This is a genomic window from Saccharopolyspora shandongensis (assembly GCF_900106995.1).
GTDB classification, from domain to species: Bacteria; Actinomycetota; Actinomycetes; order Mycobacteriales; family Pseudonocardiaceae; genus Saccharopolyspora; species Saccharopolyspora shandongensis.
Map to the genome: position 1 here is coordinate 1 of NZ_FNOK01000049.1, position 55503 is coordinate 55503.

The following is a 55503-nucleotide window of genomic DNA, read 5'->3' on the forward strand; positions in this document are numbered from 1 at the left end:
CCGCCTCTCCGCAATTCACAGTTCCGCCTCTCCGCGATCCACAGTTGTGGTTACGTCCCAGGTCAAACCCGCGTTTCGCGGCTTCCCGTGGCTGGGCTGCGTCACGGTCCCCTGAGGTGCGGCTGAGGAGAACTGAGGTCGACACAGGGCTGCTCACGACTTCTCCTCCCGCTCTGCGTAGCGGTCGGCGTCGCTGCGCATGAGGTCTGCGAAGTGGTCGTCGAAACCGAGGTCCTCGCGCGGCTGCTCGGCGCGGATCTCGGCCAGCTCGGGCGGCATCTGCTCCGCCATGATCTCCTGCACCCGCTCGGTGACCTGGGCGACCGCGTCCCGGCTGGCCTGCAGGATCATCGCGGTCAGCGCGGCGGCGTTGGGCTGCCGGAAGACCCGCGGATCGATCACCAGGTCGACGAGTTGACCGCGCGGGCCGACCACGACCTTCACCATGCGGTCCGGCGACCACGCCACGCCGAGCTGGTTCATCATCCTCCGCTGGGTTTCCGGGATCCGGCGGGCCGTCTGCTGCAGCTGTTCCAGCAGGTCCCGGTAGACCGGATTCACCGACATGGGCTCAAATTCCACGGCAGCACCCCGAATTCATCGCACCGAAAACGTGGACAACTCGCGCGGTCCACCGGCTAACATCCCCGGCGTGTACGCGAAACGCAGCTTGCGAACGCTGCTCGCCGCTGCCGTCGGCAGTCTCGGCATCCTGCTGATCGACCCGTCCGCCGCCCACGCGCAGCAGTGCGTCGGCGCCGGTCAGCCGAACAGCCCGGTGCCATGGGCCCAGCAGGTCCTCACCCCGGAACGGCTTTGGCCGCTGACGTCCGGCTCCAAGCAGCGGGTGGCCGTCGTCGGCACCGGCGTGTCGAGTCCGTTGCTGGACAGCACGATCGCGGCGAGCGTCGACCTCAGCCCGCCGTCGCGGACCGGGAACAGCGGCAAGCCGGACTGCCTCGGCCTGGGCACCGCCGTCGCCGGTGTCATCGGCGCCAAGGAGACCAACGAGCACGGATTCCACGGCGTGGCACCGAAAACGCAGCTGCTGTCCGCGAAGGTGGTGGGCGATTCGTTCCCGCAGGGCGGGCAACCGCACGACTCCGTGGCACCGGACACGCTGGCGGCCGGGATCAACTGGTCCCTGGACCAGGGCGCGACCATCATCACCGTGGCTGCGGTGTCCTATCAGGACAGTCCGGCGCTGCGGCAGGCGACGAAGCGGGCCCTGGACGCCGACGCCGTGGTGATCGCGGCGGCCGGTCGCGCCGAGCAGAACGATCCGCCCGGCATCGCCCCGTATCCCGCTTCCTACGACGGAGTTCTCTCGGTCGGGATGATCGGCGAGGACGGCATGGTGGCGGCCGGCACGCATGCGCCGCGCGTCGACCTGGTCGCGCCGGGCGCTGAGGTCACGGCCTCCTACCCGGGCGGCGGGGTCGGCCCGGCCACCGGCACCGAGCTCGCCGCGGGCTACGTCGCCGGAACCGTCGCGCTGCTGCGGGACTACCGGCCGCAACTGTCCAATGAGGAGGTCGTCCAGCGGCTGCTGGCGACCGCTTCGCCTGCGCCGGAGGGCGTCGGCAGCCGGAACTACGGCCACGGGCTGATCAACCCGTACCAGGCGGCGGTGGCGAACCTGGTCGACGGGCACCCGACCACGCTGGCACCGGCCGATCCCGGCGTCCCGACCGCCGAGGAGCTGGCCCGGGAAGCGGCTTGGCAGCAAAGCGATTCTCTCGCCTACGGCCTCGCCGCGGTGGGCGTGTCGGCGGCGGTGGTGATGACCGCCGTGGTGGTGTTCGGGCCGCGCGGCCGGCGCCGCCGCTGGCGGTCCGGCATCGCCGAAGCCCCGGTCGACCGCCCCGAGGACGAGCTCCCGGAGCCCCCGGCCGACCTCTTCGACGACCGGCCGAAAACCGGCGTCTGACCCCAAGTCCGGTCCCTCCAATTCCTGCTGCACGGCAAGCGGATCGCGACTCTCGAGTCTCCCGATTTTGCCTAAAATTGGGCGCACCTTCGCCGGGCTCCGAGGCATCCAATTTTAGGCAAAATCGGAAACCAAGATCACCTTGAGTCTGGTGGTGGGCGGGCTCGTGTGGCTCGTGGGCGGCTCCAGCCGGAACCGCCCACCGCACCACCGCATGCGCCCGCGAAGCAGCCGGGTCAGGCGTTGAAGAGGTTGGAGGCGCGGATGTCCGTCGCCAGCATGTCGTCGCTGGCCTGCGTGGTCAGCTGACCGGTTCGCACCTGGGCGTCGCCGAGCGCGTTGGCCTGGACGTCCCACTTGGCCTCCGCCTGGTCGAACGCGTCCGCCGCCGCACCGTTCCAGTCCTCGGCGAGGATCGCCTTCGCCTTGGTCTTCAGGTCGTCGAACAGGCTCTTCATCTGGCCCGCGGCGGTCACCGTGTTGCCACCGGTGTCGCTGATCGAGCCGAAGCCGTACTTGATCGTCATCGTTTAGCCCTTCCCTCAGGCAGAAGTTCTGAACCGCACTGGCCTTGCGCTGCCGAACGCTTTGAGGTCTTTGAGAATGCGGCGTCAGCCGCACGCGGTGTGGGATTCAGCTCGCACCGCCGCGGGTTCTCAGATGTCGTCTGGCGAGGACAGCCCCAGCGCCGTGTATTGGTCATACACAAGTCGGGGATCCCGGAGTCCAGGCGGCATCTGTAACTCCCGCAGGGGGACGCCACCCGCACCGCAACGCAAAACGAGCCTGGAACCCTCTTTCTTCAGAGACGGGAAAAGTTGCCCATTCCGGTGTCTCCGGTGCCGTCCACGGCGTTCAGCAGCTGCTGGTAGTCCTCGTCCTGCTGGCCGATCATCTGGGTGGTACCGGCCACGCCCTGGGCGAGGTCGACGAGGATCTGCGAGAGGTTCTTCCAGATCTGCTCGAATTCCTGCTGCTTGGAGACGGCGGCCGTCGATGCGCCACCCATCCACGCGGCGCCGGCGATGGACATGTAGTCCCCGCTGATCTGCCTGATCAGGCTGCTCGCGTTGTCGTACGTGTCGCCGATCGCGGTCTGCAGCTGCGTCGTCTGTTCCGGTGTTAGCTTGAGATCGGGCAACTCCGGTCACCTCTCCAAGATGGGCAGTGGTATGCCCACAGGCTATTCCGGTGCGCTGCCAGATCCCGGGTAGCCGGAAATCGCGTCCGCCAAGGCGATTTCGCAGGTCACACCCGCGAATGCGGGGCTGCCTGCGGGAGAACTACGGGAGCGCCGACGCGGTCTGCAGCGCCGCCGCCGGGTCCAGCGTCGGGCCGGCCGGGATCCGCTGCACGAGCTCGGCGGGCATCGACACGGCGTCGGCCGGGCTGAAGCCGAGCGTCTCCAGCACCGCCTCGGACGGCACCGGGAAGCGCAGTCCCAGGTCGGTGACGATGTGGTACGACCCGGCCGGATCCGTCGCCGACGCCTTGGCCCGGACGACCACCACGCCACCGGCGGGGACGAGCACCCGGTCGGCCAGCTTGGTGCCCTCCGCCGTCTCCGCGCTGGTCGCGATGCCCGCGTCGAGCACGCCCGCGTCGCCGCCCAGCGTGATCTCCGGCGCGGTGGCGGCATCCAGCGTCCGCGCGCACAGCGTGGCCCGGCGCTCGGCCGGCACCGGGGCGAGTTCCGGCACCTCAGCGGGCTTCGCCGACTCGCCGCTGGGCGCGGACAGCGCGGTGGTGACCGGCGCCGAGTTCGCCACCGAAGGCGCGATCGCCGCCGGCTCCACCGGGTACTGGCCGCGCACGATGCGCACCTGCAGCTCGGTCAGCGGCGCCAGCCCGTCCGAGCGCACCAGGTAGTACTGCTCGCGGTCGCCGATCGGGTGGTGCACCAGGTCGCCGACGCGGTGCCCGCTGAGCACTGTGGACGGTGCGCCGAAGTCGTCGATGGTGATCGGGGCGATGTCCTGCCCGGCGGGAAGCCCGTTCAGCCAGGCCGTTCCGGCGTCCAGCACCACGGCCTGCGGCCCGAAGATGGCGCGGATGACCTGCTCCGGCTTGACCGTGTCATCGGGGTTCCCGACGATCCGGTACCGGTGGTTGCGCCAGATCAGGTAGTTCATGTGGTCCTTGGCGTCCCTGGCCAGCACCGCCCGCTGCTCCAGCGGCAGCCCACCCGCGAGGGAGCCGCCGACGAACAGGGTGCTGGTGGTGATCGGCCCGCCGGCGGCGTTGCGCCCGGGGACCGAGCACATCGTCCACCCGTCCTTGAGCGCGAACTGGGCCTCTGGCAGGGAATCCGGCGCGCCCGGGATGCCGACCACCGCGCGCCGCGGCACGCCGGCCAGGCTCTTGCCCGACACCCGGTGCACCTTGACGTCGTTCTTCCCGGCCAGCAGCTTGGCCGAGGTGAAGTTCAGGGTGGGCTGCAGGGCGCCCTGCCGGTAGACGTAGCTCGCGCCGGTCTCGCGCTCGACGACCACCGAGCCCTCGGCCTGCCAGGCGTTGCCGCCGACGCCGGTGAACACGCCGTAGACGCCGAATCCGGCCGCGACCAGCACCGCGATCATCACGCCCGCGAACGCGGCGCCGACGCCGCGGCGCAGCGGCGTCAGCTCGGGATCGGTCTCGCGCACCACCAGCGCGGACACGACCCGCTGCATCATGAACTGGTACGCCTGCAGCTGGTCTCGACGATTAGCCACGGTTCAGCCCTGTCTCCCGAGTTCGAACACGCCTGAGGCGACGTTCCGGCAGGTCAGGTGCCGTGCGCACTTTGTGCTGCTATGGCGACACAAAGTGCACACGGCCCGTGACCGGCGGAAACACCGCGAAACTCCAGAAACCACCACGACTTCCCCGCCTCAACCGATAGAAGCCATGAGGCTTTGGACGTAGGTGAAGAAGCCGGTGATGTACGCGGCGTACGGGATCAGCGCCAGGATCGCCAGGACGTCCGTCCAGTCCGCGATCCGGCCGAGGTGCGGCGACGGGGTCCGCCGCGCGTACACCACGCCCGCCGCCGCGACCAGCAGCGCGACGATTACCAGCCCCAGCAGGGAAAGTGCGAGGCCGAGGGTGCTTCCGAAGCCCGTGATCAGGCTCCCGGCGAATCCGGCCGCCACCGCCAATCCGGCCACCAGCAGCAGGATTCGCTGGCGCGGGATCGGGAACAGCCGCGACCGCAGCAGCAACGCGGCGGCGGCCAGCGCGAGCATGGTCAAGCGCGCAGCGCCGCCGTGCGCGAGCAGCGGTGGAACGCAGAACGCCGCCGCGACGGCCAGGCCCAGCAGGAGGCCGGTGAGGATCTCGTCGGTGCGGCGCGCGGCGGCGAAGACCGTCGACGTCGGTGCCGCCGGTTTGTCGGCGAGCATGTCGGCCGCACGCTGCGGAAGTTCCGGCACCGGCAGCCGCCCGAGCCGGATCGCCAGCAGCGGATATCCCGGCAACAAAGCGATTCCCGCGGTCAGCACCACTGCCGCCGCCGCGTCCGCGCCGAGCCAGCCGCCGAGCGCCGCGCCCAGCGTGCCGAGCAGGCCGACCGCGATCGCGGCCACGAACACGCGGGCAACGGCTGCGACGCCGACGTAGCCGGAGATGCCGAACACCAGCAGCGACACCGTGCCGACCAGCAACTGCGGGCTGCCGAACTGCAGCAGCCCGACGTGCGCGGGCGCGGTGATCAGCAAACCGCCCAAAAAGGCATACGGCAAGCCACATCCGGCGAACAACGCGCCCGCGCGGGCGTCCGGCACCGCGCGCGCGACGACGATGCCGAGCGCCGTCAGCACCACCGCCGCGGCCAGCATGATCAGGCCCGGAGCCAGCCAAGGTCCCTGGAACAGCAACGTGATCAGGTTGCCGCCGAGCAGCAGCGCACCGGCGACGACCAAACCGCAGCGCCGCGTCGCGGCCCGGCCCCAGCTTCGCCCATTCCGCCTAGCGCCGCTGGCAATTGTTTCCACCAGATCGTCGTATTCGATTTCCGGCCATTCGGACTGACCCGGAACCAAATGGAGCACTTCACCGTCGCGAATTTCCTGCGCACCCAGGGTTTGCCGCGGGTCGAGCCGTTCCCCGCATGCGCGGCGCAACGCCCAACCGCCGTGCCGCTCACCGGCATCCGCCGCGTCGTCCCCGGCGTGGCGCAGGATGTAGGGCAGCAGCTCCGCGACTGCGACATCCTCGGGCAGCGCGACATCGATTCCGCGCTTCGGCGTGGATATCGTGACTTTCGCCAGCGTAATGCCCAATGTGGACGACATGGCGCTCCTCCGGGAGAGGCGTGAACTCGAATTCGCTAGGAGTGTCTCACTGATGATCTGCTCGGCGGTGTCGATAACGTAACCTCGGACGCCGCGGCGGTCCGGATCTCCGTCTAATGTAGGTCCAAACGCACCGCGCTCGGGCCGCCGTCGGCGAGGCGACCCAGCGGAACTTGGCCAGCAGCGTAGCAATTCGGATCGCGGCAGCGGGATGGCGATTTCGCGCCCGCGCCGCAGGCGATCTGGAGGTCTCGGTTTTGGGAACGATCATCGTCCGGCGGCCGTTGCGGCGTCCCGCCCCGGACCTGCCCTCCGGCGAGCTGGTGCTCGACCCGCCGCCGGAGAACCCGCCGCCGCCCGGCCGGAACTGGACCCGGGCGCTGATGGTGCTGCCGATGATGGCGGGTATGGCGGGCATGGCGCTGCTGATCGGGGCCGGGCGCTCCGGGCCGCTGATGTACGTCGCGGGCGGGCTCTACGGCGCCGCGATGCTCGGCATGATCGGCTTCCAGGTGATGAGCCAGGTCGGCCAGGGCGCCAGCAAGCAGGAGATGATCGCGGAGCGCCGCCGGTACATGCGGCGGCTGAGCCAACTGCGGGCGCAGGTGCGCGACACCGTGGAACGCCAGCGGCACGCGATGTTCTACCGACACCCGAATCCCGACCAGCTGTGGTCCACCGCGCACAGCGCCCGATTATGGGAGCGCCGCCCGAACGACTGGGACTACACCGTCGTCCGGATGGGGCTCGGCCCGCAGGAGCTGGCGACCCGCCTGGTGCCGCCGGACACCCGCCCGGTCGACGAGCTCGAACCGCTGTGCGCGATGGCGCTGCGGAAGTTCGTCACCACCTACTCGACGGTGCCCGACCTGCCGGTCGCGGTGGCGCTGCGCGGTTTCTCCCAGATCTACGTGACCGGTGACCGCGAAGCCAAGCGGGCGTTCGCCCGCGCGGTGGTCGCGCAGTTGGGCACCTTCCACGCGCCCAGCAACGTGCTCACCGCGTTCTGCATCCATCCCGCCGAGCGCGACGCATGGGACTGGGTGAAGTGGCTGCCGCACGCGCTGCACCCGACCAAGACCGACGCGGTCGGCCAGATCCGGCTGGTGGCGCCGAGCGTCACCGCGCTCGAGGCGATGCTCGACGACGTGCTCGCCGACCGGCCCCGCTTCAACCCGGGCTCGATGCCGATCGAAGGCGCCGCGCACCTGGTGGTCTTCCTCGACGGCGGCGACACCTCCGGCTCCGAGCACCTGATGATCGAGGGCGGCGTCGAAGGCGTCACGCTGATCAACCTGGCCACCGACCCGCCGCGGGTGCTGGACGCCACCACGCTGGTCCTCGACATCGCCGCGGACGGCAGCCTCACCAGCCGCACCATGGACGGCACCGGGTCCGTCGGCCGCGCCGACGCGTTCGACCTCGACGGCATGCAAGGCCTGGTGCGATCCCTCGCGCCGATGCGGCTTTCCGCGCTGTCCGCCGGCGACCAGCCGCTGTCCGGCTCGCTGGAGCTCACCGATCTGCTGGGCCTCGGCGACCCGTACGAGTTCGAGCCGGCGAAGAACTGGACGGCCCGCTCCAACCGGGACAAGCTGCGGGTGCCGATCGGCATCACCGCCGACGGCCGCCCGATGGAGCTGGACCTCAAGGAATCGGCCCAAGACGGCATGGGCCCGCACGGCCTGCTGGTGGGCGCCACCGGTTCCGGCAAGTCGGAGCTGCTGCGCACCCTGGTGCTGGCGCTCGCGGTCACCCACGACTCGGAAGTCCTCAACTTCGTGCTCGTCGACTTCAAGGGCGGCGCGACGTTCACCAAGCTCGACCGGCTGCCGCACACCAGCGCGGTGATCACCAACCTCGCCGACGAGCTGCACCTCGTGGACCGGATGCTGGACGCGATCCAGGGCGAGCTGATGCGGCGGCAGGAGCTGCTGCGCAAGGCAGGCGACTACGCCTCCCAGCGCGACTACGAGCGCGCCCGCACCGCCGGGGCGCCGCTGGAACCGCTGCCGTCGCTGCTGGTCATCGTCGACGAGTTCTCCGAACTGCTCACCGCCCGGCCGGACTTCATCGACATGTTCGTCCAGATCGGACGCGTCGGCCGCTCGCTGGGCGTGCACCTGCTGCTGGCCTCGCAGCGCCTGGAGGAGGGCAAGCTGCGCGGCCTGGACTCGCACCTGTCCTACCGGGTCGGCCTGCGCACGTTCTCGGCGATGGAGAGCCGCGTCGTGCTCGGCGCGCCCGACGCCTACGAGCTGCCGCGCTCGCCCGGCAACGGTTTCCTGCGCTCCGGCACCGAAGAGCTGCTGCGGTTCAAGGCCGCCTACGTCTCCGGCCTGCACCAGCGCGGCGTGGTCAAGCGCACCGACGACGAGGGCCGGCAGATCGACCCGGTGCAGGACTACTCCACGCGCTACCTGCGCCCCCGGGTCACCGAGGAGCTGCCCGCGGAGGCCACCGAGGCCGACCAGGTCGGCGACACCCTGCTCGACGTGCTGGTGGACCGCCTGGAGGGGCAGGGCAAGGCGGCGCACCAGGTGTGGCTGCCGCCGCTGGACGAGCCGCCCACCCTGGACCAGCTGCTCGAACCGCTGGTCGTTGACCCCGAACGCGGGCTGACCACCGGCAAGGAGGAGCTGCGGGGCAAGCTGCGCGCCGCGGCCGGCGTCATCGACCGGCCCTTCGACCAGCGTCGCGACCTGTGCTGGCTGGACCTCGCGGGCGCGGGCGGCAACGTGGTGGTCGTCGGCGGCCCGCACAGCGGCAAGAGCACCGTGATCCGCGGCATCATCGGCAGCCTCGCGCTCACCCACACGCCGGACGAGGTGCAGTTCGTCTGCCTGGACTTCGGCGGCGGCGGGCTCACCGGCATGCGCGACCTGGCGCACATCGGCAGCGTCGCGACGCGGCGCGAGACCAACCAGGTGCGCCGCAGCATCGCCGAGGCGCTCGCGCTGCTGGCCGAGCGCGAGGCGCGGTTCGCCGAGCACGGCATCGACGGCATGAGCACCTACCGGCGGCTGCTGCGCGAGGGCCGGTTCCCGGAGGACCGCTTCGGCGACCTTTTCCTCGTCGTGGACGGCTGGATGACGCTGCGCAGCGACTTCGAGAACCTGGAGCCCGCCGTCACGCAGCTGGTGAACCGGGGCCTGGCGTACGGCATCCACGTCATCGGCAGCTGCAACCGGTGGATGGATCTGCGGATGAACATGCGCGACGTGTTCGGCAGCCGCATCGAGCTGAAGCTGGGCGACGCGGTGGACTCCATGCTCGGCAGGCGGGAGGCGGCGAGCGTGCCCGAGCACTCGCCGGGTCGTGGGCTCGCGCCCGACGCCGGGCAGTTCCTGGCGGCGGTGCCGCGGGTCGACGGCAGGTCCACCGCCGAAGAGCTCTCCGACGGGGTGCGGCACTTCGTCGAGTCGGTCAACGAGGCGTGGCCCGGCGACCGCGCGTCCGGCGTCCGGCTGCTGCCCGCCGAGCTGCCCTACGCGGCGCTGCCCGAGGCCGAGATCGCCTCGCCGCGCGGCATCGCGGTCGGCATCTCCGAGGCCGATCTGCAGCCGGTGCACCTGAACTTCGAGGTGGAGCCGCACCTGATGCTCTTCGGCGACGTGGAGTCCGGCAAGAGCACGTTCCTGCGGTCGCTGGCCCGCAGCATCATGACCCGCTACCGCCCGGAGCAGGCGCAGATCGCGGTGGTCGACTTCCGCCGCAGCCTGCTCGGCGTGGTGCCCGACGAGTACCAGGTCGGCTACGCGAGCGCGGCGAACGCCACCAAGGAGATGGTGCAGCTGACCATCCAGGCGATGCAGAAGCGGTTGCCGGGCCCTGACATCACGCCCGAGCAGCTGCGCACCCGCAGCTGGTGGCAGGGCCCGGAGCTGTTCATGCTGATCGACGACTACGACCTGGTGGCGCCGAACCCGCACGACAACCCGTTCACGAAGCTGCTGGACTTCATGACGCAGGGTCGCGACATCGGCCTGCACCTGGTGCTGACGCGCCGGGTCGGCGGCGTCGCGCGGGCGGTCTTCGACCCGGTGATCTCCCGGGTCCGCGACCTGGCCTCGCCAGGCGTCCTGCTGTCCGGCAACCCGGAGGAAGGCCCGGTGTTCGGCAAGCTCAAGCCGGAACCGCTGCCGCCGGGCCGGGGCTGGCTGGTCACCCGAGCCCGCGGCCAGGAACTCGTCCAGTTCGCCAACCTCCCACCGGAGCACTGATTTCTTTAGCCGAACTCGTTCGCGTAGCGGTGCGGGTAGCGGAACCTCAGACGCCGCCTGGCTGTGGGATCCCCGACTTACGGATGAACCAATACGCGGCATCGGGGCTGTCCTCGCCAGACGACGTCTGAGAACCCGCGGCGGTGCAAGTTGCGAAGGTGGGCTAAGCGGCTGCGCCGCTTCAAAGGCAAAGAACGAAACCGGCATCCGGCGGGGGTTGACACCGGGTGGTTTGTTGAGGGGAGCGGGGTTCTCCGCCCCACGCGCGACGTAAGGGGACGAGATGGCGGTTCCGGATCCGGACGGCCGCGGTGCGCCGAGCTGGCCCACCAACGGCGAAAACCTCAAGGCCGATCCCAGTTCGCTGCGCGGTTACGGCACGAACGTCGCGACCATCGGCAAGAACCTGCAGTCCGACACCATGGGCGGCGCCATGAACATCAACGGCGTCGGCGACGACATCTCCATCAGCACCGGCGGTTTCCCGGAGGGCGAGCAGGCGGATCAGCTGATGGCCCGCAACGCCCAGGAGATGATGCGGTTCCTGCAGGACATCCGGCAGAACCACCTGGCGATCTCGTCGGTGGCGCACATCTGCGCCGACCTGTACGAGGACACCGACGCCGCCAACGGCGTGCGGCTCTCCGGCGTCGAGTGGGCGTTCCACGAGCCCGGCGCGGAGCGCCCGCCCGGCGCTCCCCCGTACCTCAAGGAGACGATCGCCGACAACATGGCCGACGCCCCCAAGGGCCTCGGCAAGCTCGGCGACGAGAAGCTGACCGGCACGCACCACTTCTCCGGCGGCGTGGTCTACATGTACGAGTCCAAGGACGGCCGGACCCGCAGCGTGGTGCAGACCGAGGGCGGCATCACCGAGACCGGCTACGACAAGAACGGCAACGAGACCTACAGCACGACGTCCAAGCCGAGCGGCGTGATGATCACCAAGACCTACGGCGAGAACGGCAAGGTCGTCAGCACCACCAACCGCAGCGTCGAATCCAGGAAGATCGCCGGCGGCCGGGACGAGGTCACCACCGTCCGCACCGAGCAGGCGGGCAAGAAGGAAACCGTCGTCGAAGAGCACAAGGTCACCAGGAAGTACGAGGACGGCACCGAATCCCACCACTACTACAAGGAAGAAGAGGGCAAGCGCAGCGACGAGCGCTACATCGGCCGGCAGCCCAAGCGGGTCACGCCGGAGGACTGGGCCGACGAGGCGCGTCGCACCATGAAGGAGAACCGCCGGATGGCCGGGGGGATGTGATTCGGATGGCCGGACCCGCTGACGACTACTACGGCTACAACCACGACGCGCTGGAGAACTACTCCAACGGCGGCGGCGCCGGGCCGATCGGCCCGGACGAGCTCTACTACAGCGGCGAGACCGACACCGGCAAGAACTACACGCCGGGCCCGGACTCGAAGGGCGCCGGGGACACCACCATCGCGGAGATCCGCCGGCAGATCATGGGCGAGCAGCCCGGCACGGCCGACGAGCGCGGCGACCAGTTCGCCAACGTCGCGACGATGCTGTCGCACGTGCAGAGCCAGCTGCGCGGCCAGACGGAATCGCTGAAGGCGGAGTGGGATTCCCCGGCTGCCAAGGACGCGTTCCTGAGCAAGGTCGGGGAAACCCTGGCGTACCTGGCGGTCTGGGAGAGCGCGGCGAGCCGCACGGCGAGCGGCCTGCACGGGCTCGCCGCGGCGATGCGCGAAGCGCAGGAGGACATGCGCGCGCTGTGGGCGGAGTACAAGCAGGACCTCCGCGACATCGACACCAGCTTCCAGCAGCAGGTGTCGGTGGAGGGCTACAGCAGCGGCGCGTGGGACAAGGCGAAAGAGGAGTCCCACGAGAAGTACAACCGGAAGGCCCGGGAACTGGCCAGCCGGACGGCCGACAGCTACGCCCCGTACATCACCAAGCTGGCGCTCGGGCGGGCGATGAAGGTCGACCCGCTGAACGCGATCCAGCACCCGGGCGCACTCGGCCTCAAGCCGCCGAAGCTGCCCGGGGCCCCGGGCGGTCCCGGGGGGCCCGGCGGCATGGCGCCGCCCGACGGAGCTCCCGGCGGACCGAACGGATTCGCGCCTCCCGGCCCGGCGCCCGGCGGACCGAACGGCGCGCCTCCGCCCGGCGGCGACGGCCCTAACGCGCCTGTCGGCGCACCGCCGCCCGCCGCAGCTCCGCCCGGCGCGCCGAAGGGATCGGCGCCACCCGGCCGAGGCCCCGGAATGCCCCCGGGAACACCGCCGCCGAACGGCGGGCCAGGCCAAGCGCCGCCCGGCCGAGCACCCGGAATGCCGCCGGGCACGGCACCTCCCGGCCAGCCACCGGTCGGAGCACCACCGCCGGGCCGAGCGCCCGGAATGCCGGACGGCGTCACGCCTCCCGGCAGAGCACCGGGCGGCCCGGCACCAGGAGACCCGCCGTCGCTGCCCGGCAGCGGTGGCACACCCGACGGCAGCGCACCGCCTGCGCTCGCCCCACCGACCGCGCCGGGCACCGGGCCCGTCATCGGCAATCCCTCCCCCGGTTCGCCGATCGGAACCCCGGCGCCCGGCGCACCCGGCGCTCCTGGCCTGACGGCGCCGGGCGATGCCGCACCCGGAAGGCCGCCCGGCACGATCAACGGCAACACGGGCGTGCCGGGGATCAGCGCGCCGAACGCACCGGGCACGGGCACGCCGCCGGGAACGATGACTCCGCCGCCACCGGGTGGCGCGGGGGCGCAACCGCCGAAGCAGCAGCAGGGCAAGATCCTCGGCCCGCGCATCGGAAACCCAGGCCTGTCAACGCCTTCCGATCCCGAGGCAGGCACCATCCGGCCGCCAGCGGGGCAGACCGCGCCGCCGCCGGGCGCACCGGGCTCGCCCGGTGGCCGATCGGCGACGGGTTCGCCCAACTCCCGGCCCGGAGGCCGAGCGACGGGTTCGCAGGCGGAGGTGCCCGAAGCGTTCCTCCCGCCGCCGAACGCGGCGCCTTCGGTGCTGGGCGGCGAGCAGCGGCGAACGCGCCCGGGCAGCAGCGCGGAGGCACCGGACCGCCACTCCGGCAGAAGCGACGTTCCGCCGCCGGTGCTGAGCAACCCGCACCGCACCGGACCGCTGAAGACCTTCACCGAACGCCGGGCCCAGCGGAAGCGCGAACGCGAGAAGAAGCTGAAGCCGCAACCGACTTCGGAATTCGCGGTCGACCTGCCGCTGAGCACCGCGCCGGTCCTGGAAGCCAGGACCGCACCGGAGGTCGACGTGCAGGCGGAGCTGGGCGCCCAGGTGCCGGCCGCGCTGCGCGACCGGCCGTCGGTGCTCGCGGCGCACGAGCCGGAGGACGTCGCCGCCGACCGCGCGGCCCGGCGCACCCGGCCCGCGGAAACGCCTGCGGACCAGGACGCGTGGGAGGTGGAAACCCCGGGCGGCCCGGTGGTGAACGGCGAAGCGGAGTACCGCTACCGCCCGGAACCGGAGCCAACCCTCAACAGCAAGGCCTGACACCGGTGTGCTGAGGTCCCGTGAGTACTTTGTGCTGCCATAGCAACACAAAGTACTCACGGGCCAGGTTCCCAATTTTAGGCAAAATCGGAATCCCACCCGCGAGGTCCGGAAGCTTCCAATTTTAGGCAAAATCGGAGTCCGATTTTCTCCGGTTCGTCCGGTTCATGAGTTTCCAATTTTAGGCAAAATTGGGACGGGCTCAGACCTGCCGACCTCCAGGAAGCGGGGTGGCCGGCCGGCGCGAGGGGGAGGAGTCGCACCGACCGGCCCGCAGGACCCGTCCGCCCGCAGGTCGGGGGCATCGGCGGCCGGGCCCGGGTCTGTGCCGTCAGAGGCGCTGGAGGGCTTCCAGTATTCGGCGCTGAACCTCCAGTGACGGCGCCTCGTCATCCGATGTGGACGGTGGCGGCTGCGGTTCGCGAAGCCGGTGCCTGCCGCCCTGATCCCGTTGTCGCCGTTCAGCCTCGACGTGCGCGATGAGCCGCCAAACCGTCAGGGCGCCTTCGCCGCCACCGGCGTGCTGCGGCCGGTAGGACTTCCAGTACGTGATGATCAGGTAGAGAGCGACAACACCGGTGATCCCGGCGATCCCGGGGAGCACGGCCAACATGTCAGCAGCTCCTTCCGGCAGCAGGGTCGGGAAGCTGTCGAACTATTCGGCGCGCCTCGGCATCGCAGACGCCGCACGTCGACCACAACCAAGCGATCTCGGAGTTGTCCGCGAACAACGCCTGCCGACACAAGGTCGAAACGAGAGTCCCGGCCGAATAGGCCAAAGCCCCATCGGGCCGCCGATCGGTACTCGCATGCCGCAGCCCAACAGCCGGAACCCAGTGGAAGGGATACATCGGAGCCACCTCCAACGTCGCCAAATTGTGCATGCACAGAATGTCTGTGCATGCACAATTGGCGCAATTACTCGATCGCGTGATCGTGATCGTGAGTATCTGCGCGACTAGGATCTGGGCATGGCCAGCACCGCCGACACACCACGAGCACGACAGCTCGGAGCCGAACTGCGAGCGGCTCGCAAGGCGGTCGGGATGTCCACCCAAGTGCTTGGAGCGAAGCTAGGTCGCTCACACACGCACATCTCGCGTTGGGAAAACGGCAAGCTCACACCGAGCGAGGCCGACGCCGGCGCAGTGCTGGGCATCCTTGGAATCACCGGGGACGAGCGCGAGAGACTGCTGCAACTCGCCAAAGACGCAGGTGATCCGAACTGGGTGGCTCCCGGCATCGATCGCCAGCTGGCCGCGTTGACCGAGTACGAGCGAACGGCGCGAACGATCACCGACGTGCAGCCGCTTCTCATTCCGGGACTACTGCAGACGGCCGACTACGCACGCTCGATCATGATCGGCGCCGGAACGACGCGAGGAGAGGCTGATCGGCGGGTGACCTTCAGGCTCGGTCGCCGGGACGTTCTCACCCGCCGGAATCCGGTCGAGTTGGTTGCAGTTATCGGTGAACAGGCACTGCGGTACCCGCCATGCGGTCGCGAAGTGATGCTTGAGCAGCTCCACCACCTCGCCAAGTGGGCCGAGCTGGACAACATCAGCATCCACGTGATCCCACTCGATCACGGCTACTCGCCTGCCCTGGAAGGACCGTTCGTTCTGCTTGAGTTCGACCGGGCAAAGCCGGTTGTGCATCTTGAGCACTTCCGCTCCAGCACGACCATCACCGACGCCAGCGACATCAAGGACTACCAGGCGGCAGCGGATACCGTCCGTGGAGATGCGTTGAGCGCGGACCTGACTACCGCGCTCATCAAGCAAATCGCAGACGACATGGAGCGTGTGAGATGAGCAGGGTCGAGAACTGGCGCAAGTCCAGCTACAGCGGCAACCAGACCAACTGCATCGAGGTCGGCGAGTTATCCAGCGGCGCCGCTGTCCGGGACAGCAAGGATCGTGACGGCGGGTACTTCGTCACCGACCGCTCGCAGTGGTCGGCGTTCGTCGCCGCCGTCAAGGGTGGCCGGTTCGAGCGGTGAGGCTCGGTTTCTGGTCGTGGCCTGGTCGGTGAACGTTGTGCCTGGTCAGGGGCCGTGCGTACTTTGTGTTGCTATGGCGACACAAAGTACGCACGGGCCAAGACCAGCGGACACCGTTCAGTAACGGCCTGGGGCTCCGAGTTCTTCTTGCTCTCGGTCCGCCGGGTTTACCCACACGTAGTGGTTCTCCGACTTCGTCAGCACCGCCAGCATGTCGTCGTGCACAGCCTGCAATTGCTCCGCCGTTCGCGACGTGAAGCGGCGGGCCGCGGCGATCGCCGCCGCTTCGTCAGGCGCCAACCGCTGCAATAGCAGGACATCTGCTTGCAAGGCCACGTGGGCCCGCTGCGGCGTGAACCGGTGCAGCACCATGACTCGCGTCTGCCACGGCGCGGGCTGCGCCGGGGACGGCGGTGATTCCGCGTCGTACAGGGACAGGACCGGTGCGTCCGCCGAGGCCACGACTCCCGCCGGGGCGCCCGGTTCCAGCACCGCGACCCGGTCGGCACGACCCGTCGCCGCCTGCCCGAGGTCCGACCAGCCCGCCGGTTGGTCGGTGAACACCAGGACCTTCGCGCCGAAGCGCAACGCCCGGTAGGCCAGCAGGCGCGCCGCCCAGGACGCGCCGACCAGCGCGATCGACACCGGTTCCGGCTGGAACAGCGTCATCGTCACCGGGAAGCCCGCCTGGTTGCGGCCCAGCGGGAAGCCGAAGGACGTGCCGGTGAGCTGCAGCAGGTCCAGTTCCTGTTCGGTGGCCTGGTGCCGGCCGATGTCCAGCCTCGGCACCGAACGCTGCTTGCGCGGCCGCCAGCCTTGAGGCTTGCGCACCTCCACCGTCGGCGTGTCGTCCTGACGCGGGCCGGGTCCGCCGGGTGGCAGCGGCGCGGCGACGGCCTGCGCGGACGCCACCGACGCGGACGCGGCGGCGGTGTTCGTCAGGACCGCGCCGCCGGCCTGCTGGTTCCACTCCGACGTGCCGAGCGCGGGCGCGAACGCCGCGTCGTCGGCGTCCTGGCCCTTCGGAACCTCGACCGGCCCCATCGTCTCCGGCGGCTTCGCCACCGAGATCACCGGAACTTGCTTTGCCACAACGGGTTTCGGCGCCTCCGGCCGCGCGACGGCGGGCGGCGCGACCGCCGACTGCACCGGGTGCTGGCCCTCGTTCACCGCGCCCCTCCTCCGGTCGGCGCCGAGGCGTACACCGCGGGCATCTGCTGTCCGTCCAATCTGGACAACCGGCCGCCCGCGTGCTCGACGAGGCGCGCCACCAGCTCGCAGGTCTGCTCGTACCGCTGCGCGTCGGCGGCCACCCGGACCAGCGCGGACAGATCGGTGTCGCGTTGCCCCGGCTCCAGCGCGATCGAAATGCTGACCTGCGCGTCCGGCACCTCCGCCAGCGCCGACATCAGCAGCGAACCGCGCTCCGGGTTCGGCCACGACCGCATCCAGAAGCAGCCGTGCCACAACCTGGTGGAACGCCAGGAATCCCACTCCTCGTGCGGCTGCACGGGCCGCCGATCCGCCGGTTCGGCCAGGTCGCAGGAGCGCACCAGCGCATCGAGCAGGCCGTTGGTGTCGAGCGGGCGCGCGCGCAGTCCCCTGCGCCGCAACAACCTCTCGACCCGCCTGGCCAGTTCGGCGAGCAGCACCGGGACATCCGGATCGCTGCTGCTGTCCACTGCCGACTCCGCGACCACCTGCGCGTCCAGCCGCACCGCGATCCACACCACTTCGTCGCGCCGGTTCGTGCCCGGCAGCGGCGCGCTGTGCAGGGCGACCTGCACCACCACGCCCGGCTGCTCGGTCGCGATCCGCGCCAGCGCCGCCATCGGAACCGGCGGCCGCGGCCCCTCGTCGTCGGCGACCTCCAGCACGGCGAACCAGCCCGCGCCGTCGCTGCCCATGCCCAGGCGGGAATCCCCTTCGCCCGCAACGTTTTCCACGGTCAGGTCGGGAGCCAGCTCGCACAGCGCGGACAGCCTCGGGTCGTCGCGGCGGGCCGCGACGATGCCTCGCCTGCGGCGGAATCGAAGGCGGAGCCAGAGCATCTCGGTCCACCACTGGTCGCCACGCCAGCCGAAGGTGGCCACCGCCGCGGCCACTCCGATCAGGCCGCCCACGATCAACGCCCACAGCGCCTGGAACACGAAGAAGCACAGAGCGAGCTGCACGACCTCGAAGGCGAGCAGCCGCGTTAGGCTGATCGGACCGATGCGGCCCGGCCTGCGCTGCGGGCGGAACCACTCGTCATCCCGCGAACGGCCGAACGGGCTCGACTTCGGCGGTGCGCTGGTCTGGCTTGTCATCGAAGGCGGATCCCTCCCACGCGGCAAGGCTATCCCGACCACGGCGCCGCGGACAGTACCCGATTCGACACCAGCCGTACCCGAACCGCACCACACCGCCGCCGAAATCCCGGCTCCGGCCGCACAGCCAGCGGATACGCCGCAGGATGACCGGCGATCCGCGCGTCAGCACGCTGCCAGCAGCGTTCGGCACGCTGGGCAGGGCGTGCACCCGTGTCCGGAAGGCTTGGCAGGTGGCGGCCCCGCTGCTCGAAATCGACGACGTTCCTGGAACCGAACGGCCTTCGGCGGCCGGCGATTCGGTGCGCCTCTACCTGGCCGGGATCGGCCGGACCGAACTCCTCGACCGGGCCGCGGAAACCGACCTGGCCGAACGCGCGGCGACCGGGCTCCGTGCCGAAGAGGCCCTGGAAATCCCGGATCTGCCCGCGGCCCGCCGCATCGAGCTGCGAGCCGTCGCCGACGACGGGCGCGTGGCCAGAGCCGCGCTGGTGGAGGCGAACCTGCGGCTGGTGGTGAGCATCGCCAAGCGCTACACCGGGCGCGGCATGCCGCTGCTCGACCTGATCCAGGAGGGCAACGTCGGGCTGCTGCGCGCCGTCGAGAAGTACGACCACAGCCCGGGTTTCCGGTTCGCGACCTACGCGACCTGGTGGATCCGCAAGGCGATCAGCCGGGCGCTGGCGGACCAGTCGCGCACCATCCGGCTGCCGCTGCACCTCACCGAGCAGCTGACCCGACTGGCGCGCCTGCGCCGGGAACTGACGACGAAGCTGGACCGGGCGCCGGGACACGACGAACTCGCGCGAGCACTGGACATCCCGGTCCGCCAACTGCTCGAACTGCTCTCGCTCGCGCAGGAACCACTGAGCCTGGACCAACCGACCGGGCCGAACGGCGGCACCCTGGCCGACCTGCTGGCCCTGCCCGACGACGGCGAAGCGACGGGAATCCAGTTGCTGCGCAACGAGATCGAGGACGTGCTCGGCACCCTCAGCCCACGAGAGCAGCAGGTCATCCGGCTGCGCTGCGGCCTCGACGACGGACGCCAGCGAACGCTGGCGGAGATCGGCCACGAGCTCGGCGTGACGCGCGAGCGGATCCGCCAGTTGGAGCACCGAGTCCTGCGCAAGCTCCGCGAACCGGCCCGAGCGGACCGCCTCCTCGCCTACGTCGGCTGACCCGGCCCAGCGGCCCCCACCGGCGGATCGAGGTGAACGGCCTGTTCGCTCCGATAGAAGAGGTGAACGGCCCGTTCACGCCACCCGCCCGGCGTTACCGGTTTCGAGCGAACGGACCGTTCACCTCAATAGACGAGACGAACAGGCCGTTCACTCCACCCACCCCATCCCCAGGCCCGCACCGCGTGGATTTGGCGCGAACGGTCCGTTCACCTCGACAGCCGTGGCTCCCCCGGTGCTACTCGCGGCCGGCCGACGTGAAGCTCATGTCGGCGTAGCGGGTGCCCGCGACCTTCGCCGAGATCGGCTCCAGGAGCTCCAGGTCCGCCGCCGTGAGCGCCAGGTCGGCGCCACCGAGGTTCTCGTCGAGCCTGGTGCGGCGCCGGGTTCCCGGGATCGGGACCACTGCCAGGCCGTCCTGCTGCGCGTACAGCCAGGCCAGCGCCACCTGCGCGAGCGTCGCGTCGTGCCGCTGCGCGACCTCCCGCAGCGGCGCCAGGAGCTCGGCGTTGCTGGCCGCGTTCTCCCCGGAGTACTGCGGGAAGTTCCGCCGGAAGTCGCCGTCCGACAGCTCCGCCGTGTTGGCGAACGCCCCGGTGAGGAAGCCGCGGCCGAGCGGCGAGTAGGGCACGAGCGCCACGCCGAGCTCCTTGGCCGCCGGCACCGCGGTGTTCTCGACGTCGCGGTTGAACACCGACCACTCGCTCTGCAGCGCCGCGATCGGGTGCACCGCGTGCGCGGCGCGCAGCTCGGCGCCGGTCACCTCGGATAGCCCGAGGTGGCGCACCTTGCCCTCGGCGACCAGTTCCGCCATCGCCCCGACGGTCTCCTCGATCGGCACCGTCACGTCGCGCCGGTGCATGTAGTAGAGGTCGATCACGTCGATGTCGAGGCGCCGCAGGCTCGCCTCGGCCGCCGCGCGGACGTAGGCCGCGTCGCCGCGGAAGCCCCGGTAGTTCGGGTCTTCGGCCTTGCGGACCAGGCCGAACTTGGTGGCCAGCACCACCTGCTCGCGGTTCGCGTTCACGAACGGCGCGAGGAACTCCTCGTTGGCGCCGGAGCCGTAGATGTCGGCCGTGTCGAACAGCGTCACGCCGCGCGCCAAGGCGTGCTCCAACGTGCGCCGGGCCTCGTCCTGGTCGGTCGGGCCGTAGAACTCGCTCATCCCCATGCAGCCCAGGCCCTGCGCGCCCACCACCGGGCCGGATCCCAGCTGAACCTGCCGCAACGTCATCTCGTTTCCCCTTCGGATCGGCTGCCATCGATGCTGGCCGCCGTCGCGGGCGCGCGGCAGGGCGCGTTTCTCCTGGGTGTGGCACACCCAGGCTGGCGGCGTGGCAGCATCGATGGGGTGAGCAACGAGCTGGGCAGCTTCCTGAAGGCGTGCCGGGCGCGCCGGAAGCCGGGCGACGTCGGCATCACGGCCGGACCCGGCGTGCGGCGGACGCCGGGCCTGCGGCGCGAAGAGGTCGCGGCGGTGGCCGGGATCAGCATGGACTACTACACGCGGCTGGAGCAGGGCCGCGAGCGGCACCCGAGCGAGGCGGTGCTGGACGCGCTGGCGCGGACGCTGCAGCTCGACGCCACCGAGCGCCAGTACCTGAGCAACCTGGTCAGGCACGCCTCGGGAGGCCCGAATCCGGCGCTGCGGGAGGCCGAGCCGGTGCGGCCGACGGTGCTGCGGCTGCTCGACATGGTCGGCGAGGCCCCGGCGTACGTGCTGGGCGGCGGGAACGACATGGTGGCGGCGAATCCGGCGGGCCTCGCGCTGCTCACGGGCATCGACCAGTGGCCCGCGCAGCGGCGCAACACGACCCGCTACCTGTTCCTGCACCCGGCGGCCCGGACGCTGTTCGTGGGCTGGCGCGAGGTGGCGCAGCACTCGGTGGCCGACCTGCGCGCGACCTACGGCGACAACCCGGCCGACCGGCGGCTCACCGCGCTCATCGACGAGCTCACCACCAAGAGCGAGGAGTTCCCGGCGATGTGGGCGAGCCACCAGGTGCAGCCGAAGGCTGCGGGCGTGAAGCGCTTCGACCACCCGGCGGTGGGCCGGATGGACCTGGACTACGAGGTCCTGGCGGTGCGCGGCGGCGACCAGCGGCTCGTCATCTACCAGGCCGAGCCGGGCACCCCGGACCACGACGCGATGACGCTGCTGGGCATCGTCAGCCGCCGCGAGGAGCCGCACCGAACGCACCACGGGTGATCCGGGGGCTGACGTACTGTCGGCGGGTGCTTCGAGCTGACTACCCGATCAAGACCGACCGCCTGTTGCTGCGCCCGTTCACCACCGACGACACTGCGGACGTCTGGGCCTACCAACGTCAACAGGACGTCGCCCGCTACCTCCTGTGGGAGCCGCGCGACCGCGATCAGGTGCGGGACGCCGTCGCGCAAATGGCCGAGGAGACCGGGCTCGGCGCCGAAGGCGACTGCCTCAGCCTCGCGGTGGTGTCGCCGGAGCTGGACGCGGTCGTGGGGCAGGTCGAGCTCGTCTGGCACAGCGAGGCGAACCGGCAGGCCGAGGTCGGCTACATCTTCAACCCCGACTACCAGGGCAAGGGCCTGGCCACCGAGGCGGCCCGCGAAGTCCTCCGCCTGGGCTTCGAGGACCTCGGCCTGCACCGGATCATCGGCCGCTGCAACGCCCTGAACGCCGCCTCGGCGCGGCTCATGGAGCGCCTCGGCATGCGCCGCGAGGCGCATTTCCTCCAGAACACCCAAGTCAAGGGCGTCTGGCGCGACGAACTCGTCTACGCGATCCTCCGATCCGAATGGCAGGACCGGCCTTAGCCATCGCTCCTGAATGGCGCGTGGGAACGGGGGGTTTTCGCGAAATCGCCATCCCACGTGAGGGCCGTGCGGCGATTTCGCGCGAAATCGCCGCCACTGGGCTCCGTCGGGACGAGCCAACGCCTCAATCACCGCTAGCACTTTTGGGCAGCCGGACGGCCCGAAAGCGAAGAATTCCCGCTCTGCACGTATCGACCCGGTTTCAGATCGGATTTCGACGGTGCCGAATCGCTCGAACGGTGGAATGGTGGAGCCCTGCAGTTGATCAACCGAGGATACGGCGACAGTCCGACGCGTCCCACAGCGGCCAACCGGCTGCGCCCGGGATTCGTGAGCACTTCGGATCGCTACGGCAATCCACAACGCTCACGAGCGCTCGCGGACCACTGGCAGGGTCGGTGATCAACCGCGAACCCCACAGGTCCACTTAGGACACCAGTTCTGGTTTTGCGAGGTAGCAAACTTTGACTGCCAGGAAGCTCCACTGGTGGCGAGCCGCCGTGATCACGGCGAGCGTCACCGGGCTGCTGACCGGCGCAGCCCACACTGCCCTCGGTGCCGACCCGGACGCCGCCCCGATGACCCCGGCGGCGCCCGACACCGTCGAGCAGCGCGCCTTCGAATCGGCCGCCGTCGAATTCGGCATCCCGATGCCGCTGCTGATGGCGACCTCGTTCCAGCTCACCAGGTGGGAAGACCACAACGGCGAGCAGAGCGTGGCCGGCGGCTACGGCCCGATGCACCTGACCGACATCGATCCCGACCAGCTCCGCAGCGAGAACCCGAAGCTGCAGAAGCTCGGGGACCACCCGACGCTGCACACCCTGACCGAGGCCGCGAAACTCGTGGACCTGCCGCCGGAGCAGGTGAAGCGCGACCCGGAGCAGAACATCCGGGCCGGTGCCGCACTGCTCGCCCAGCGCGCCAAGAACCTCGGCGAGGGGAAGCTGCCGAACAACATCGGCGGCTGGTACCCGGCGATCGCCGAGCTCAGCGGCAGCCCGCAGGCCAGCGGCGCGCAGTCCTTCGCCGACGACGTCTACGACGTGCTCGGCCAGGGCCGCGCCCGCACCACCTCGACCGGCCAGCGACTGGCGTTCGCCAAGATCCCCGAGGTGCTGCCGGACCGGGATCTCAGCGGCACCAACCTGAAGAACGTCGAGGACGCCCCGCTCGGCCCGAAGCCGGAATGCCCGGCCGAGCTGGACTGCCGCTACATCCCGGCGGCCTACGCCCCGACCGATCCGCAGGATCCCACCGGCGGCTACGGCAACTACGACACGGCGAACCGGCCGAAGGACGTCAAGATCGACTCCATCGTCATCCACGACACGGAGACCTCGTACCAGACGGCGATCTCGGCGTTCCAGAACCCGGCGCACGGCGCGGCGTCGCACTACATCGTCCGCTCCTCCGACGGCCAGATCACGCAGATGGTCCCCACCAAGGACATGGCGTGGCACGCCGGCAACTGGGACCAGAACATGCGCTCGATCGGCATCGAGCACGAGGGCTTCGCCGCCGAGGGCGGCAAGTGGTACACCGAGCAGATGTACCGCTCGTCGGCTGAGCTGGTGAAGTTCCTGGCGGACAAGTACGACATCCCGCTGGACCGCGAGCACATCGTCGGCCACGACGACGTCAGCGCCGACAACCCGGCGAAGGCCGGCGGCGAGCACTACGACCCGGGCCCGTTCTGGGACTGGGCGCACTACATGAAGCTGCTGGACGAGCCGCTGGACGGCGACACCGGCGGCGACGACGTGGTGACCATCTTCCCGCGGTTCGACGCGAACCGCCCGGAGGTCGTCGAGTGCCAGAAGGACAAGCCCTGCCAGACGCTGCCGGCGCAGGGGGCGAACTTCCTGTACCTGCGCACCGAGCCGCGCGATGACGCGCCGCTGATCGGCTCGCCGACGGTGCACCCGGACGGCTCGCCGGGCACGACCCGGATCGAGGACTGGTCGGCCAAGGCCAACACGGGCCGGCAGTACGCGGTGGCGGAACGCTCGGGCGACTGGCTGGCCATCTGGTTCGACGGCAAGAAGGCCTGGCTGAAAGACCCGGGCGGCACGAACACGGCACCCGCCGACGGCGCCGACCTGGTCACGCCGGTCCGGGACCAGATCCCGACCTACGGCCTGTCGCTGCCGCAGCCGGGCGAATACCCGTCCGGCATCGACCCGCGCAAGATCAAGCCGCTGCCGTACAAGGTGCCGGCCGGTCAGGTGTACGTCGCGGGCGAGGAGACCAAGGCGCTCGACTACAACGTGGTCTACGACGGGCTGAACGACCCGAACAACCACAAGGTGATCGCCGGCGACGAGGTCTACGTCCCGATCTCGTACAACTACCGCTGGGTCTACGTGAAGGAATCGGACCTCAAGTCGGTCTGACGATCATCGGCGGAGCGCCCCGTCCGCGGGGCGCTCCGCCGTTGACCATCTACCGCTTAGTTCCGGTGGTGTTGGCGCACGTGTTCCACCTGGTGCTCTTCGCAAACCTTGTCACCCTTGAGGCAGCGGTGGTGGTGTTGTTCCTGCGGGGCGAGCTGCGATGCCACCGCAGGCGCCGGGCTGACGGCGAACAACGCGGCCGGGGATAGCGCGGAAACTCCGAATAGCAGCGGCAGCGCCAGCGCGAGGCCGAGCACGCCGCGCAGAGCAGTACGCATCACCGATGCTCCTTCATCGACGTTCGGTGAGGTCCCGAAGCACGCCGAGCCCGGTGGACATTCGAAGACCCCGGTGTTCGCCGACCCGAATCGATGGAATCCGGGTCCGCCACAAAAGCCTACGCGCGCGCACCTGCCGAATCCCGAGACCAAAGTCCCTCGGTACCGATCATGTCCCCTGTGGACATCCGCCGCGGTTCCCGGATGATCCCTCCCGCGACATACTGGCGGGATGAGCGAGCGGACCCTGGGACTCATCGGATCGGCGGCAGGCGGCGTGGAGCAGATCCGCCCGGCCCTGATCGAACCGGCCATCGCGCGGGGCTGGCGGGTCGCGGTGACGCTGACGCCCGCGGCCGGCGCGTGGCTGCGGGCGCTGGGCGAGGTCGAGCGGATCGAGCAGGTGACCGGCCTGCCGTGCCGGGTCGAGCCCCGACTCCCCGGTGCCGGCCGCCCGCACCCGCCCATCGACCGCTACCTGGCCTGCCCGGCGACGGCGAACACGGTCGCCAAGCTCGCCCTCGGCCTAGCCGACAACCAGGCCCTGACCACGCTGGGCGAGGCGATGGGAACCCCCGATATCCCGGTGGTGGTGTTCCCGAAGATCAACGTCACGCAGGTCCGCCTCCCGGCGTGGAAATCGCACGTGGAAACCCTGCGCCAAGCCGACGTGCAACTGCTGACGGGCGACGACTACTGGCCCCTGCAAGGCCCCAGGAGCGACCAGGCCCTGGAGATCCCCTGGCTCAAGATCCTCGAAGCGGCGCTCGACGACCGGACCTGAGCCCGGTCCTCAGCGCCCGTGCTCCTACTACCGCTGCTGGTGCTGCTGCTGATCTTGCTGCTGCTGGTGTTGTTGCTGGTGCTCCTGGCAGACCTGGTCGTCCGGGTTGCACTCATCGGTCTGCTGCTGCGGGGCGAACTGCACCACCGCAGGCGCCGGAAGGGCGGCGAACGCGGCCGGGGCGAGCGCAGCGACTCCGGACAGGAGTGGCAGCGCCAGCGCGAGGCCGAGCGAACGGCGCAGAACAGTACGCATCACAGATGCTCCTTCGGTTGATGTTCGCCGAAGCCCGCGAAATCCCGATGGGCGAACCCGTGCCCCGGTAAGTTCCGATCCGGATCGCGATAACCCGGCTCCGCCAAAGAACGCTACGCGCGCACAAGCACCGACTCCTGAGGCCAAAGGCCCGGGAAGCCGGCCCGTGAACGGTTGAGGCACGCACAAGTTGGGGTGACGCCAGTGGACGATGACTTGACGCTCGCGGACGTGGTGGACGGCGCCATCGGCAGGTGGCAGCTGATGCGGAGCGAGTCCGCCGCGGAGGTGGCCGACCGGAACTTCCGGACCTGGCTGTTCGAGACCCTCCCGGAGCAGGCGGCGAGCAGCGGCCCGTACGACCCGCGCGACCACGCCTACATCGTGTACGAGACCGCGACGGCGCTCTACCGCGCGGGCAACATCACCGACTCGTTCCTGCTGCTGCGCTGGTACGGCGAGCACTACGCGCACCACCCGGACCCCGAACTGGGCGCGCGGGTGATCGACATGCTGACCGACCTGTGCGCCTACACCGGGCAAGCCGACGCGGCCGCGAACGCCGCCGCAGCAGGTGTCCTGCGCGACGTGGTGGACGCCGTCCGGGGCCCGGTGGACGTCCGGGTGGAGCGCGCGCTGTGCCGGGCGCTGGCGATCCACGCGCACCTGCGCGGCGATCACCTCGCGGCGGGCGACCTGTCGAGCAAGCGCAAGGAACAAGCGGCGTTGTGGGCGGAGATCTTCCGGCGGTACCGGCACAACGCGGATCCCGAACTGCGCGGGAGAGCGGCGCAGGGCTTGTACAACACGGCGCTGGTGTCTCTCCAGTCGGGCGATGAAAGGGCCGCGCGGGAGAAGTTCGGCGAGCTCGTGACGTCGTTCGGCCAGGCTCGGGGCGGGAATCCCGACGTGGACGAATGGCTCAGCCGGGCGGAGCACGCGGGCGCGGTGCTGGACGGGTTCGCGGTCGGCGAGCCCGAGCTGAACCTCGACTACCTGGAAAAGCAGCGCGACTGGGACCGCAAGAGGCGGCGCAAGGGCTTCGGCCTGCCGTGGCTGCTGGCGGGCGCCCCGCGGAACCACATGGCCGAGCTCGTCCGCGTCGCCCGGCAGAAGCACCAGAGCTCGGTCGGCCAGGTCCGCAGCTGGCTGTGCTCGGGCGAACCGTTCGTGCTCCTGCTGCGCAACTTCGGCCTGGCCGAGGAGTCGGCCACGTCTTCGGCGCTCGCGTCGGTCCTCGAAGACCCCGACGACCCGCAGGGCGACTACGTGCAGACCATCGTGCACCGCGACTGCAGTGCCGCGCTGGCGGAACTCGAACTCGCGGCGCCGATGATCACGGTGGCCAGCACGAAGGCGGGCGAGCTGGAGCTGTCGTCCGCGTTCGGCCAGTTCGTCCCCAGGGCCGCCCTGTACCTCCCGGACGCGACGTGGTTCGAGACCGTCGCGAAGCTGATCCCGCTGGCCGCCCAGGTCATCGTCTGGGCGGCGGAGCTGACGCCCGCCCTGGCCCAGGAGATCGCCTGCCTGCGGGAGCACGGGCGCATGGCCGACACGCTGATCATCGTGGACGAACCGCCCTCGGTGATCCAGCAGGCGTTCCTGCCGCGCGGCAAGAACGAGGTGCTGACGACGAACCACCCGGCGCTCGCGGAGTTCCCGAACGTGGTCGACGCACGGGAGTTCAAGAACCGTGGCGTCGCCGATTCCCCGCCCCTCCAACAACTTCTCATCGCGCTGGCGGCGGCCCGCGAGGTCCCGATCGAGCAGCGCATCGACCGGATCAGGACCCACCTGGCCTAGGCAGGAGGCAGAAAGTCCTTGGTCCGGCCCCGCTCGGCGGGCGCAGTCTGGCGCTGTGCCCGAGGAGGACTTCGAGACGGCGCTTGCGGAGCTCGCGGATTTCCCGCTGGTGGAGGCGATTTTCGGCCGCCGCTCGCGGCGTTTCGCCCTGGGCGACGAGATCCCGGACGGCCCGCTCGCCTACCGCTCCAGGCACGAGCCGGTGCCCCTGACGGACCTGGAGCGGATGCTCGTGCTGAGCGCGATGGGCGGCACGACCGGCTGGCACTACTCGATCACCCGGGACGCCCGCTACGCCCCGCACGTCTCGAACTACGCCGGTGCCGCCGCCGGACGCACCTTCCCGTCCGCGGCCGGGATCCACACCGCCGAGTTGTTCTGCACCGACGACTCCGGGCTCTACTTCTTCCCGACCCGCGACGCGGGAGCGCTGGTCGACCCGGCCGTCGAGGAGGTCACCCCGGAGCTGCTGGTCGAGCGGCACCGCGAGCGGCTGCACCTGCTCTCGCCCGGGCGGCTGCACCTGCCGGCCGAGGAGCCCTACCTGGAGGGGCACAACACCTGGTGCGTCAACGTTCCCGGTTCGCTTCTGGTCATCCCGGTGGCGGACATCGCCCAGCACCTCATCGCCATCCTGTGCTTCTTCGCCCAGAACGGCTACGCGATCTACGACGACGTCAACGGCCGCGAGCTGCCCGGGCTGGCGGAATTCGGCGGGCTGGTCGACGTCGAGGAGCCGTTCCCGCTCACCTTCACCGAGCAGTACGCGCTGACCGAGGCGACGGCGGAGCTGGCATCCGCCTGCTACGCGGGCGTGCTGGTGCTGCAGGCGATGGGGCTCGGCGGCTGGATGTTCGACGGGATCGACCGCTTCGCGATGCTCGGCGCCTCGGGCGACCCCGACGTCCCCGGCCTCGGGTTCCGCTACGACGAGGACGAGCGCTGGCCGACCCCGAACCCCACCGGCCGGGAAGGCGTCTTCGAGGCCTTGTGCCCACCGCGGTACCGCGACATGGCGGCGGCGGTCGAGGCGTTCGCCGAACGCAAATTCGGCCCCGGCGGGCCGTTCCACCGCGACACCCCGGGAGCCTGGACCGACAGCCCGGGCTTCCGCGGCAGCGCCCTGGTGCACGACGCCGAGTTCAAGGCGTGCGTCGCGCTCCAAGCGCAGTACGTCCTGGACACCTTCGGCAAGTTCCCCGGAACGGTGCCGACGGTGTTCATCATGAACTACGTCCAGGCCCACCACCTGGACCTGGACTTCTACGACCGCTTCTTCAAACCCGGCGCCTACCTGCACACCCACACCACGCACATGCAGAAGTGGCACGCCGCAGAAGCCCAGACCTAGACGTGGACGATCTCGGAACCACTCGGATCGCGAACGTCATGCCGGGGGGAAGTTCCACAGCTGGGTCAACGCTCCCGACCGCTGGTCCATGACCGCCCAGTAGTTGCCACCGGTGTTGAACGGAGTCACGACGCGGCCGTCCGACCGGGAACTGATCAGGTGCCCGTTGCCGGCGTAGGGCAGCTCCCATTGCTGGTTGCGGCCCTGTGCGCAGTTCTGCTGCACAACCGCCGTCCGCCCGTCGGGCGCGTTGTAGTTGCCGACCGTGAGGCAGAGGTTCGTGTCGATGTTGCGAATCTGGTAGTAGCCGGTGCCGAGGACCTCCGCCCGCCACAGCTTGCCGCCCGGAGCCTCCTCGACGGCGTTCGCCCAGGTGACGACGTTCTCGGCCTTGTTCGAGCCGTATCCAGTCGGGATCAGTTTCTGACCGGAACTCACGTTGACGATCCGGACAGCGGGTTGGCGGACGTCACCGGCCCCCTGGCGCGCTTCGTCGGCTTGCGCGGCGGAGACGGCCCCGGCAGTAGGGAGCAGGACCGTGGCCACTGCTAGCGAAGCGACCTGGAGGATTCGCGAATACATGAGAGCTCCTTCCCGAGCTGATTCGGACACGAGCACTTCCGCCGTTGTCCGGCGACGACATTCCCGTCACTCCCCGGAAACCGCCCACCGAGCACGACCAACGGGTGTCCCCCCACCCGCCCGGGTACCAGTCCGCGCGTGACCGGTCAGGATCCGAGCACGGCCGAGGTTCATCGGCGCACTGCTGCGCGCAGACCTGATCGACGGCTTCGCAGTGGTCCCCGCGCTGCTGGGCGGCCTGCGCCTGTCCGGGCAGGGCATTCCGGCCTCGACCTGGTCCCTGCGGCAATCCACCACCTTGCCGGACGGCGCCATCGGCCTGCACGACAGCCGAGCCCGACCGGCTCCCGCGGGCCTGACACCGGTGGCGGTTTCGCGCGAAACCGCCACCCCGCCCCACGCGGAACGCCGGTTTCGCGCGAAACCGGCGCCCTGCACCCCAGGCGTCCAACGCCCCACGCGTGCCCGCGCGGCATTCCGAAACGCCAGATACTGAACAGTTCAGCCCTTGCTGATATATCACTGATCGCTGTACTGTTCTGCCCATGCTGACGTGTGAGACGCGGGGCGCGGCGCTGGCCCGGCTGGGCAAGGCGCTGGCCGATCCGACCCGTTGCCGGATCCTGATCGCGCTGCTCGACGGGGAGAGCTATCCGGGCGTGCTCGCCGAGCAGCTGGGGCTGAGCCGCTCGAACGTCTCCAACCACCTCGCCTGCCTGCGCGGTTGCGGGCTCGTCGTGGCGACCTACGAGGGCCGCCAGGTCCGCTATTCCCTGGCTGACGCCCACCTGGCGCGCGCGCTCGGCGAACTGGTCCAGGTCGTGCTCGCCGTGGAAACGGATCAGCCGTGCCTCAACGACGCTCAGACCGAGGCGGCGCGGTGAGCGAGGATCGCTGCGCCGACGACTGCTGCGCGCCGGACACCAAGGCCGACCCGCAGCGACGAGCGGTGCTGGCTCGACGGGTGCGATGGCTGGTCGCCGCGACGATCACCTACAACATCGTCGAGGCGGTCGTGGCGATCTCGGCCGGAGCGGCGGCCTCCTCGACGGCGCTGATCGGCTTCGGACTGGACTCGGTGATCGAGGTCGCGTCCGCGGCCGCGGTGGCGTGGCAGTTCTCCGGCCGCGATCCCGAAGCCCGGGAACGGACGGCGCTGAAGGTGATCGCGGTGTCGTTCTTCGCGCTGGCCGCCTACGTCGCGGTCGAATCGGTGCGAACCCTGTTCGGCGCGGAGCCGGCGGACCACTCGACGGTGGGCATCGTGCTGGCGGCGGTGTCCCTGCTGGTGATGCCGTTCCTGTCGGCGGCCCAGCGCCGCGCCGGCCGAGAACTCGGTTCGGCCAGCGCGGTCGCGGACTCCAAGCAAACCCTGCTGTGCACCTACCTGTCGGGCGTCCTGCTGCTGGGACTGCTCCTGAACAGCCTCCTCGGCTGGTCCTGGGCGGACCCCGTCGTCGCCCTGGTGATCGCGGCGGTGGCGGTGAAGGAAGGCCGGGAAGCCTGGCGCGGCCACCACTGCTGCTGACCGTCGCGCTCAGGCGTTGGTGACCGATGCGTCGTCGTCGGCGCAGCACTGCGCCTCGGTCGCGCCGAAGGTCTGGGAGTCGGCTTTGACGACGTAGACCTCCCAGGGCTCGCGGCCGGGTCCGTGGACCCAGACCTTGTCCTGGCGGGCGTAGCAGCAGGTGGTGTCCTCCTCGACCTCGGTGAACAGGCCGAGCGCCGCGAGCCGTTCGGTGGCGTTGCCGACCTGCTCGGTGCTGTCGACCTCGACGCCGAGGTGGTCCAGCACCGTGTCCTGGCCCGGCTCGCCCTCCAGCAGGACCAGCTTGAGCGGCGGTTCGGCGATGGCGAAGTTGGCGTAGCCCGGCCGCCGCTTGGCCGGCTCGGCGCCGAAGAGCTTCGAGTAGAACGCGATCGATCCTTCGAGGTCGCCGACTCGAAGGGCGAGCTGCATGCGTGACATCGAATCCCCTTGCTTAGATGTTCATCTAAATAGACGACCACAGCTTGGACCTTTGTTTCGATATCTGTCAAGATAGACGCATGTCGAAACAAGAGGCCGAGGCGTGCTGCTCGCCGGTGATGCGGGAGCCGCTGAGCGCGGAGCAGTCGGCCGAGCTGGCCCGGGTGTTCAAGGCGATCGGCGAGCCGGTGCGGCTGCGGCTGCTGTCGTTGATCGCCTCGCACGCGGGCGGGGAGGCGTGCGTGTGCGATCTGACCGGGGCGTTCGAGCTGTCCGGGCCGACGATCTCCCACCACCTCAAGGTGCTGCGCGAGGCCGGGGTGATCGAGGGCGAACGGCGCGGGACCTGGATCTACTACCGCGTGCGCCCCGAGACCCTGCGGGCCGTCTCGTCCGTACTGGTGCCCGCCGGCGTCGAGGCGGTCACCGCATGACCCGGGCGGCAGAAGCCCCGGTGGCCCCGCGCTTGTCGACGCTGGACCGGCTGCTGCCGGTGTGGATCGGCGCGGCCATGGTGGCCGGCCTGCTCGCCGGGCGGTGGATCCCCGGCCTCGGCGCGTTCCTGGACGCCGTGCAGGTGGACGGCATTTCGCTGCCGATCGCGTTGGGCCTGCTGGTGATGATGTACCCGGTGCTGGCCAAGGTCCGCTACGACCGGCTGGACACCGTCACCGGGGACAAGCGGCTCCTGGTCTCCTCGCTGGTGCTCAACTGGGTCGTGGGCCCGGCGGTGATGTTCGCGCTGGCCTGGGTCTTCCTGCCCGACCTGCCCGAGTACCGCACCGGCCTGATCATCGTGGGCCTGGCGCGCTGCATCGCCATGGTGATCATCTGGAACGACCTGGCGTGCGGGGACCGGGAGGCCGCCGCCGTCCTGGTGGCGCTGAACTCGGTGTTCCAGGTGATCGCGTTCGCCGGTCTCGGCTGGTTCTACCTGTCGGTGCTGCCGGGCTGGCTCGGCCTGCCGCAGGTCGGGCTGGACGTCTCGGCGTGGCAGATCGCCAAGTCCGTCCTGATCTTCCTGGGCATCCCGCTGGTGGCCGGGTACGCGACCCGCAAGCTCGGCGAGCGCGCCAAGGGCCGGGACTGGTACGAAACCCGGTTCCTGCCGAAGATCGGCCCGGTCGCCCTCTACGGGCTGCTGTTCACCATCGTGATCCTCTTCGCCCTGCAGGGCGACCAGATCGTCGACCGGCCCTTCGACGTCGCCCGCATCGCCGTGCCGCTGCTGGCCTACTTCGCGATCACCTGGGCCGGTTCCTTCGCGCTGGGCAAGGCCATCGGGCTGAGCTACGAGCGGTCGGTGACGCTGTCGTTCACCGCGGCGGGCAACAACTTCGAACTCGCCATCGCGGTCGCCATCGCCACCTTCGGCGTCACCAGCGGACAAGCCCTGGCCGGGGTGGTCGGCCCCCTCATCGAGGTGCCCGTGCTGGTCGCCCTGGTCTACGTCTCCCTGGCCGCCCGCCGCCGGTTCACCGACCCCACCCGAACCACCCCGTGATCATCCTGGAGCGATCGTGACCCGCACCCCCGAAGTCCTGTTCGTCTGCGTGCACAACGCCGGACGATCCCAGATGGCGGCAGCCTTCCTGCAGCACCACGCCCGGGGAGAGGTGGCCGTGCGCTCGGCCGGCTCCGCCCCCGCGGAGACGATCAACCCGGCCGTCCTGACCGCCATGGGCGAACTCGGCATCGACCTGTCGAACGAGATCCCCACGAAGCTGACCACCGACGCCGTCGAAGCCGCGGACGTGGTGATCACCATGGGCTGCGGCGACGCCTGCCCGGTGTTCCCCGGCAAGCGCTACCTGGACTGGGAACTCGCCGATCCCGCCGGGAAAGGCGTCGACGAGGTCCGCACCATCCGGGACGAGATCGCCCGCCGAGTCCATGACCTCCTGGCCGAACTCGCCGCCGACCCGAGCGAGGACGACCGGTAGCAACGACCGAGGGCGAGATCGGCGGTCGGCGCCGATTCTTCCTCGCATACCAGCGTTTCCACCGGGCACGGGCGAATTTCGTTGGAGCGAGGCCGTTTCCAGGGCGACATCAAGACCATGCGGACTCGTCGTGATCAAGTGTCGGCCGTTCGTGGCATGCTCGCGCCGCAACGCTCCGACGAGAGAAAGCAACGACATGACCCTGCTCGACGACCACGGATCAGCTCTCCCGCTTCCCCCCGATCCGCTGAGCCCGGTGCCGGACGAGGTCGAACGCGGGCTGGCGGCGTACCGGGCGGGCGATGCCCGGGAAGCGCGGGCCCTGCTGACCGAGATCGCCGACGCGGGACGCACCGCCGTGTCCGGGCACGCGGCCATGTCGCTGGCGGGCATCGAACTCGGCGAGAACGGGCTCGACAGCTCCTGCCGGAAGCGGCTGGAGCAGGTCGCTGCGGGCGAGGACCCCTGGCTGGGTCCCTTGGCGGCCGTGCTGCTCACCCCGGATTTCCAGTCGTGCACGTCGTCGGACTCCGACCGCGTGCTCCTCGGGAGTCTCGCCGCTCAACTCACCGGCGCGCCGGAGGCGGCCCGCAACGGATTCGAGCAGGCCGCCGACGCCCTGGAGGGCACGGACGCCGGGGACGTCGCCAACATCCTCCTCGGCAACCTCCTGCTCCAGAGCGGTGACCCGGCCGAGGCTCTCAAGCCGCTGCGGAACGCGCGGCAGATGTGCGACGGACTGTTCGCCGGCTACGCGGGTCACCTCGAAGGGCACGTGCTCATCGGACAGGAGGAGGAACGCGCGAGCCAGGTGCTCAGCTACGCGCACAGGGAGTCCCACCCGGCCAGGGGCGGCGACAAGGGACTGCACCCGTGGGTCGCCGTCCGGTTCGGCGAACTGCTGGCGGGCAACACGTGGCTGGACCTCGTGTACGACCAGATGGAGAACAGCGGCGTGAGCCAAGGCGTCGTGGTCGGGGAGCCCTTCGAGTCCGCGTTCCACTTCGCGGAGATCAGCAATCCGGCGCTCGCCGACATCGGATTGCACCTGTTCCCAGGGGATTTCGAACCGGTGCACGCGGCCCTGGATCGCCTGAAGACCTGGAGCGACGAGCGGTACGAGCGAGCCAGGAGGCTGGTGCTCGCGCTCTACACCCTCGTCGAGGACAGCCGGGACGAGGAGATGTCCCTGGGCTTGAAGGAGCTGCGGGAGAGGCTGAGCCTCCCCAAGCCCCGCTGAGAGCGCGACGGCCCCGACAGCAACGAACCCCAGGTCCGCGACCTGGGGTTCGGGTGGTTCACCCGCGGATTCCGGGGTGACCGAAGGGAGTTGCACGAGTCAACGCCGAGAGGATGTGGGGGCCGGTCCACAGGAGACAGGCCCCCGCATCGGTGAATGTGCCCGCTACAGCCCGCAGGAGCCGCGGTCGAGCTGGAAGAACCTGGCGTTGGCCCAACGGCACAGCCACATCCCGACCATGACGCCGGCGATCGTGATGAGAGCGGGCAGGTAGCCGCTGGCGACCTGGATGATCGGGATCGCCGGGCAACCGCCCGAGATCGCCCAGCCGGTACCGAACAGCACCGCGCCGGGGATCACGCCGCCGTGGATGCGCCCTGGCGTGCGCCGGACACCCACCACGGTGAAGATCACCACGATGATCGCCACGGCCCCGGCGAAGGCGTACAGCATGCGCGGGTCCTGGAAGGTGAACATGCGGTTCAGCTCGGTGTAGTCGCCGAACCCGATGTTGGTGACGACGAAACCGAGAGCCAGCCCGGTAATGATGTTGGCAACGAGAACCGCGCCCCTGGTACGCATCAGATCACCTTCCACAGCAGGAACGAAACGGCAACCGCGGTGCCGAAGAAGACGGCAGTCGCAACGAGGCTGACCGGGCGCAGCCGGCCGCAGCCGCTGAGCCCATGACCGGAGCTGCAGCCCCCGGCCAGGCGAGTGCCGAAGCCGACGAGGATGCCGCCGACGAACAGCACGCCGATCATGACGTTCGAATCGGCGGTGACGAGCTGGCGGAAACCTTCGCCCATGTCGAAGCGGATCTCGAACCGGCCGGCGTTGATGGCTGCCACCCAGCCGCCGACGAAGATCGACAGGAGCAGAACCGCCTGGGTGATCAGAGGCGCCGAGCGCATGCTCGTGGTCGTGGCCCGCTCGCTCGCTGCGGGGGCGGCATCCTGGCCGTGCGTCCGCGCGCCACCGCGCATCACGTCCGGCGAGGTGGCTGCTTCAGGACGGGTCCCGAACTCCGCGGCGGTCGCCGCGGCGAACGCTTCCTCGAGTTCACGGTCGTCGGCGAACTGGGCCTCCTGCCGTTCGATGCGGCGTTCGGCACGCCAGTGCAAGACCCGATCCCACGCCGAGGACACCCCGAAGGACCGATCCGTGATCAGCGTGTAGTTGATGGTGACCAGGGCGAGCCCGATCGCGCCCGCCCACCAGGGCCAATAGGAACTCATGCGGGACCTCTCATCCACTCGGCGAGTCGGGTCCACCAGCGGCGTTTCGCGGCCCGCTCTCGGGCGGGCCGTGCTACCCGGTCCGAGGCTGGTGGGGTTCTTGGGACTTGTGGGGCCCGCGGAGGGGCCGGCGGGGGCTGTGGGGACTGCGGAGGCTGTGGCTGTGGCCGTGGCCGGGGGGACTGAGAGCGGAATGACGACTCGCGAGGCCTACTCAGGTCTGGTCTCGGCGCCGGTTCGAACCAAGCCACGTTTTCGGGCGACTCCGAGAGCAGCGGTGCCGGCGGGGTCGGTTCGGCCGTGGCGGACCGCTCGGCGGCTTTCCTGATGTGCCCCACGTCGGCACCGTTCGGGAGCAGCGAGATCGGAACGAGCTGGCCCCGGGACGCCAACTTGTACCGGGCGCAATCGTGCCATCTTTCATTGCTGTCGCAATAGGAGTCGCGCCAGCCGCTCAAACTTGCCTTCAACAACGGGAAGAGGGGGCATGATTGGGCGTGGGAGCAGCCCATATTACTCCGATCTGACCGGCTCATATCGCCCGGCCGGGGGTAGGCGACACGGCGCGATCCTGTCGTTTTCGTATTTTCACAACCGACCAGCGATCGCAGGGCGTAGCGGAATGCAACACACCGTAACGCGATCCCCCTCCGGATTATTAATACGACGTATCCTCCAGATCGTTACTCCCGTTACCCGCCCCCAACCAAGGTGAATTTCAATCAGAAAAGCATGCTGACCAGCGGTTTCCTGACTTGATTACGATTAAATAACAAACCATCGATGAACATAGATACTGCACCGTGATACGAGCGTTCCCAAATCGATGCTGGACTATGTGGAATTCGTCCTACTTTGTATCGCGCGGTTGTGCCTCCCGCCCGCGCCGCATAGAGGGTGCCGAAAGCCGGTGAAGTCACTACCGCGACCTGCTAACTCACATACCACACGCGCCCCTTTGCTGGTCAAATGGTGCATGCCGGACGAAGTCGCGGATTATTCGCCGGTCGCCGAGGGCACGGCCGAGGAACCTCGTTCGCGACTCACGGTCGTCGATGCCGCAGGACGCGTACCGTTACCTGCACAAATCACGAAAACGAACGCCCACTGGAGATGGTCATCTACGGACGTTCGCCGTTGTTTTGTGCACGACGAGAACCAAGGGATCGAGCGAAAGGCCGATACAAAGCCGCGCCGCCGCTATAGGACGAAGGCATCACCGAGCGGGCGGGACAGCGGCAGCAGTTGCTGTCCGGGGCCGGCCGCGAGGAGATCGACGACGGCGTGCGCCTGGTGGTACCCGCCGAGCGCACGGGTCAGATCGCTACGCTGGCCGCCGCTGAGCAGCAGTGTTGCCCGTTGTTCGACTTCCGCCTCCACCTCGACGGCCCCATGCTGCGACTGGAGGTGCGCGCCCCCGCCGAGGGCGCCGCGCTGCTCACCGAACTGTTCACCCCGGCGGCCTGACCCAGTCCCTCACCGCGCTGCTGGTTCGTCCGCACCCTGCAAGGAGCATGAACGTTGTCGTCCTCATCGGGCCTCGTCGCAGGCATGGAACGCCACCAGGTCGCCATCTACGTGGGCGCGCTCGCGACCGGGGCCATCGTGGGCTGGGCCGCCCCCGGTGCGGGGCCGGGCCTGGAGCAGGCCATCAACCCGGGCCTCGCCGCTCTGCTGTACGTGACGTTCTTGCAGGTACCGGCCGCCGAGCTGGGTCGCTCTTTGCGGGCGGGCCGGTTCCTGGGAGCCGCGCTGGTGGTGAACTTCGTGGTGGTGCCGCTGGTCGTCGCGGCCATGTTCGCCTTCCTGCCCGCCAACCAGGCCGTGCGATTGGGGGTGCTGCTGGTCCTGCTCACGCCGTGCGTGGACTACGTGATCGTCTTCAGCGGACTGGCCGGTGGCAACAGCCAACGGCTGCTCGCAGCCACACCACTGCTGCTGCTCGCGCAAATGGTGCTGCTGCCCGGCTTCCTGTTCCTGTTCCTGGGCTCGGACCTCGCCGACGTCGTCGAGGCCGGTCCCTTCATCGAGGCCTTCGGCATGCTGATCGTCATCCCGCTGACGCTGGCGTGGCTCACCCAAGCCTGGGCGGCTCGCCGGAAAGCCGGGCGGCGAGTGGCCGACAAGGTGAGCGCGCTGATGGTGCCGCTCATGGCCGCGACCCTGCTGACGGTGGTGGGCTCCCAGGTGCCGAAGCTCGGCGACGGCCTCGCCACGGTGGCCCGCGTCGTGCCCTTCTACGTGCTCTTCCTGGTCGTCATGGCCTTCGCCGGGCGCGCCGTTGCCCGCCTGTTCCGCCTGGACGCCCTGGACGCCCGCGCGATCGTGTTCACCGGCGCCACCCGAAACTCATTGGTGGTTCTCCCCTTGGCCCTGGCCCTGCCCGACGCGCTGGCCATCGCGGCGGTCGTGGTGGTCACCCAAACCCTCGTCGAGGTCGTCGGCATGGTGATCTACGTCCGAGCAGTGCCCCGGCTCCTACCTGCCCGCTGATTCCCGAGCCGGGCCACTCAGGCGAAGGGCCGCCCTTGACGAAGTGCGAGCAGCTCGCGGCAATCGTTCACGCCTCGACGAAGAAATCGATGGCCCGGTCGTAGTCCTCGACGACCAACGCCGCCAGCTCCACCTGCATCCTCGCGATCCTAGGTTGATCGCGAGTCCAGCTCGGTCGGCACCGACATACCCGCGGCGATGTCGGCCACGTCGCTCGGGTACAAGCGCGATCAGCTCTGGCAGACTGGCCCATATCCACCCCTGAGCGCACATCCGGTTGCAGAGGGTGACGGCGGCTCGGGCAGCTACCGCAGGAAGGATCGGGCCAGTGCAGGAACTGGGCTCTAGCGCATTCGACCTCGTGTTCCGTGGTCGGAGGGTGGTTCGAGACCGGGCGTTGGTGATGGCGATCGTCAACCGGACTCCCGATTCGTTCTACGACCGGGGCGCCACGTTCGAGGAGGACGCGGCCAAGGCGGCTGTCGATCGTGCCGTTGCGGAAGGTGCCGATGTGATCGACATCGGCGGCGTGACCGCGAGTCCCGGCGCGGAGGTCGATGCCGAGGAGGAGATCCGGCGGGTCCTGCCGACCGTCGAGTGGATCCGGGCAACGCATCCCGATGTCTTGATCAGCGTCGATACCTGGCGGCACGAGGTCGCCGATGCGGTCTGCCGCGCCGGCGCCGACATCATCAACGACGCGTGGGGTGCCGCTGACCCGCAGATCCTCGACGTGGCGGCAGCCCACGGGGCCGGCTACGTGTGCACCCATTCCAATCGCGTCCCTCGGGCGGAGCCGGTTCGCTCGGATTACGACGACGTCGTCACCGCGGTGCTGGACGAGACGGTGCGCCTGGCCGAGCTCGCCGAATCCAAGGGCGTCCCGCGCGGTGGCATCCTCGTCGACGGCACGGGATACGGGAAGAACACACCCGACCACCTGGCCCTGGTGGCGCGGGTGAAGGAGATCGTGGAAACAGGCTGGCCGGTGCTGATGGCGCTGTCGAACAAGACCTTCGTCCGCGAAAGCCTCGACCTCGACGTCGCCGATCGGGATGAGCTCCTCACGGGCACGTTGGCCGCCACCACGATCGCGGCCAGCGTCGGAGCAGCGATGTTCCGCGCACATCAGGTTCTGCCGACTCGGCGCACGTTGGAGATGGTCGCCTGCATCAACGGCACGCGGAGCCCGGCGCGAGCGCAGGAATGGATCTCGTGATGCAGCAGATCTGGCCAGAGCACGCCAGCCTCGACGATCAGCAGCTCGAACGCCTCTACACCTATCCCGAAGGCCGCCGCTGGCTTGCCGTCAACTACGTCTCCAGCGCTGATGGGGCCGTCGAAGTGGGCGGCCGCGCACGCCGACTCTCCAGCCCGGCCGACCAGAAGGTGCTCAAGCTCGGGAGCGACCTCGCGGACGTCCTGCTCGTCGGTGCCACGACCGCGATGGTCGAGGAGTTCCGCGGCGTGCACCCGGACGAGTCCACGCTCGAACTGCGTCGCCGTCACGGGCTCCGCGACGTCCCGCCGACCGCCGTGGTCACGACCGGAAGGTCCCTGCCCGCCGATGCTCCGGTGATCGTAGAGGCGGCTGCACCAACGCTGGTGATCACCTGCGCCGCCGCGCCGGTGAAGAAGCAGAAGGCCTGGGAAGCGGCCGGTGCCGAACTGCTGATCGCCGGGGAGGACACCGTCGACCTCGCCGCCGCGACCGAGGCGCTGGCCGAACGCGGCCTGAACCGAATCGACTGCGAAGGCGGCCCGCACCTGTTCGGCGGGCTCCTCACCGCCGGCGTGGTCGACGAGCTGCGGTTGACGATCTCGCCCCTGCTGGTCAGCGGCACGCACGAGCGGATCGCCACCGGGCTGCCACTCGACCCCATCGACCTGGAGCTGGCATCCGTCCTGACCGAAGACGGCGCGATGCTGGTCCGCTACCTGGTGCGGAACCGCCCGGCAAAGCCCTGAACCGCTCGGACGATCGGCGGTCCGTCCGCTATCGCCACATCATCAGTTGGAAAAGGCGCGGGCAAATCCAGCCAGATTTCGCGGGCAGGCCCATACCGCCCGCGTCATCCGGCCCCCGTACCAGGGCTGGGCCCCCTCCTCGTCGGGCCAGTTCTCCCCATCGGCCAATTCCGCCTCATGGGCGGCATCCCGCCCGGGAGAAACGTCCACTGGAGATGGTCGTCTGTGGGCGTTTGACGTTGTTCTGTGCACCAGAAGCCCGTGCGAGCAAGAGGCGTTGCCTGCCAACACCTTTGGTTACCTGCACGAACGCAGGAGGCGGATTTCGCATTGCCTGCCGCCGTTTGCCGATGCTTGCGGGTGATTGTCGGCAACAAGTCGGCAATCTCTCCGCTGCTCCCACCTCGCACGCTCGGCGGCATGACAGGACGTCGGCTTCAGCAAGACGGCGTCGAGGTCTGGCATGTCGACGACCGACGAGGTGACGATGCCCTGCGGACTGAGTCGCGGGTGTGTCCGCCCGGAGCGGAACCGCTGCCCCCGGGCGCTGGACCGGTGCCAGGATGACGGTGTGGCGGACATTCTTCCCTTCCATCAGAAGCGCACCCCCATGCCGGATCGTGAGCCGGAACCGCTATGGCGCGAGGTGCTGGGCCGGAGCCTGCGTGCGACCAGGGAGGAGCAGGGTGGCCGCCTCGTCGACATCGCGGAGCGGGCCGGTATCTCGCCGCAGTACCTGTCCGAGATCGAACGCGGTCGTAAGGAGCCCTCGAGTGAGATGATCGCCGCGGTCACGGGTGCGCTGGGTGTCGACCTGGCCGACCTGCTCGCCGGCATCGCGGGCGACGTCCGGCAGCGCCGCGGCGCAGGTCTCGCAGTCGGGCGCCGTCCCGCCGGGCCCGTGCTCATGGCCGCCTGAGACGCCGTCTCAGGTTCGATGATCGAGGACGCGGTCCGCGAGCCCGTAGTCGACGGCGCCCGCCGCGTCCAACACGCGGTCGCGGTCGGTGTCGTGCCGCAGGTCCGCGACATCGCGACCGGTGTGCGCTGAGAGGATCTCCTCCAGCTGGGTGCGCACCCGCACTACCTCGTCCGCCTGGATGATGAGGTCCGGGATGGTGCCGCGACCCTGCGCCGCGGGCTGGTGCAGCACCACCCGGGTGTGGGGCAACACGGATCGGTGCCCGGCCTCGCCCGCGGCCAGCAGCACCGCACCGGCCGCAACCGCCTGGCCCACGCACGTCGTCGCCACCGGCGCCTTGATGTAGCGCATCGTGTCGTACAGCGCGAGCATCGCGGACGGGTCACCGCCCTCGCAGTTGATGTACAGGTTGATCTCTCGTTCCGGGTTGTCCGCCTCCAGGTGCAGCAACTGGGCGATCAACGCGTTCGCCACACCGGAGTCGATCGCGGTGCCGAGGTAGACGATCCGCTCCGACAGCAGGTGCGAGTAGACGTCCATGATCCGCTCGCCGCCCACACTGCGCGTGATGACGTTGGGGATGGTGTAGGTGCTCATTCGCGGGCTCCCGTCGCCGAGCTGAGCCCCAGTTGGTGTGTACGCACGGGCACGAGCTGGCCGAGGCTGTCGACGATGTGGTCGATGAAGCCGTACTCGCGTGCTTGCTCGGTGGTGAACCAGCGGTCGTGCAGCGAGTCGGCGAAGATCCGTTCGATCGGCTGGCCGGTGTCCTCCGCGATGATCCCGAGCACCGTGTCCCGGGTGTGCCGCAGGTCGTCGGCCTGCACCTCCACCTCGACCGCCGATCCGCTGATCCCGGACGAGCCCTGGTGCATCAGGATGCGGGCGTGCGGGAGGGCGAAGCGTTTGCCCGGCGTGCCCGCGGACAGCAGGAACTGTCCTGCACTGCACGCCAGTCCCAGCGCGAGCGTGGCCACGTCGCACGGCACGAGCCGCATCACGTCACGGATAGCCAGCATCGCGGGGACCGAGCCGCCCGGTGAGTGGATCCACAGCGCGATGTCCTTCCTAGGATCCTCGCTCGCGAGGGACAGCAGTTGGGTGGCGAGCGCTGTCCCGTTGTCGTCGTCGAGCGCGCCGTCGAGGACCAGTACCCGCTGGCTGAAGAACCGTTCTCGGAGTCGGTGGTCGAACAGTGGCTGCTTCTCGTTGTCCGCCATGCCCCGACAATGCCGAAGCCCCGGTGCACTTCGCCGGTTTCTCTGCTGTGAGCGGATCAGCCCTCAGCAGCCCGGCACCGGACTCACTCCCGGCGAGTCCTGCGTGAGGCACGAGGTGATGCGGGCTTCGCGTGGGTGACCTCTCCACGCCAGCCTTCAGTCGATCAGCCTGCTCCCGCGACAGGACGGCCGAGGAATGCCGCAAGTCTGTCGATTGCTGGGGCGTCCTCCGAGATGGCCTGAGCAGGATCGAACCGACCGGTTCGTACCGGCGTGGTGAATTGGCGGCGGACGAATGCCAAAGCCTGTTCAGCCAGCTCCTCGGGGAGGTCAACGGGTTGCCCGGTTGCCCGAGCAAGGTCCCAGCCGTGAGTTAGAAGATCGGCCAGGCGCACATGCAGGAGTGCCGCGCCGGTGGTCTCACCGAAAGGCCCCTGGTAGGTGAGCTCAAGAACCCGCGGTTGATCGAACGCAGCCCGCACCGTTTCACTGGACCTGACGTAGGCGTCAACAGGGGCGCTGTTGAGGTTCTCCGTGCCGCCGGGTTCGGGCGGCGCCTGATGCTTCAGGGAAGCGGCGACAGCCAGATTCACGTCCACCAAGTGGTTCACCAAGTCCTTCACCGTCCAGTCGGTGCAGGGGGTCGGGTCCGACCACTGCCCTTCTCGGATACTGGAAACCAGGCGACCGACGGCATTCAACACTCGGCCAAGCTGTTCGACGGATGGAGTCAGCAGCGTCATCAATGTTCTCCACGTCGTGGTCGCGGCAAGACGAGCGCCATAGAGGCAGTTGATCCTACCTTCGCGTGCGCGTCCCTCTCCCCCGACGCGAAGAGCCCGCGAAACCCGCTTCAGGAGATCTTGCTTGCGGTCCTTTCTGGACCGTCGCGGATTTCCTCGTGAGCTCAACGGATTCCAATTGCGAACGCTGGTTGCTCAGCGTTGGTTGCGGACGTTTCCGGTTGATTCCTGGGGGTAAAGCGGGGGTTCGTATCGGGGTCATGGGTAGGCGGCCGCTGTCTCGTCGCCGCACCCAAGCAGCTCATGATCCGTGTTGAAGTGCTGCCTTGACGGCCACGATGATCAGGCCGAGCACGAGGTTGACGGCGCCGACGGACACCAACTCCCACCGAGAGGCGCCCGCCCGCAAGCCTGCCGCGCTGGCCCACACGACTTGCTGGGTCACAGCCACACCGAGCGCCAGCCACCCCGCACCCCTCGGGCCCAGGTTCAGCAACGGGCTGATCGCGACAGCGGCGGCCGGCAGAACAGCTGCCTGCACGATCGGCCACTCCCGGGCGCAGACGTCCCAGATCTCGTGCCGCGTCACGGGCTCGTGCCGCAACCGGTCGCCGACGAAGTTGGCGTAGGCATGCGCGGCCCAGAACACCACCCCGGTGCAGAGCAGGAGCAGCACCAACTGGAGACGCGGGTACTCGCTGTGCGTGCTGGCCCCGACCACCACCGACGCGGCCAGCAGCGAGCCGTAGATCGCGCCGGTGTAATCGGTCCGGTCCGTGTCAGGCGGTCGCTGGGCTGCGGAATCTTCGTCGTTGGTGCGTCCGGTCACCCTCGTAGGATCGCCGGAAAGGCCGCGCGCCGCCTGACGTCCGTTTGTTCCAGACCCACCGCCCGCCGGCGCTTGCTGGGCGATCGAGCCCCTGAACCCGCGGATTCTGAGGCGGTACTTGCTTTTGTAAGACGGGGTTTTGCCCCACCTGCAAGGGAGGGCCTCTGCCCTCACCCCATCGACCTGTCGATGGGGTGAGGGCAGAGCAGTCACGACCGAACCGCAGCCTCCGAGCATGAGCCCCTCACCCTGTTGGCCTGCCTGTCCGGCGAGGAAATCTTTCTTTCTCTGGTGGTGGGTCGAACCTGTCTTCACCCTCGTCTCCGAAGGTTCAGGCTGCCGCCAGCGTTCCTTGGTGGTGGAAGATCTGCCACTGACGTGACGCCACGCGACGCCACAGCGAGGTGCGATTCGATCGCCGGCCAGCGAACTCGGAGGTGTACTTCAGCATGACGATGCCGTCGGCAATGAGCCATCCACGCAGGTTCTCCATCTTGATCGGCTCGCCCTCCGGGTCCGTCGCCGACGCAACACGAACAGCCGCTTCGTATCCGAACTCGCTACCGGAGGTGCCGAACTCATGGAAGTCCGGTGCGAGCAGTCGCCCGATACGACTGGCGTCGGCTCGGCACTCGCTGCTGAGCGACTCCTGCTCCGCCGCCATCGCTTCCGCGATCTGCTCTTCCGCCTCGAGATGCATCTGGGTCTCGATCACGAGGAGGACTATGGCATTACTGCGTCCCACGCACGGTCCGTTTTTCCGCTCCTTTCCCCTGCTCCCACCTCGCACGCTCGGCGACATGTCCAAGTCACTCGCGAGTTCCGGTCGCCGCCTCGGCCGTCTTCTGCCAGGGCCACCGCCCGGTGATCTCCAACTCGAGGGAGAAGCTGAGGAACGTTCGGATTGCCACGATGACGGCAAGTACGCCGAGGCTCTCGAACGTCGGTGAGACCGCGACGGTCCGGATGATGTCGCCGGCGACGAGAAACTCAAGCCCGAGCAGGATCGACTGGCCGAGTCGGCGGCGGAAGGAGCGGTACACGCCTTTCTGCCGACGCGCGAGCCGGACGCCCTCGACGGTGATCGCGGCGAGCGCTCCCACAACAATCGTGGCCACACCGACGGCGTCGACGCCCTTACCCACCAGATCCGCGACGTGTTGGAACTCCACCATTCCCCCTCTGCCGCCCAGCCCGCGTTGTCTCGCACCGAGGACGGCTGTCGCATAAGCCGCCAATCGGATCCGACCCCGGAACGTACGGTCCCCGCAGGAGCCTGCCAGCGCAAACGCCCGAAGCCACTCTTGATCAGGCGTTCTAACCAACGCGCCCTCATCGGCATGAGCGGACATTCGCCCGTGGTTGAAGACAACGTCCTGAAGATTCATCCGAACTGAGTGCCGACACTTACGGACCAGAAGCCGGGTGCGGGTTCGAGGTAGAGACCGAAGGCGCTTCTTCGGGTGTCCTGCTGGGAACCTGATAGGCAGGATCTGGCTTTCATAGCGGTCACTGCTGGCCAGGTAGAGGCCGAAACCCAGTGCTGGCCAGAGCCGGTAGAAACGGAACTCCTGATGGGCCGACGCTTAAATCCCCATCAGGAGTTCCTTCGTTAACACTTCGAAATTAATTCGAGAACAGCCTTACCGAACCCCGCCAGCAAAATTCCGAAGCATACCTGGGGCTAGGTCCAGGGACAGGACGGCCACGTTCGCCGGATCAAGTCTCCAACCGGCGGCCGCGGGACCGCACCGCGCCACAGTGTCACGCGTGTCCGAGACGTTCGTCCCGGTGTTGAAAGGCGCGTTGGGCGTGTTGGACAGCACGTTGGTGTAAAGGAAGCTGCCGTTGCTGTACACGCACTGATGCAGATTCAGGTACCGGTGGGCGGCTAGATCCAGGGATTGCACGGCCACGTTCGCTGAATCAAGTCTCCAACCAACGGCCGCAGGGCCACAGTTCACCGCGGAGTCAGGCGTGTAGGAGATATTTGTTCCGGTGTTGAAGGGCGTGTTGGGCGTGTTGGACAGCACGTTGGTGTAAAGGAAGCTGCCGTTGCTGTACACACACTGATGCAGATTCAGGTACCGGCCGCGGACCCTATCCAGGGATTGCACGGCCACGTTCGGCGGATCAAGTCTCCAACCGGCGGCCGCGGGACCGCACTGTACCGCGGTGTCACGCGTCTCCGAGATGTTCGTTCCGGTGTTGAAAGGCGTATTGGGCGTGTTGGATAGTACGTTGGTGTAGAGGAAGCTACTGTTGCTGTACACGCACTGATGTAGGTTCACATAACGATCTCCTGATGCCATGGCAGGCGTTGCCGTGAGCGTGAGCGCGCTCAAGCTCAGCACTGCCACGACGGCGGATCTCCACGACTTCAGGGCTCTTTTAACGGGCATGCTAAGTCCTCCTGATTTTCGATCGAGCTACACCGGGCGTCGACCACGACCCCGGCCATCGCCACCACCGAGCGCCCATTCCGCAACGCAGAGTGCGGGTACGTCAGATACCTTCCATTTGCGCAACTGATGCCGAGATCAATCGGAGTGCACAGTATCGCCGGATTGCCTACAACGGCGATAGACCAACTGCATGAGAGGCTTGCGCATTAGCATGACTCACCACCGTCACCAAAAGTAGTGAAGGTCGAGTCATGCTTGAGCGGGCAGCCCTTAGTGGTTAATTTCGTAATTTCTTCAGGGCGATTGATTGATCGCGCGGCAGCGGAAAGATCGGTGGCGGAATTCTGTTGTTCGTGCTGGCTGCTTGCAGCAGATCTCGTTCCACGATCAACCGAACAGGACTGTTGCCGGATTCCCCAGCGAGACCCCCGAAGAACCGCCTTCAACTGGGGTTTCAGCCGCTACGTCGACAACCCCGCCACGAAACCGACCACTTGGTTACTCGCGCGCCTGGCGGCGCTGGTCGGGCCTCGGCAGGCTCCGTGACCCGTCGAACACGCGGCGAGTCCTTCGCGAGACGCGCGGCAGCGAGGGCTTCGCCTGGGTCACCTCGCGCGTGTTCCGCAAGACCGCCGCAACGATCCTCGACGAGGCGGGGCTGACGGCCCGGCTGATCGCGAACCGGCTCGGGCACTCGCGGCCGCCAATGACGCAGGATGTGCACATGGGCCGAGAGGCAGTCAGCCGGGACACAGCTGAGACGCTAGAGGCGGCCCTCGGTACCGGAGCCGAGTAGTTATGTGCGGGAAAAGCGTGGCTCGGCGTACGCCAAACACGAAACCCCAGGCCGTTGACCTGGGGTTTTGGTGGGTCGCCAGGGGATCGAACCCTGAACCCGCGGATTAAAAGATCAGGCTTGTCATTACTTGCCGACGGACGACAATCCCTGTCATAGCAAGGAAAATCAACCACTTGATACGTCCAGTTTGGATGGTCACTTGAGGTCGTTTGACATCATTAAGTGCACCAAAAGTGCACCAACGATCATGACTGGATTCTGTTCGCCCGGCCGCCGATCAGTACCACGAGCGAGCAACCCCGTCCAGCAGGCGACGGCAGCCTACTGGTAGTACTGAGGAACCACTCATACTGGGAACACGTGTTCGGACGCCACCTGCAAGACCCCGAAACCCGGGGCTTTCGCGGAGCGCGCAGTGATGACCACATTGTCCGGCCGATGTCCGGTGCGCGGTCGCGGCATCCGCCAACCCCAATCCCAGCGCCCGGTGCGTTTCGTCGGTCCCAGTTTGCTCAGACAGTGACATACTGGACATCAGGAAGATCGGATGTGGTCCTATGCCAGGTCACGACACCTCCGACCAGCAGCAGCCGTGGGGAAGCTCTAGGGCGCGCGACAGCCTCGGCAGCCTCGACGCGGCACTTCAAGGCCATCCGGCGATCGAGCAGGCCAAGGGCATGCTGAAGCTGGCCTTCGGACTCGATGACCACGACGCACTCGAGCTGCTTGCCGGGATGTCACACGACACCGGTACGGACATGCGCGACGTGGCTCAGATGCTTGTAGAGCGGGTCGCGGGCGCAGCGAGCGCGTCGACTGCGAAGAGCGTAAGCGCCCGTGTCCTTGAGGAGTGGAACCGACTCAAAGAAACCTAACCCCCGCCTTGCAAAGGCGATCAAGTGGCCTCGTCTACCTCGGCCGCTGATCGAACTTCGCTGGTCGACGTCCGCCTGGTTTCGGTCAGTTGCCGTTGTTCTTCGTTGGCGTTGGTCCTCGTGTGCCCCGGATGTGCTCCATGCGCGCCCGGGGCACGTTGCGCTGCTCGACTTGCCGATGGACTGACTGCCTCGCTCTTCGCACGTAACCACAAGCAGGCGACCACCCTTGCAGCGGGCCCAGCACCGTTTCTCAATGGCTCGCCCAGGCGACCAGTGGAGTCAGGACATCCGAGGTTCAGATCTCCATCTCGGCGGCTTCTGCGGGGCCGCCTGCCTTCCGCTCGCGCCATGACGAGGCCGCCGACCTTTCCGCTCGCGCCCGGTCGCCGTCGATGGCCGGCCGGGACCGGTGAGCGCAGCGAGCCGCACGCCCGGCCGGCCATCGACGGCTTGACCGGGCTTGCATACAGGAAGGTCGGCGGCCTCGTCATGGCTCGCATACAGCAGGCAGGCGGCCCCGCAGGGGCCGCCCTTGATGAAGTAGAGAAAGTCTAAACACGCACGCAGCGCAGGTGGTGTGCAGTCCCGGTAGATGCTTGACAGGTTGATCCCAGTTGATGCTTGACAGTGGCCGTAAGCGGCTTTGCTGTCGCGTGTCGTTTGCGGGCGGCGCGTGGCGGGAGGCTGGGGAGGTGTCGGTTGTCGAGCAGCGGTATCGGACGGTGATCGGTGGTGAACCGGTCGTGTAGGTGGCCGCGCAGCTGGGCGTGTCGCGGCAAACTGAGTGCGGGGCATGCTGAGAGTGAAAGCAACCTTATTGTCAGTGATGGCGTGACATGGGCATGCTGCGTTCCGTGCCTGATCCCAAAGGATGTACGAACGAGGGTCTGCCGAACCAGGCACGTAGCGCTCGGCAGGCTCAGCGTGCGTTGCGACAACTCCGGCGCGACTCCTCCGACCGCTGGCATAGGTGGCCAGCACGTATTGGCAGTGCGGTGGTGATGGGGGCGCTGCGCGTCGTGCGAGGGGTCGGTGAGCTTCTTGGTGAGGTTCTCGGCGAGGCGCTCCTGGCGTTGGCGGCGCTGGCCTTATTCGCTGGCGTGGTGGCAGCGAGTGCGTGGGGCTGGCAGCACAGTCCTGCCGCAACGGTCGTTCTGGTGGCGGGGATTGTCCTCTTCCTAGCCTTCGGTGCACACGAACTCGCTACCCGGCGAGCCGGGCAACGGAAACGAAGACGTCCTGCCGCAGCAGCGGCTGGCACCGTCGTCTTCCTTCTCATCTGGGTGCTGTATCTCGTGGTTTACCTGCCCTTGCCCTGACCATCGAGCCTTGACGCCAGGACGTGTGCACCGTGCGGCGAACCCCACCAACCGGACGTGGAAGCCGTTTCGCGTTCGCGCGGGGTACGAGTGGGTGACCTTCCATACGCTGCGGAAGACAGTCGCGACCCTGCTGGCCGACGCTGGGCTGATCGCTCGTGAGGTGGCGGACCTGCTGGGTCACTCGCGGGTGTCCATGACGCAAGATCACTACTTCGGCCGGGGGCAGGAGTCCCGGGCGAGCGCCGACGCTCTGGAGTCGTGGGCGCCACGCGGCAGCTGAGGAAAATTGGCAATTTATTGGCAACCGGCCCCACCAAACACGAAACCCCAGGTCTGTGACCTGGGGTTTTGGTGGGTCGCCAGGGGATCGAACCCTGAACCCGCGGATTAAAAGTCCGCTGCTCTGCCAGTTGAGCTAACGACCCGCGCGCACAAGGTTACAAGGTCCGGGCGATCTTGTGCGGTACCGGTCTCAGCTTCTTCGCCGATGAAGGTCACATCCGCACCCCTCCTGCGCTGCGGTGAGGGGTTTCCCCACCGCTCCGGCCCGTGGCCACCGCAGCCGTCCGAGACGCCTGCGTTCAGCGCCCGGGCGCTTCACCCGTTGCCGCCCGGCTCCGGGCGCAGCGTGACCGTGTGATTACATCACTGCAGGTCAACGAGGTTTGAAAACTTCTTTCAGCTCATTGACAACCTCGGCGGGCGGCACACGTCTTTCGAGGCAAAGGGGAACGAACAAGCTTTGCGAAGGGGACATCATGCTGCTCAACCGGACTCGGACGCTCGGCGCGATCTCTGGGCTCGTCGGAGGCGCCCTGCTGCTCGCCGGATGCGGCCAGCCGGCTGCCGCGCCGCAGAACACGCAGGGCAACGCGGACGCCTCCGCGCCGGCCGCCGGGATCGCCCCCGGGGAGTTCCAGCCCGGCAAGCCCGCCGGTGAAGGCAAGCCCTCCGCCGGCACGACGGCCGGTGGCCAGGCGACCGGCAGCGGTCAGCGCACCACCGGCGCCAAGTGCACCTCCAGCGACTTCAAGGTCGACCTGAACGTCCAGCCCGACCGCCCCGGCGTCCTGCTGATGGCCCTCACCAACAAGTCGCAGAAGACCTGCGACCTGAACGGCTGGGCGACGGTCACGCCGCTCGACATGTCCAACAGCACCATCGACGCGCCGACCCAGCAGGTCGAGATCCCGGGCAGCCCGACCGACTTCAGCCTCGCCCCGGGCGAGACCGGCTTCGCCGGCGTGCTCATCGAATTCGGCGACACGGGTGACTCGAACACCTTCGTCGCCACCGGCTTCCAGGTCGGCGTGCCGGGCGCCAGCGACGCGGTGAACGCCACCATCTTCGGCACCGACGGCACCAACACCGGGAACGGCGGGCTCTACGCGGAGTTCCCGATCAAGTCGATGAAGGTCGGCTCGCTGCAGCCCGTCGCCCAGGGCGTCACCGTCTTCGACTGATCCTGGCGGGTTCGCCGGTCGGCGGCAGGGGAATAGGGACCTCCACGGGGGCGTTCCACCGGCGCCGTTGACGCCGACTTTAGGAGCGCTTCAATGCCGCTGACCGGCGAATATGAACCCAGCCCGACGGAGTGGGTGCGCAAGCAGGTCGAGGAGTACGAAGGCTCGGGCGGTACCAAGGGCACGACGCTGCGCGGGCTGCCCGTGATCGTCCTGACCACCAAGGGCAACAAGTCCGGCAAGCTCCGCAAGACCCCGCTGATGCGCGTGGAGCACGACGGCACCTATGCCGCCGTCGCCTCCCTCGGCGGGGCGCCGAAGCACCCGGTTTGGTACTACAACGTGCTCTCGAACCCCACCGTCGAACTGCAGGACGGGCCGACGCGCCGGGACTACGTGGCGCGGGAGGTCACCGGGGACGAGAAGGCGCTGTGGTGGTCGCGCGCAGTCGCCGCTTATCCGGACTACGCGGACTACCAGGTGAAGACCACCCGCGAGATTCCGGTGTTCGTGCTGGAACCGGCTGCTTAGCAAGATCGGGGCGCGACGGCTCTTGCCGTCGCGCCCCGACTGCACGCGCCTCGCGTCCTCCAGGAAGCGCACCACCGCGGTCCCGCGCCGGTCGGCGCGGTCGATCGCCGCCCACTCAGTGCAGCGCCTCCATGAACTCCGCGACGCGGCCGAACCCTCCGCGCCCGCGGCGCCGCCACGTCGGCGGCATCCGGACGTCCACCGCTGCGACATCGGGAGCGCATTCGTCCACAGCGGACAGAAGGTTGCCTGGATTCTCCACGGTGGCAACCATTTCCGGTTCCAACTCCCGCAAAATTAGGGCGACTCCTCGCGCGGGGCCAACAAGGAGCGCGGGACGGCTGCCTGGTGGCGGTGTAGCCGCGTCAGGCCGGGGTGCAGGTGGCTCGGACCTGGGTGGACGCGATGTGGGCGCCTTCGCCGTCCGCGCCGCCCGCGTAGTCCTCGCCCCGGTCGTGCAGCTTCACCGAGATCTTGCCCTGGGTGATCTTGTACGACCCGAGGTCCACCCACCTGCCGAGGTTGGTGACCTGGTTGATGTCCCGCACGCCGATCACGTTCGCCGCGCCCTGCTCGAACGAGTTGAAGATCGAGTAGTGCGCCTTGGTCGCACCGACGTTGCGGCGGTTGCTGTCGTTCGGGATGTAGACGGACAGCGCGCAGGTGCCGGTCGTCACCTTGCCCGACACGTCGAAGGTCCACTTCGCTGAGTTGTCGGGGCCGGATGTGTCCAGGTCGCCGGACATCGGCATCGCGTCGAAGGTGCCACGGCAGCGGCCGTCGGCGGCACCGCCGTTGCGGATGTACCAGCCCTTGCTGCCGTTCGTGTGGTAGCCGACCGCCTGGTACTGCTCCGTCGCGGTGTTCGAGCAGCCCGCCCCGGCGATGAGCGTGTCGCCCCCGCCGCTCGGCCCGCTCGCCTTCGGCTGATCCTGCTGCGGCAGCGGGTCCTTCCCCGACTCTGCGGGCTCCTCCCCCTGCGCCGGGGGGACGTCGTTCCCCGTGGTCAGCTCGGGCTGCGCAGGCGGTGCCGGCACCGGGTCTCCCGCGCCTTCATGCGCCGGAATCGCCTCCACGGCGTCGATCGGAACGCCGTCCTTGATCATCCCGGGGGTTTCGTCGTCGCCCGAGAACAGCACCGCGAGCACGAACGGCACGGAGACGAGGATCACCGCCGCGGCGGCGAGGGAGATCAGCGAAACCTTCGACGGCAGGCCGACGTCCTTGGCCCGCTGGGGCGGAACCTCCGCGGCGGGCGCCGGTTCCGGCCGCGCCGCGCCGGAAAGCGAGGCCAGCGGGACCTTTTCGTAGGACGGCTCGTCGGGCTTCGCCGATTCGACGGGAGTGCCCTCCGCCGGCACGTAGAGCCGCAGTTCCGGCGGCAGCGAATCCAGAGAGCGGTCCTCGGGCGACCCGGCGCCCCCGTTCCGATCAGTATCCGACGCCACACTTACTCCAGAAATCGGGGAAGGCGACGTTCCCAAAAGGGACACCGCGTTTCAGCTCATAGCCTATACTTTGCCGCGATCTGGGGGGAACCTGCCGCTGATGCACCTTTACCAGATGTAAACACCTGGTCGACAGCAACAGAAACGAAGGTCATGCACGACCTCATCTTCGTCGCGCTCGTATCGCTGTGGTGCTCGGTGGCCGTGGGCCTGCTCGGCGCCTGGATCCTGTGGTTCCTGCGGCGGGGTTCGCTCGTCGTGATGATGATGATGCTCGCGGTCATCACCGTCATCTCGATCGGCTTCACCTTCGTGGTGCTCACGTTCCTCGACCTGTTCACCGTGCGCGGCATGACCGCCGTGCTGCTGGCGTGCATCCCGACGGCCGCGGTGTCGGTGATGCTGTGCCTGCTGCTCGGCAGGCGGATCCTGCACGGCAGCCGGAACCTCGCACGCGCCACCCGCACCATGGGCGAGGACGGCCGGTTCGCGGCGCCCGCCCAGTCCGGCTCGGCGGAGCTGGCCGTGCTGACCCAGGAGCTCGCCGCGACCAGCGCGGCGCTCACCGCCTCGCGGGAGCAGGAGCAGCTGCTGGAGGCGTCGCGGCGGCAGCTTATCGCGTGGGTGTCGCACGACCTGCGCACGCCGCTGGCGGGCCTGCGGGCGATGACCGAGGCGCTGCAGGACGGTATGGCCCGAGACCAGGACCGCTACCTGGGTCTGATCCTGCAGGAGACGCAGCGGCTGGACCACCTCGTCGGCGACCTGTTCGACCTGTCCCGCATCCAGTCCAACTCGCTGACCCTGTCGCTGACGCCGGTGTCGCTCGCGGACCTGATCAGCGACGCGGTGACCGCGATCGAGCCGCAGGCCCGCAGCCGCGGCGTGCGGCTGGTGCCGGGCGGCATCGAGCCGGTCGCGGTCCGGGTGGACATCCGCCAGATCAACCGGGTGCTGGGGAACCTGCTGAGCAACGCCGTCCGGCACACCCACCCCGGCGGCGCGGTCACGGTGTGCGCGCACGCGGCGGAGGGCCGGGCGGTGCTGTCCATTTCGGACGCCTGTGGCGGAATTCCGGAGGCTGACCTGCACAAGGTCTTCGAACCGGGCTGGCGGGGAACCCCGTCCCGCCCGTCGGGCAAGGACGTCGGCGGCGGGCTGGGGCTGGCGATAGTGCGCGGCATCATCGAGGCGCACCACGGCGGCGTCGCCGTCCGCAACGTCGAGGGCGGCTGCCAGTTCACCGCGAGCCTGCCGCTGGCCGGTTAGGTCCCGGTCCTGGCGCCGGGTCTCCGGCGCAGTTTCAATTGAAACTGCGGGCCGAACCTTGGGTGGTGCCGTGCGGGGTGTGTCCGGGGCGTCGTCGGGCGAGGCATCGGCTGGGGATCAGGCGGCCGCTAGAAGGGGTTCCCTTCGGACGACACCCAGTTCGATGGCCTTTCGGGTCAGTTCCGCCTTGTTGCGGACCTCCAGCTTCGCCCGGATCCGCTTGACGTAGGTGTCGACCGTCGCTCCGGACAGGCCCATTCGCCGGGCCGCCTGGGAGTGGGTGTAGCCGTCGGCGATCCAGCGCAGCACCTCCTGCTCGCGCCGGGTGAGCACCTGCTGCGCGGGCTCGGCCGGGGCGCCACCGCCGATCAGGGCCGCCCGGGAACCCGACGCGACGTACACCGCGCCGCGCGCCACCACGCCGATCGCGTCGTAGAACTCCTGGTCGTCGCAGCCGTCGCCGACGAAGCCCAGCGCGCCGGCCCGCAGCAGCTCCGGGACCTGCGCGGCGGCCTGCTCCGGCAGCACCACGAGCACCCGGTAGGAGCGGCTCAGCCGCGAAACGCAGTGCACCAGGGCGTCCGCCGGGAGCGTTCCGCCGTGGGCGAGCACCGCGACGTCGGAGGCGCCGGACAGGCGCTCGGGGGCTTGGTCGAGCAGCCTGGAGATCTTCTCCTGCAACTCGGGGCGGTCGGCGAACACGGTCACGTCGGACAGCACACGAACCAGCAACGTTCTTCACTCCCGGTGTCGCCGGTTCGCGCCGCGGCACAGACGTCTTCGACTGTTCGTCGCGATTCGGCGGAATTGTTGGGGCTAGGGAATTTCCGACTAGCCCGCGGCCTCTCTGACACCAGGAACGCTACCTGCGGAATGGCCGAGATCGAAGAGATTCCAACGGTCTGTAAACGTCAGTCGGACCTTGTAAGAATCTGTAAGGGTCGCGCGCCCGCGGTAATCGATCGCGCACTTTCGGTAATGCGCGACTGCACCGCACACTCTGGGCGCGGGAGTGAGTGTGCGGTGCAGCGCGGTTCCCGGCCCGCGGGAGGGGCCGGGAGATCGGGTCACCAGCGGTGGTGCGCTCCGGTGCCGAGCGGCCGGATGACCGGCAGCGGCAGCACGGCGGTCTGCGCCGCGGCGACGTCCGCGACGGGCGGGCGGGGC

56 protein-coding genes and 1 tRNA gene (1 of these 57 only partly in view) are annotated in these 55503 nt (G+C 68.8%); 29 read left to right on the forward strand and 28 right to left on the reverse strand.

Annotated elements, in window-relative coordinates; all coding sequences use genetic code 11:
• Positions 1-153 precede the first annotated feature (153 nt).
• On the reverse strand, positions 154-567 hold the full coding sequence (locus BLW84_RS35120) for a YbaB/EbfC family nucleoid-associated protein (protein WP_245761606.1): 414 nt from the start codon (positions 565-567) through the stop codon (positions 154-156).
• 85 nt (positions 568-652) lie between these two features.
• Here BLW84_RS35120 and BLW84_RS35125 point away from each other — a divergent pair, with 85 nt between their 5' ends.
• Positions 653-1930 (forward strand): S8 family serine peptidase, encoded by a 1278-nt coding sequence (locus tag BLW84_RS35125; protein ID WP_245761607.1) that lies wholly within the window; start codon positions 653-655, stop codon positions 1928-1930.
• A gap of 236 nt (positions 1931-2166) precedes the next feature.
• Here the strand turns inward: BLW84_RS35125 and BLW84_RS35130 are convergent, their stop codons facing one another.
• The 4 genes from BLW84_RS35130 to eccD form a co-directional block, all read right to left on the reverse strand.
• Complete coding sequence (locus tag BLW84_RS35130) at positions 2167-2457, reverse strand: WXG100 family type VII secretion target (RefSeq protein WP_093274562.1); 291 nt, start codon at positions 2455-2457, stop codon at positions 2167-2169.
• 275 nt (positions 2458-2732) lie between these two features.
• A complete protein-coding gene (locus BLW84_RS35135) occupies positions 2733-3071 on the reverse strand; it encodes a WXG100 family type VII secretion target (RefSeq protein WP_093274564.1) in 339 nt (112 codons plus the stop codon).
• 142 nt (positions 3072-3213) lie between these two features.
• Positions 3214-4644, reverse strand: coding sequence for a type VII secretion protein EccB (eccB, locus tag BLW84_RS35140; RefSeq protein WP_093274568.1), 1431 nt, complete (start codon positions 4642-4644; stop codon positions 3214-3216).
• Positions 4645-4803: 159 nt separating this feature from the next.
• Complete coding sequence (eccD, locus tag BLW84_RS35145) at positions 4804-6204, reverse strand: type VII secretion integral membrane protein EccD (protein WP_093274571.1); 1401 nt, start codon at positions 6202-6204, stop codon at positions 4804-4806.
• Between the two features lie 257 nt (positions 6205-6461).
• On the opposite strand from eccD, the gene eccCa reads away from it, so the two are divergent.
• The 3 genes from eccCa to BLW84_RS50030 all read left to right on the forward strand — a co-directional run bounded on the left by eccCa (position 6462) and on the right by BLW84_RS50030 (position 13919).
• Positions 6462-10427: a type VII secretion protein EccCa gene (gene eccCa, locus BLW84_RS35150; RefSeq protein ID WP_177226856.1), complete on the forward strand. Its 3966-nt coding sequence runs from the start codon at positions 6462-6464 to the stop codon at positions 10425-10427.
• Positions 10428-10710: 283 nt separating this feature from the next.
• Positions 10711-11694, forward strand: a complete 984-nt coding sequence (locus BLW84_RS35155; RefSeq protein WP_093274574.1) for a hypothetical protein — start codon at positions 10711-10713, stop codon at positions 11692-11694.
• Positions 11695-11699: 5 nt separating this feature from the next.
• The gene (locus BLW84_RS50030; protein WP_093274576.1) at positions 11700-13919 is read left to right on the forward strand and encodes a hypothetical protein; all 2220 of its coding nucleotides are present in this window, start codon (positions 11700-11702) and stop codon (positions 13917-13919) included.
• Between the two features lie 331 nt (positions 13920-14250).
• Here BLW84_RS50030 and BLW84_RS35165 read toward each other — a convergent pair whose 3' ends face one another.
• A complete protein-coding gene (locus tag BLW84_RS35165) occupies positions 14251-14532 on the reverse strand; it encodes a hypothetical protein (RefSeq protein ID WP_093274579.1) in 282 nt (93 codons plus the stop codon).
• Position 14533: 1 nt separating this feature from the next.
• Positions 14534-14803, reverse strand: a complete 270-nt coding sequence (locus BLW84_RS35170) for an HC3 family zinc finger protein (RefSeq protein ID WP_177226857.1) — start codon at positions 14801-14803, stop codon at positions 14534-14536.
• An 87-nt stretch (positions 14804-14890) separates the two neighbouring features.
• On the opposite strand from BLW84_RS35170, the gene BLW84_RS35175 reads away from it, so the two are divergent.
• Positions 14891-15733, forward strand: coding sequence for a helix-turn-helix domain-containing protein (locus BLW84_RS35175; RefSeq protein WP_093274585.1), 843 nt, complete (start codon positions 14891-14893; stop codon positions 15731-15733).
• Complete coding sequence (locus BLW84_RS35180) at positions 15730-15921, forward strand: DUF397 domain-containing protein (RefSeq protein WP_093274588.1); 192 nt, start codon at positions 15730-15732, stop codon at positions 15919-15921. Before BLW84_RS35175 ends, BLW84_RS35180 begins: the two co-directional genes overlap by 4 nt.
• 117 nt (positions 15922-16038) lie before the next feature.
• Here BLW84_RS35180 and BLW84_RS35185 read toward each other — a convergent pair whose 3' ends face one another.
• Both BLW84_RS35185 and BLW84_RS35190 read right to left on the reverse strand, forming a co-directional pair.
• A complete protein-coding gene (locus BLW84_RS35185; RefSeq protein WP_093274591.1) occupies positions 16039-17091 on the reverse strand; it encodes a hypothetical protein in 1053 nt (350 codons plus the stop codon).
• Entirely contained in the window at positions 17088-18230 is a 1143-nt protein-coding gene (locus BLW84_RS35190) for a type VII secretion protein EccE (protein WP_093274593.1), read from the reverse strand. Before BLW84_RS35190 ends, BLW84_RS35185 begins: the two co-directional genes overlap by 4 nt.
• 146 nt (positions 18231-18376) lie before the next feature.
• Here BLW84_RS35190 and BLW84_RS35195 point away from each other — a divergent pair, with 146 nt between their 5' ends.
• A complete protein-coding gene (locus tag BLW84_RS35195) occupies positions 18377-19411 on the forward strand; it encodes a sigma-70 family RNA polymerase sigma factor (RefSeq protein WP_093274594.1) in 1035 nt (344 codons plus the stop codon).
• 238 nt (positions 19412-19649) lie between these two features.
• On the opposite strand, the gene BLW84_RS35200 is transcribed toward BLW84_RS35195, so the two are convergent.
• Positions 19650-20645, reverse strand: coding sequence for an aldo/keto reductase (locus BLW84_RS35200; protein WP_093274595.1), 996 nt, complete (start codon positions 20643-20645; stop codon positions 19650-19652).
• A gap of 117 nt (positions 20646-20762) precedes the next feature.
• Here BLW84_RS35200 and BLW84_RS35205 point away from each other — a divergent pair, with 117 nt between their 5' ends.
• The 3 genes from BLW84_RS35205 to BLW84_RS35215 all read left to right on the forward strand — a co-directional run bounded on the left by BLW84_RS35205 (position 20763) and on the right by BLW84_RS35215 (position 24603).
• The gene (locus tag BLW84_RS35205) at positions 20763-21620 is read left to right on the forward strand and encodes a helix-turn-helix transcriptional regulator (RefSeq protein ID WP_245761608.1); all 858 of its coding nucleotides are present in this window, start codon (positions 20763-20765) and stop codon (positions 21618-21620) included.
• Positions 21621-21646: 26 nt separating this feature from the next.
• A complete protein-coding gene (locus tag BLW84_RS35210) occupies positions 21647-22207 on the forward strand; it encodes a GNAT family N-acetyltransferase (protein ID WP_093274754.1) in 561 nt (186 codons plus the stop codon).
• Positions 22208-22671: 464 nt separating this feature from the next.
• The gene (locus BLW84_RS35215; RefSeq protein WP_143061208.1) at positions 22672-24603 is read left to right on the forward strand and encodes an N-acetylmuramoyl-L-alanine amidase; all 1932 of its coding nucleotides are present in this window, start codon (positions 22672-22674) and stop codon (positions 24601-24603) included.
• Positions 24604-24659: 56 nt separating this feature from the next.
• Here BLW84_RS35215 and BLW84_RS35220 read toward each other — a convergent pair whose 3' ends face one another.
• Positions 24660-24884, reverse strand: coding sequence for a hypothetical protein (locus tag BLW84_RS35220; protein ID WP_143061209.1), 225 nt, complete (start codon positions 24882-24884; stop codon positions 24660-24662).
• Positions 24885-25113: 229 nt separating this feature from the next.
• Here BLW84_RS35220 and BLW84_RS35225 point away from each other — a divergent pair, with 229 nt between their 5' ends.
• A complete protein-coding gene (locus tag BLW84_RS35225) occupies positions 25114-25665 on the forward strand; it encodes a flavoprotein (RefSeq protein WP_093274605.1) in 552 nt (183 codons plus the stop codon).
• 27 nt (positions 25666-25692) lie between these two features.
• Here the strand turns inward: BLW84_RS35225 and BLW84_RS46700 are convergent, their stop codons facing one another.
• Positions 25693-25920: a hypothetical protein gene (locus BLW84_RS46700; RefSeq protein ID WP_143061210.1), complete on the reverse strand. Its 228-nt coding sequence runs from the start codon at positions 25918-25920 to the stop codon at positions 25693-25695.
• Between the two features lie 204 nt (positions 25921-26124).
• Here BLW84_RS46700 and BLW84_RS35235 point away from each other — a divergent pair, with 204 nt between their 5' ends.
• Both BLW84_RS35235 and BLW84_RS35240 read left to right on the forward strand, forming a co-directional pair.
• Positions 26125-27723, forward strand: a complete 1599-nt coding sequence (locus BLW84_RS35235; RefSeq protein WP_093274619.1) for a hypothetical protein — start codon at positions 26125-26127, stop codon at positions 27721-27723.
• Between the two features lie 55 nt (positions 27724-27778).
• Positions 27779-29074, forward strand: coding sequence for a hypothetical protein (locus tag BLW84_RS35240; protein WP_093274621.1), 1296 nt, complete (start codon positions 27779-27781; stop codon positions 29072-29074).
• A gap of 36 nt (positions 29075-29110) precedes the next feature.
• On the opposite strand, the gene BLW84_RS35245 is transcribed toward BLW84_RS35240, so the two are convergent.
• Positions 29111-29656 carry an RICIN domain-containing protein gene (locus BLW84_RS35245; protein ID WP_093274622.1) on the reverse strand — a complete coding sequence of 182 codons (546 nt, stop codon included), beginning with the start codon at positions 29654-29656 and terminating at the stop codon, positions 29111-29113.
• Positions 29657-30201: 545 nt separating this feature from the next.
• On the opposite strand from BLW84_RS35245, the gene cmtR reads away from it, so the two are divergent.
• Both cmtR and BLW84_RS35255 read left to right on the forward strand, forming a co-directional pair.
• Positions 30202-30540, forward strand: coding sequence for a Cd(II)/Pb(II)-sensing metalloregulatory transcriptional regulator CmtR (gene cmtR / locus BLW84_RS35250; RefSeq protein ID WP_093274625.1), 339 nt, complete (start codon positions 30202-30204; stop codon positions 30538-30540).
• Entirely contained in the window at positions 30537-31184 is a 648-nt protein-coding gene (locus BLW84_RS35255; RefSeq protein ID WP_093274627.1) for a cation efflux transmembrane domain-containing protein, read from the forward strand. The genes cmtR and BLW84_RS35255 overlap by 4 nt, the downstream gene beginning before the upstream one ends.
• A 9-nt stretch (positions 31185-31193) precedes the next feature.
• Here the strand turns inward: BLW84_RS35255 and BLW84_RS35260 are convergent, their stop codons facing one another.
• Positions 31194-31625 carry an ArsI/CadI family heavy metal resistance metalloenzyme gene (locus tag BLW84_RS35260; RefSeq protein WP_093274630.1) on the reverse strand — a complete coding sequence of 144 codons (432 nt, stop codon included), beginning with the start codon at positions 31623-31625 and terminating at the stop codon, positions 31194-31196.
• Positions 31626-31705: 80 nt separating this feature from the next.
• Between BLW84_RS35260 and BLW84_RS35265 the strand changes: the two genes are divergently transcribed.
• The 4 genes from BLW84_RS35265 to BLW84_RS35280 all read left to right on the forward strand — a co-directional run bounded on the left by BLW84_RS35265 (position 31706) and on the right by BLW84_RS35280 (position 34808).
• Entirely contained in the window at positions 31706-32059 is a 354-nt protein-coding gene (locus BLW84_RS35265) for an ArsR/SmtB family transcription factor (protein WP_093274632.1), read from the forward strand.
• A complete protein-coding gene (arsB, locus tag BLW84_RS35270; protein WP_093274634.1) occupies positions 32056-33129 on the forward strand; it encodes an ACR3 family arsenite efflux transporter in 1074 nt (357 codons plus the stop codon). Before BLW84_RS35265 ends, arsB begins: the two co-directional genes overlap by 4 nt.
• 16 nt (positions 33130-33145) lie before the next feature.
• The gene (locus BLW84_RS35275) at positions 33146-33568 is read left to right on the forward strand and encodes an arsenate reductase ArsC (RefSeq protein WP_093274637.1); all 423 of its coding nucleotides are present in this window, start codon (positions 33146-33148) and stop codon (positions 33566-33568) included.
• A 196-nt stretch (positions 33569-33764) separates the two neighbouring features.
• Positions 33765-34808 (forward strand): hypothetical protein, encoded by a 1044-nt coding sequence (locus tag BLW84_RS35280; protein WP_093274641.1) that lies wholly within the window; start codon positions 33765-33767, stop codon positions 34806-34808.
• 165 nt (positions 34809-34973) lie between these two features.
• Here BLW84_RS35280 and BLW84_RS35285 read toward each other — a convergent pair whose 3' ends face one another.
• Together BLW84_RS35285 and BLW84_RS35290 are read right to left on the reverse strand one after the other, a co-directional pair.
• Positions 34974-35390, reverse strand: a complete 417-nt coding sequence (locus BLW84_RS35285; protein ID WP_093274644.1) for a YeeE/YedE thiosulfate transporter family protein — start codon at positions 35388-35390, stop codon at positions 34974-34976.
• Entirely contained in the window at positions 35390-36046 is a 657-nt protein-coding gene (locus tag BLW84_RS35290; protein ID WP_093274647.1) for a YeeE/YedE family protein, read from the reverse strand. The genes BLW84_RS35285 and BLW84_RS35290 overlap by 1 nt, the downstream gene beginning before the upstream one ends.
• Before the next feature lie 1245 nt (positions 36047-37291).
• Here BLW84_RS35290 and BLW84_RS35300 point away from each other — a divergent pair.
• The 5 genes from BLW84_RS35300 (at position 37292) to BLW84_RS35320 (ending at position 41426) form a co-directional block, all read left to right on the forward strand.
• Positions 37292-37513: a hypothetical protein gene (locus tag BLW84_RS35300; RefSeq protein ID WP_177226858.1), complete on the forward strand. Its 222-nt coding sequence runs from the start codon at positions 37292-37294 to the stop codon at positions 37511-37513.
• 84 nt (positions 37514-37597) lie between these two features.
• The gene (locus BLW84_RS35305; RefSeq protein ID WP_093274653.1) at positions 37598-38539 is read left to right on the forward strand and encodes a bile acid:sodium symporter; all 942 of its coding nucleotides are present in this window, start codon (positions 37598-37600) and stop codon (positions 38537-38539) included.
• Between the two features lie 403 nt (positions 38540-38942).
• The gene (folP, locus tag BLW84_RS35310) at positions 38943-39758 is read left to right on the forward strand and encodes a dihydropteroate synthase (protein ID WP_093274756.1); all 816 of its coding nucleotides are present in this window, start codon (positions 38943-38945) and stop codon (positions 39756-39758) included.
• A complete protein-coding gene (locus BLW84_RS35315) occupies positions 39758-40507 on the forward strand; it encodes a dihydrofolate reductase family protein (protein ID WP_093274660.1) in 750 nt (249 codons plus the stop codon). The genes folP and BLW84_RS35315 overlap by 1 nt, the downstream gene beginning before the upstream one ends.
• Before the next feature lie 571 nt (positions 40508-41078).
• Positions 41079-41426: a helix-turn-helix domain-containing protein gene (locus BLW84_RS35320; RefSeq protein ID WP_093274758.1), complete on the forward strand. Its 348-nt coding sequence runs from the start codon at positions 41079-41081 to the stop codon at positions 41424-41426.
• Positions 41427-41435: 9 nt separating this feature from the next.
• Here the strand turns inward: BLW84_RS35320 and BLW84_RS35325 are convergent, their stop codons facing one another.
• The 7 genes from BLW84_RS35325 to BLW84_RS46705 all read right to left on the reverse strand — a co-directional run bounded on the left by BLW84_RS35325 (position 41436) and on the right by BLW84_RS46705 (position 46581).
• The gene (locus BLW84_RS35325) at positions 41436-42026 is read right to left on the reverse strand and encodes a ClpP family protease (RefSeq protein ID WP_093274663.1); all 591 of its coding nucleotides are present in this window, start codon (positions 42024-42026) and stop codon (positions 41436-41438) included.
• Positions 42023-42649 (reverse strand): ClpP family protease, encoded by a 627-nt coding sequence (locus BLW84_RS35330; RefSeq protein WP_093274666.1) that lies wholly within the window; start codon positions 42647-42649, stop codon positions 42023-42025. Before BLW84_RS35330 ends, BLW84_RS35325 begins: the two co-directional genes overlap by 4 nt.
• Before the next feature lie 164 nt (positions 42650-42813).
• On the reverse strand, positions 42814-43392 hold the full coding sequence (locus tag BLW84_RS35335; RefSeq protein WP_093274669.1) for a TIGR03086 family metal-binding protein: 579 nt from the start codon (positions 43390-43392) through the stop codon (positions 42814-42816).
• Positions 43393-43693: 301 nt separating this feature from the next.
• Positions 43694-44221: a hypothetical protein gene (locus BLW84_RS35340; RefSeq protein WP_093274670.1), complete on the reverse strand. Its 528-nt coding sequence runs from the start codon at positions 44219-44221 to the stop codon at positions 43694-43696.
• A gap of 331 nt (positions 44222-44552) precedes the next feature.
• Positions 44553-44936, reverse strand: coding sequence for a nuclear transport factor 2 family protein (locus BLW84_RS35345; protein ID WP_177226860.1), 384 nt, complete (start codon positions 44934-44936; stop codon positions 44553-44555).
• Positions 44937-45030: 94 nt separating this feature from the next.
• Positions 45031-45396 carry a DUF1622 domain-containing protein gene (locus tag BLW84_RS35350; RefSeq protein WP_245761609.1) on the reverse strand — a complete coding sequence of 122 codons (366 nt, stop codon included), beginning with the start codon at positions 45394-45396 and terminating at the stop codon, positions 45031-45033.
• A gap of 468 nt (positions 45397-45864) precedes the next feature.
• Positions 45865-46581 (reverse strand): hypothetical protein, encoded by a 717-nt coding sequence (locus BLW84_RS46705; protein WP_143061212.1) that lies wholly within the window; start codon positions 46579-46581, stop codon positions 45865-45867.
• Positions 46582-47982: 1401 nt separating this feature from the next.
• Between BLW84_RS46705 and BLW84_RS35360 the strand changes: the two genes are divergently transcribed.
• Positions 47983-48300, forward strand: a complete 318-nt coding sequence (locus tag BLW84_RS35360; protein ID WP_093274677.1) for an ANTAR domain-containing protein — start codon at positions 47983-47985, stop codon at positions 48298-48300.
• A 1347-nt stretch (positions 48301-49647) separates the two neighbouring features.
• Positions 49648-49905: a tyrosine-type recombinase/integrase gene (locus BLW84_RS35365; RefSeq protein WP_093274681.1), complete on the forward strand. Its 258-nt coding sequence runs from the start codon at positions 49648-49650 to the stop codon at positions 49903-49905.
• A 69-nt stretch (positions 49906-49974) separates the two neighbouring features.
• On the opposite strand, the gene BLW84_RS35370 is transcribed toward BLW84_RS35365, so the two are convergent.
• A tRNA-Lys gene (locus tag BLW84_RS35370) sits at positions 49975-50050 on the reverse strand.
• Positions 50051-50383: 333 nt separating this feature from the next.
• Here BLW84_RS35370 and BLW84_RS35375 point away from each other — a divergent pair.
• Complete coding sequence (locus BLW84_RS35375; protein WP_093274684.1) at positions 50384-51088, forward strand: DUF4232 domain-containing protein; 705 nt, start codon at positions 50384-50386, stop codon at positions 51086-51088.
• A 93-nt stretch (positions 51089-51181) separates the two neighbouring features.
• Positions 51182-51619, forward strand: coding sequence for a nitroreductase family deazaflavin-dependent oxidoreductase (locus tag BLW84_RS35380; RefSeq protein WP_093274686.1), 438 nt, complete (start codon positions 51182-51184; stop codon positions 51617-51619).
• A gap of 115 nt (positions 51620-51734) precedes the next feature.
• Here the strand turns inward: BLW84_RS35380 and BLW84_RS47945 are convergent, their stop codons facing one another.
• Positions 51735-51893, reverse strand: a complete 159-nt coding sequence (locus BLW84_RS47945; RefSeq protein ID WP_177226861.1) for a hypothetical protein — start codon at positions 51891-51893, stop codon at positions 51735-51737.
• A 91-nt stretch (positions 51894-51984) separates the two neighbouring features.
• Positions 51985-53067: a golvesin C-terminal-like domain-containing protein gene (locus BLW84_RS35390; RefSeq protein WP_093274694.1), complete on the reverse strand. Its 1083-nt coding sequence runs from the start codon at positions 53065-53067 to the stop codon at positions 51985-51987.
• 153 nt (positions 53068-53220) lie between these two features.
• Between BLW84_RS35390 and BLW84_RS35395 the strand changes: the two genes are divergently transcribed.
• Positions 53221-54336: a sensor histidine kinase gene (locus BLW84_RS35395; protein WP_093274700.1), complete on the forward strand. Its 1116-nt coding sequence runs from the start codon at positions 53221-53223 to the stop codon at positions 54334-54336.
• Between the two features lie 117 nt (positions 54337-54453).
• Here BLW84_RS35395 and BLW84_RS48610 read toward each other — a convergent pair whose 3' ends face one another.
• The gene (locus tag BLW84_RS48610; protein ID WP_218157596.1) at positions 54454-55068 is read right to left on the reverse strand and encodes a response regulator transcription factor; all 615 of its coding nucleotides are present in this window, start codon (positions 55066-55068) and stop codon (positions 54454-54456) included.
• A gap of 335 nt (positions 55069-55403) precedes the next feature.
• Positions 55404-55503, reverse strand: the 3' end of a protein-coding gene (locus BLW84_RS35405; RefSeq protein ID WP_093274703.1) for a hypothetical protein. It continues 365 nt past the right edge of the window; only the last 100 of its 465 coding nucleotides appear in the window; its start codon lies beyond the right edge, outside the window — the gene reads right to left on this strand; its stop codon occupies positions 55404-55406.

What these genes read in the sequence shown, in the direction of transcription:
- BLW84_RS35290 (WP_093274647.1), bottom strand. Translation starts at nt 36,046, where the DNA reads ATGAGTTCCTATTGGCCCTGGTGGGCGGGCGCGATCGGGCTCGCCCTG.
- BLW84_RS35260 (WP_093274630.1), bottom strand. Translation starts at nt 31,625, where the DNA reads ATGTCACGCATGCAGCTCGCCCTTCGAGTCGGCGACCTCGAAGGATCG.
- BLW84_RS35190 (WP_093274593.1), bottom strand. Translation starts at nt 18,230, where the DNA reads ATGACAAGCCAGACCAGCGCACCGCCGAAGTCGAGCCCGTTCGGCCGT.
- BLW84_RS35395 (WP_093274700.1), top strand. Translation starts at nt 53,221, where the DNA reads ATGCACGACCTCATCTTCGTCGCGCTCGTATCGCTGTGGTGCTCGGTG.
- BLW84_RS35325 (WP_093274663.1), bottom strand. Translation starts at nt 42,026, where the DNA reads ATGAGCACCTACACCATCCCCAACGTCATCACGCGCAGTGTGGGCGGC.
- BLW84_RS35225 (WP_093274605.1), top strand. Translation starts at nt 25,114, where the DNA reads ATGAGCGAGCGGACCCTGGGACTCATCGGATCGGCGGCAGGCGGCGTG.
- BLW84_RS35130 (WP_093274562.1), bottom strand. Translation starts at nt 2,457, where the DNA reads ATGACGATCAAGTACGGCTTCGGCTCGATCAGCGACACCGGTGGCAAC.
- BLW84_RS35155 (WP_093274574.1), top strand. Translation starts at nt 10,711, where the DNA reads ATGGCGGTTCCGGATCCGGACGGCCGCGGTGCGCCGAGCTGGCCCACC.
- BLW84_RS47945 (WP_177226861.1), bottom strand. Translation starts at nt 51,893, where the DNA reads ATGGTTGCCACCGTGGAGAATCCAGGCAACCTTCTGTCCGCTGTGGAC.
- BLW84_RS35165 (WP_093274579.1), bottom strand. Translation starts at nt 14,532, where the DNA reads ATGTTGGCCGTGCTCCCCGGGATCGCCGGGATCACCGGTGTTGTCGCT.
- BLW84_RS35285 (WP_093274644.1), bottom strand. Translation starts at nt 35,390, where the DNA reads ATGCGTACCAGGGGCGCGGTTCTCGTTGCCAACATCATTACCGGGCTG.
- BLW84_RS35280 (WP_093274641.1), top strand. Translation starts at nt 33,765, where the DNA reads ATGACCCTGCTCGACGACCACGGATCAGCTCTCCCGCTTCCCCCCGAT.
- BLW84_RS35175 (WP_093274585.1), top strand. Translation starts at nt 14,891, where the DNA reads ATGGCCAGCACCGCCGACACACCACGAGCACGACAGCTCGGAGCCGAA.
- BLW84_RS35305 (WP_093274653.1), top strand. Translation starts at nt 37,598, where the DNA reads ATGGAACGCCACCAGGTCGCCATCTACGTGGGCGCGCTCGCGACCGGG.
- BLW84_RS35265 (WP_093274632.1), top strand. Translation starts at nt 31,706, where the DNA reads ATGTCGAAACAAGAGGCCGAGGCGTGCTGCTCGCCGGTGATGCGGGAG.
- BLW84_RS35170 (WP_177226857.1), bottom strand. Translation starts at nt 14,803, where the DNA reads ATGCACAATTTGGCGACGTTGGAGGTGGCTCCGATGTATCCCTTCCAC.
- arsB (WP_093274634.1), top strand. Translation starts at nt 32,056, where the DNA reads ATGACCCGGGCGGCAGAAGCCCCGGTGGCCCCGCGCTTGTCGACGCTG.
- BLW84_RS35245 (WP_093274622.1), bottom strand. Translation starts at nt 29,656, where the DNA reads ATGTATTCGCGAATCCTCCAGGTCGCTTCGCTAGCAGTGGCCACGGTC.
- BLW84_RS35380 (WP_093274686.1), top strand. Translation starts at nt 51,182, where the DNA reads ATGCCGCTGACCGGCGAATATGAACCCAGCCCGACGGAGTGGGTGCGC.
- BLW84_RS35375 (WP_093274684.1), top strand. Translation starts at nt 50,384, where the DNA reads ATGCTGCTCAACCGGACTCGGACGCTCGGCGCGATCTCTGGGCTCGTC.
- BLW84_RS35195 (WP_093274594.1), top strand. Translation starts at nt 18,377, where the DNA reads ATGACCGGCGATCCGCGCGTCAGCACGCTGCCAGCAGCGTTCGGCACG.
- BLW84_RS50030 (WP_093274576.1), top strand. Translation starts at nt 11,700, where the DNA reads ATGGCCGGACCCGCTGACGACTACTACGGCTACAACCACGACGCGCTG.
- BLW84_RS35315 (WP_093274660.1), top strand. Translation starts at nt 39,758, where the DNA reads ATGCAGCAGATCTGGCCAGAGCACGCCAGCCTCGACGATCAGCAGCTC.
- BLW84_RS35330 (WP_093274666.1), bottom strand. Translation starts at nt 42,649, where the DNA reads ATGGCGGACAACGAGAAGCAGCCACTGTTCGACCACCGACTCCGAGAA.
- BLW84_RS35180 (WP_093274588.1), top strand. Translation starts at nt 15,730, where the DNA reads ATGAGCAGGGTCGAGAACTGGCGCAAGTCCAGCTACAGCGGCAACCAG.
- BLW84_RS35120 (WP_245761606.1), bottom strand. Translation starts at nt 567, where the DNA reads ATGTCGGTGAATCCGGTCTACCGGGACCTGCTGGAACAGCTGCAGCAG.
- cmtR (WP_093274625.1), top strand. Translation starts at nt 30,202, where the DNA reads ATGCTGACGTGTGAGACGCGGGGCGCGGCGCTGGCCCGGCTGGGCAAG.
- BLW84_RS35360 (WP_093274677.1), top strand. Translation starts at nt 47,983, where the DNA reads ATGCCAGGTCACGACACCTCCGACCAGCAGCAGCCGTGGGGAAGCTCT.
- eccD (WP_093274571.1), bottom strand. Translation starts at nt 6,204, where the DNA reads ATGTCGTCCACATTGGGCATTACGCTGGCGAAAGTCACGATATCCACG.
- BLW84_RS46700 (WP_143061210.1), bottom strand. Translation starts at nt 25,920, where the DNA reads ATGCGTACTGTTCTGCGCCGTTCGCTCGGCCTCGCGCTGGCGCTGCCA.
- BLW84_RS35335 (WP_093274669.1), bottom strand. Translation starts at nt 43,392, where the DNA reads ATGACGCTGCTGACTCCATCCGTCGAACAGCTTGGCCGAGTGTTGAAT.
- BLW84_RS35350 (WP_245761609.1), bottom strand. Translation starts at nt 45,396, where the DNA reads ATGGTGGAGTTCCAACACGTCGCGGATCTGGTGGGTAAGGGCGTCGAC.
- BLW84_RS35200 (WP_093274595.1), bottom strand. Translation starts at nt 20,645, where the DNA reads ATGACGTTGCGGCAGGTTCAGCTGGGATCCGGCCCGGTGGTGGGCGCG.
- folP (WP_093274756.1), top strand. Translation starts at nt 38,943, where the DNA reads ATGGCGATCGTCAACCGGACTCCCGATTCGTTCTACGACCGGGGCGCC.